Here is a 57,100-nt window from a genome sequence, read left to right on the forward strand (position 1 = left end):
GCGGCGGCGATTCGTCGCCGCCGCGCCTGAGCGCCGCGTCCTCGGTGGCGCTCACGCGCCCGCTCCCGTCGCGCCGCGACGGTAGGAGTTCACTTCACCGAGCCGGTGGTGAGACCACCGATGAGCTGCTTCTGGAAGGCCAGGTACAGCGCCATGATCGGGATCGAGCTGAGCAGCGCACCAGCCGAGAACTGGCCGAACAGGGCGTTGCGGTCGTTGCCGACCGTCATGCCGTAGAGGCCGACGCCGAGGGTCTGCTTGTCGACGTCGGTGAGGAAGATGCTCGCGAGCATGAACTCGCCGAACAGGCTGACGAACGACACCATGAACACCGTGACGAGGATCGGGCGCACGAGCGGCAGCGTCAGGCTGAAGAACACGCGGGCATGCGAGGCGCCGTCGACGAACGCGGCCTCGTCGAGTTCCTTCGGAACGGTGTCGAAGTAACCCTTGAGAAGCCACACGTTCGATCCCATCGCGCCGCCCAGATAGACGAGGATGAGCCCCCACGTGGTGTTGAGGCCGAACGCGGGCATCACCTCACCGATCTTCGAGAAGGTGATGTAGAGGCCGACGAACGCGAGCAGCGCCGGAAACATCTGCAGCAGCAGCAGCGCGAGCAGCATCGCCCGGCGGCCTCGGAAGCGCAGGCGCGAGAACGCGAACGCGGAGCACGCGCCGATGAAGACGCTGAACACCGAACCGACGAGCGCGATGAGCAGCGCGTTCTTGTACCAGGTGACGAACGGTCGCGCCTCGTTGCTGAACAGGTCGGAGAAGTTGTTGAGCGAGAAGCTCGTCGGCAGCAGCGTCGAAGAACTCAGCGTCCCCGCCTTGTTGAGTGCCGCCGAGAGCAGGAACAGGATCGGGAACAGCGCGAAGGCGAGCGCGCACAGCGCGAGCAGGTGGCGCCACCACACGCCGCCACCGAGGCGCGGCGCACGAGCATGCGTGCCACCGGGAGCAGCTTCGGGCACGCCGGTCACGGCTCCCGGTTCGGGCAGGCCGGCCGCAGGGGTGTTCATGGCAGACATCAGTTGACCTCCTCGAGGGCCTTGCTGCGCAGGAAGCCGGGGAAGCTCAGGAGCGCGACGATGATGAAGATGACGACGGCGACCGCGGATGCGAGACCGAAGTTCGGGTTCGTCCCGTCGATCGCGAGACGGTACGCGTAGGTGATGAGCAGGTCGGTCGAACCGATCTGGGCGCTGTCGCCGACGAACGGCCCGCCCTTGGTCAGCAGGTAGATGAGGCCGAAGTTGTTGAAGTTGAACGCGAACGACGCGATGAGCAGGGGGCCCACCGCGACGAGCAGCAGCGGCATCGTGATGGAGCGCAGCGTCCGGATCGGGCCGGCACCGTCGATGCGTGCGGCCTCCATGACGTCACCCGGGATCGACTGCAGCGCGCCTGTGCACACGACGAACATGTAGGGGAAGCCCAGCCACAGGTTGGTCAGCAGGATGGCGGCGCGCGCGGCCCACGGGTCGCCGAACCAGTCGATGTCGAGGCCGGTCAGGTTGTTGATGAGGCCGTAGTCCTGGTTGAACATCGACGCCCACACGAGCGCGGAGACGAACACGGGCACGGCGTACGGCAGGATGAGCAGGCTGCGGTAGATGGCGCGGCCCTTGATGCGCGGGTCGTTGAGCAGCAGCGCGAGCAGCATGCCGAGCACGAAGGTCGACAGCACCGACAGGATGGCGAACGCCATGTTCCACGCGAAGATGCCGAAGAACCCCTTGCGAATCGTGTCGTTCGTCACGAGGTCGGTGTAGTTCTTGAACCCGACGCCCTGCTTCCACCCGACCGGCAGCGGGCTCGCGGAGCCGGACTGCGGCACCCAGCGTGCATCCTTCTCGACATATACCGTGCCCGTGGCGGAGTCGGTGAGGGTGTTCTTCGCCTTGTCCCACTTCAGCGTCGGCGCGCCCTCGAACGCCTGCGAGACGCCACTGGCCTTGATGCCGTGGCCGTCACTCGTCGGCACCGCGAAGTTGGCGAGGTCCTTGCGCTTGTTCGCCTCGCCGAGCTTGAGGACGCGATAGCCCTCGGCCGACTTGAGGTGGCCGATGCCCATCTCCGTCTTGCCCGTGAGCGGCTGCAACCCCTTGGCGTCACCGACGAAGTGCTTGCCCTTCTCGTCGGTCAGCAGGAAGTGCAACGGCGCGGACGTCACATCCTGGCCGTCCTTGACGGCGATCGACAGCCCGTACGTCGGCGACCCCGCGACCTGCTGGACGGAGTAGGCGATGTCCTGCTTCGTCGCCTCCTCCTTGGAGACGAGGTGGCCCTGGCCGTAGTTCGTGAACGACGTCGCGGCCGTGTACACGATGGGCCACACCTGCAGCCCGAGCAGCAGGATCAGGCCCGGGAACAGATACTTCGCGGGCACGTTGCGGCGCGTGCCGTACACGACGAGCACGGCCATCGCGACGAACGCGACACCGACGACGGCGAGGCCGTACCCCTTGTCGGCCAGCTGCGTCGCGAGATAGATGCAGAGGATGACGGCGGCCGCGACGAGCGCCCACTTGAGGATCGGCGCCCACACGGGGCTCTTGGCTGGCGGCAGACCCGACGTCTGCTCGGGGGCGGCGAGGGTCGCCATGTCCTTCTCCATCGCTCGGGGAATTCGTTCACCGGTGCTCACCGCACCAGCCTGGGGCGTGAGGCGCCTCGCGGGCGCCGTCAGGCCTGTCGTGATGGGCGTCGTCGTCGACGCTCGACGCGCCGTGAGCCGGCGACCGACGTGGTCACCGGCTCACGGGTGCGACGTGGGTGGATCGTCAGCTGCCGGCCTTGATGGCGGCCTCGATCTCCTTCTGCGCCGCATTGAAGCGGGCGTCGGGGGCTGCCTTGCCGGAGATGACGTCGGCCATCGCCTGACCCATCGGGCCCCAGACGGCATTCATCGCGGGGATGTTCGGCATGAGCTTCGCGCCCTTGCCGGCCTCGGCCCACTTCGCGACGTCGGGGTTGGACTTGATGACCTCGTCGTACGCCGCCGTCAGTGCCGGCGGACGCTTGCCGACCTCGAACAGCGCCTTCTGCGCGGCGGCGGTGGTGAGGAAGGACGCGGTGAACGTCTGAGCGACGGTCGCATTCTTCGCCTTCGAGCTGACGTAGAACATCTGCACGCCGAGGAACGGCGTCATCTTTCCGCCACCGGCGACGGTGGGCAGCGAGGAGACCTCGTACTTGATGCCGGCCTTGTCGAACGTCGGCAGCGACCACGGGCCGGTGACGATGTACGGCGCCTTCTTGTCGGCGAACAGGGCATCAGCGTTGGTCTTGTCGACGTTGGTCGACAGCACCTTCTTCTTGCCGAGCTCGGCGAGCAGGTTGGCGCCCTTGAGGCTCTCGGGCGAGTTGACGAGCAGCTTGCTCGCGTCGTAGTCGCCGTTGGCCTTCGTGCCGAAGATGCCGCCGCCGAAGCCGGTGAGGAACGGGATGCCGTGGTAGGCGTCGCCCTGCTTGCCCATCTCGAGGGAGAGGACGTTCGTCGCCTTCTTCTCGTCGACGACCTTCTGACCGGTGGAGACGAGCTCGTCGATCGTCTTCGGCGCGTCCTTGACCATGTCGGTGTTGCGCACGAGCGCCATGTTCTCGACGGCGTAGGGCACGCCGTAGGACTGGTTGTTGTACTTCGTCGCGGCGATGGCCTCCTTGTTGAAGCCGGAAGCGACGTTGGCGGGGATCTGCACGGGCGCGACGGAGCCGTTGGAGACGAGCTCACCCATCCAGTCGTGAGCGCCGACGATGACGTCCGGGGCCTGGCCCGCCTTGAAGGCCGTGCCGTAGTTGCCGCGCACGTCCGTCGAGACCTGGACGGAAACCTTGACGTCGTTCTCGTCCGCGAACTGCTTCGCGAGCTTGGAGACGACGGGGGCCGCGGTGCCGTCAGCCCAGATGACGAGGTCGGCGTTGGCGTCACGCTTCGGGTCCTTGGCGTTGACGTCACTGCCGGCGGCAGCACTGCCCGACGCCTTCGCGTCGCCGGACTTCGACGAAGCCGCAGAGGTGTCGCTCTTCGACGAGTCGGACGAGGACGAGCCGCCGCCGCACGCGGAGACGGAGAGGGCGAGGACGCCCGCGAATGCGACAGCCACACTGCGCTTGGTCATGAGTGCTCCGATTGTTCAGGGCCACACCTCGAGTGTGGCCTGCTTCACAGCATGCAGCGTGTACTCAGGGTCTGCAAAGTTTTTCACGGTCACGATTTGATCAAGGAGCGTTGATCGGGTGATAGGCAGGGCCGAGCGAGCATGCAGATCGACCCACCTACCCCTCGAGACGGGGTGCTCAGATGAGCGCTACTGAAACAAATGTGCAGAAGGGCTGGTCAAGAGCCACTCCCATCAGGCATGCTGTGTGCGGCGTCACATCCGTGCGCCGCCCGTTCACAACGGATCGTCCGGCACGTTCCTGCCGGTGAGCGCTAAGGAAAACCCCATGGCAACCGTCACGTACGACAACGTCACCCTCACCTACCCCGGGGCCGATCGTCCCAGCGTCAGCGACCTCAACATCGAGATCGCCGACGGCGAGTTCCTCGTCCTCGTCGGCCCGTCGGGCTGCGGCAAGTCGACCTCGCTGCGCATGCTCGCCGGCCTGGAAGAGGTGACGAGCGGCCGCATCCTCATCGACGGACGCGACGTCACGGCGCTGTCGCCGAAGGATCGCGACGTCGCGATGGTGTTCCAGAACTACGCGCTCTACCCGCACATGAGCGTCGCTGACAACATGGGCTTCGCGCTCAAGATCGCCGGCGTCGACAAGGGCGAGATCCGCAAGCGCGTCGAGGAGGCCGCGCAGATCCTCGACCTCACGCAGTACCTCGAGCGCAAGCCGAAGGACCTGTCGGGTGGCCAGCGTCAGCGCGTCGCGATGGGTCGCGCAATCGTGCGTCAGCCGCAGGTGTTCCTCATGGACGAGCCACTGTCGAACCTCGACGCCAAGCTGCGCGTGCAGACGCGCACGCAGATCGCCGACCTGCAGCGTCGCCTCGGCGTGACGACCGTCTACGTCACCCACGATCAGGTCGAGGCCATGACGATGGGTGACCGCGTCGCCGTCCTCAAGGACGGTCTGCTGCAGCAGTGCGACACGCCGCGCAACATGTACGACCACCCGAAGAACGTCTTCGTCGCGGGCTTCATCGGCAGCCCCGCGATGAACCTGTTCGAGGTGCCGGTCAAGGACAACAAGGTGCTGCTCGGTACCGCGTCGATTCCGCTGCCCGCGGACGCCCGCCCCGGTTCGAACCGTGTCACGCTCGGCATCCGCCCGGAGGACCTCGCGCCGTCCGACGCGGGTCTCGAGGTCGACGTCGTCATGGTCGAGGAGCTCGGCGCCGACGCGTACGTCTACGGCAAGACGACCGTTGAGGGCGAGGACCAGCAGGTCATGGCCCGCGTCGACGGCCGCCGCCCCCCGATGAAGGGCGACACGCTGTACTTCGCGCCGAAGACCGATCACATCCACCTCTTCGACGTCGAGACCGGCGAGCGCATCAACGACTGAACGCGCACCCGCGAGGGGCTGACATGACGATCGAGCGGACGATGGCGAGCGGCCATCGTCCGCTCGACGTATCGACGGGTGGCCGACGCACCGTTTCGGGTGAAACACACCGTCACGCGGATGCAGGCAGCCGCCCCCGCGCGGTGGGAGGATGACGAGGTGGCACTCGACATCAAGGCAGCACGCCCCTACCCCGCGCTGTTCGCACTGCCGTGGAGCGTGCCCCTCGAGCAGTGGCCAGAGGATCAACTCGCGGCACTGCCGCGCGGCATCTCGCGTCACATCGTCCGCTTCGCGAAGGTCGACGGCCGCATCCTCGCCGTCAAGGAGATCAAGGCCGACATCGCGCTGCGCGAGTACGCGATGCTCAAGCAGCTGCGGCGCCTGCACCTGCCGTGCGTCGAGGCGATCGCCGTCGTCACCGGACGCACCGACGTGCACGGCGAACCGCTCGACGCGTGCCTGCTGACGCGGCACCTGCAGTTCTCGCTGCCGTACCGCGCGATGATCAGCCAGACGCTGCGCCCGGACGCGGCGACCCGCCTCATCGACGCCCTCGCGGTCCTGCTCGTCAAGGTGCACCTCGTCGGTTTCTGGTGGGGTGATGTGTCACTGTCGAACGCCCTGTTCCGTCGTGACGCGGGCGAGTTCGCCGCCTACCTCGTCGACGCGGAGACCGGTGAGCTGCGCGAGAAGCTGTCGAAGGGCCAGCGCGAGCACGACCTCGACATCGCGCAGGTCAACATCGCCGGGGAGCTGATGGATCTGCAGGCTGGCGGCATGGTGCCCGACGACATGGACCCCATCGAGGTGAGCAACACGATCGTCGAGCGCTATCACGAGCTGTGGGAGGCACTCACGCAGGCCGAGCGTTTCGACGCCTCGGACGCGTGGCGCGTCGAACAGCGCATCCGCTCGCTGAACGACCTCGGATTCGACGTCGGCGAGCTCGACATCACGACCGACATCGACGGCACGACGATGTCGATCAAGCCCCAGATCGTCGAGGCCGGCTACCACACGCGCCGCCTGCGTCACCTCACCGGTCTCGAGGTCGGCGAGAACCAGGCGCGACGACTGCTCAACGACCTCGTCAGCTTCACGGCGAGCAAGAACCGCCAGAGCGACGACGAACGCGCCGTCGCGCATGACTGGCTCGCGACGATCTACGAACCGATCACCCGCACGGTACCGCCGCAGTTGCGTCAGAAGCTCGAACCAGCCGAGATGTTCCACGAGGTGCTCGAGCACCGCTGGTACATGTCGGAGCGTCTGCAGCGTGGCGTGACGATCGAGGAAGCCGTCGCCGACTACGTCGAGAACATCCTGCCGACGAAACCGGACGAGCAGAACGTCATCGCCCCCGACGCAACGCCCCTGCAGATGACCGCGCGCTGAGCGCGGCGCCCCGGTAACCTCGTGTGCGAAGGAGCACAGGAGGGAATCATCATGAGCAACAACACGAATGGATACGGCAGCCAGCCGTACGGTCAGAATCCGCACGACCCCGCCGCGCAGCCGGGCCAGTACGGCGGCGCGCCGCAGGGCCAGCCTGCTTACGGACAGCCGAGCCATGACCAGCAGGGTTACGGCCAGCAGGAATACCAGGAACAGAGCTACGGCCAGCCTGCCCAGCAGTACGGTGACGCGGGCCAGCAGTACGGCGGCGGCTACGGCCGGCCGGACGCCTACGGCGCACCGGGCTACGCCCAGCAGTACGGTCAGGGCGCACCGAACATGCCGATCCTCGCGAGCTGGGGTTCGCGTGTCGGTGCGGCGTTGCTGGACTGGTTCATCACGATCCTGCCGACCATCATCTGCGTCGGCATCGCGCTCGGCACCGGAGATTTCCTCAAGGACGGCTGGGACGCGCCGGGCGCCGACCCCACCGATCCCTTCACGGACCGGGCCTGGGCGTTCATGGGCGCGGGCACGCTGCTCGGTCTGCTGTTCCGTCTCTGGAACGAGGGATACCTGCAGGGCAAGCGAGGCCAGAGCATTGGCAAGAAGGTGCTCAAGATCGGCGTCATCAACGAGCGGACCGGCCAGTACCTGGGTGTCGGCCGTGGTCTCGGCCGCCTCGCCGTCGACATCCTGATCTCGCTGCCGTCGCAGCTGATCCCGCTGCTGTTCTTCATCCCCCTGCTCAACTACCTGTGGCCGCTGTGGGACGACAAGAACCAGACGTGGCACGACAAGGCCGTCCACTCGCTCGTCGTCCGCACGGCCTGAGCGGCCCACCCGCCATCGACGCCTGACGAGAAGGAACGGACATGAGCAACGGATACGACCCCTACGTTCCGCCGCCCGAGCACGGTGGCGCCCAGGGGTACGGCAGCGGCGCGCAGTCGCAGCCGGGCCCCCAGTACCAGCAGTACCAGGGCCAGCCGTACCAACCGCAGGGCTACCAGGGTGCGCCGCAGCCCGGCCAGCCGTACCAGAATCAGCCCTATCAGGGGCAGCAGTACGGTGCGCCCGCTCGACGGGTGGGGTCCGCGCCCTACGGTTCATGGGGGTCGCGCGTGGGCGCTTACCTCATCGACAGCCTGCTGTCGGCCGTCCCGATGATCGTCATCTCCGGTCTCGGATTGTGGCTGGCGTTCAAGGACAGCTACTCGGTGGAAGACATCAACGGCAACTCGACGCTGCACAACGTCTCCGGCGGCGGTGTCGCGTTGGCGCTGCTCGGTCCGCTCGTCGCGTTGCTGTTCAACCTCTGGAACCGCGCCATCCGTCAGGGCAGGACGGGCCAGAGCCTCGGCAAGAAGATGCTTCACCTCAAGGTCGTCGACGAGCGCACGGGTCAGCCGACGGGCGCCGGTGTCGGCTTCGGGCGTTACCTGCTCGAAGCCGTCGCCGGCGGTATCAGCGGCGGACTCCTGCTCATCGTCGACCTGCTGTGGCCGCTGTGGGATGACACCAAGCAGACGCTGCACGACAAGATCGTCCACACGATCGTGGTGCGCGGCGACTGACGCCCGCCCACCGCGGGCGAGCCTCGAGCTCGCCAGACGTGAAACGGCCCGGTTCCCCTCTCCGAGGGAACCGGGCCGTTTCGCGTCAGGGCACGCGTCAGCGCAGACGCTGGTGGATGTCCTCGCTCATGCGAACGATCGCGACGTAGAACTCGAGCGTCATCCGGATGAAGACGAGGTACAGCAAGATGAGGACGGGGCCGATGATGAGAGCGAGCAAACCCGACGCCGCGTTGTCCGCGAAGCCGCCGATCACCATGAAGACCCACAACAGCCCCAGAGCGCCGACGGAGATGGCGTAGGCGAACTTGACGATCTTCGGCGTGATGAACGTCGAGAACGAGAAGTCGAACAGCGCCTTGAAGAACCCGGCGCCCGACAAGGACTGATCAGCGGGCACCTGCTGCCCGTACGCCTGGGCGCCGGCCGTGGGGTTGGCCTGCGTCTGGTCGTAGGACGTGTGGGCGCCGTACTGGTTCGACTGGCTCTGGTGCGGCTGACCGTACTGCCCGTACTGCCCCTGGTCACCGGTCTGGTCGTACTGGTACGGCTGACCGTAGTGACCGGGGTTCTGGCCGTCGCCGGGCTGGTATCCGTCGTAGGAGTCGTGGTTCGACATCGTGAAGGTCTCCCTCTCGTTCATCATGGTGCCTGGACGTACCACGATACGGGGCTGGGAGCCTCCCGCATCCGACCTCCGGGGCTCAGCGCGTCGAGCCCAGCCCGCGGTTGACGGCCACCTGATACAGCGTCACGGACGTCGCGATGCCGGCGTTGAGCGACTCGACCGCGGAGCTCATCGGCACAGAGACGATCTGGTCGCACGTCTCGCTGACGAGACGCGACAGGCCCTTGCCCTCGGAGCCGACGACGACGACGAGCGGCCGGTCGGCGAGCTCGAGGCCGGGCAGGTCAACGTCACCGTCCATGTCGAGGCCGATGACGAAGAAGCCCGCCTTCTTGAACTCCTTGAGCGCGGCCGTCAGGTTGCTCGCCTGCGCGACGGGGATGCGTGCCGCGGCGCCCGCCGATGTCTTCCACGCCGACGCGGTCATGCCCGCGCTGCGACGCTGCGGGATGACGACGCCGTGGCCGCCGAACGCCGCCGTCGAACGCACGATGGCGCCGAGGTTGCGGGGATCGGTGATGCCGTCGAGCGCGACGACGAGCGGCGTGCCGGGCAGTTCGGGGTCGATGAGGTCGCTCGGATGCGCGTACTCGTACGGCGGCACCTGCAGCGCGAGGCCCTGGTGCACCGCGCCGTCCGTGAGCCGATCAAGTTCACCGCGCGGCGTCTCGAGCATCGCGACGCCCTGCTCCTGCGCGATCTTGAGCGTCTCGCGCACGCGGTCATCGGAGTCGATGCGGCTCGCGACGTACAGCGTCGCGGCAGGCACGCCGACACGCAACGCCTCGAGCACCGAGTTGCGCCCGGCGATGATCTCGCTCGACGTCCGGTCGCGGCGCGCACCGCTCGAACGTCGCGCGTTGGGCGCGTTCTTGGCGGCGCCGGAGCGCTGCGCCGACTTGTACGCCTTGTGGTTCGGGCGCTCCTCCGCGCGCGGCGTCGGGCCCTTGCCCTCGAGCCCGCGTCGGCGCTGACCGCCGCTGCCGGTCGTCGCGCCCTTCTTCGACGCTCCCTTGCGGATCGCACCGCGGCGCGATGAGTTGCCTGGCATCAGTCGTTGTCCTTTCGACCCGTACGCGCCACGCTCCAGCGGGCGCCGTCGGGGGTGTCTTCGACCACGACGCCGGCGTCGGCCAGCTGGTCGCGGATGATGTCTGCTGTCGCGAAGTCCTTCGCCGCACGTGCGGTCTTGCGTTGCTCGACGAGAGCGTCGACGAGCGCGCCGAGCGCACGCTTCGTCTCGTCACCGTCGGCCGATCCGTTGCCCGACCACTTCGGGTCGAGCGGGTTGACGCCGAGGACGTCGGTCATCGCGGCGACCTGCAGCGCGAGCTCTTCGACGCGCCGCACATCGGCCTCGTCGATGGCGGTGTTGCCCTCGCGGATGGCGTCGAAGCACGCTGCGAGCGCGCCGGAGACGTTGAGGTCGTCGTCCATCGTCGCGACGAACGCCTCGGGCAGTTCGACGTCGGCGAGGTCGGCGCTCGTCAGGACGGCGTCCTCGCCGAGGGCGCGACGCAGGAAGCCCTCGATGCGCTCGACGGCGGCATTCGCTTCCGCCAGCGAATCGGACGTGTACTCGATCGTCGAACGGTAGTGCACCGAGCCGAGGTAGTAGCGCAGCACGAGCGGACGCACCGTCTTCGTCAGCTCCGTGACGGACAGCGTGTTGCCGAGCGATTTGCTCATCTTCTCGCCGCTCAGCGTCACCCAGCCGTTGTGCATCCAGTAGCGCGCGAAACCGAGACCTGCGGCGCGTGACTGCGCCTGCTCGTTCTCGTGGTGCGGGAAGCGCAGGTCGATGCCGCCGCCGTGGATGTCGAACGTGTCACCGAGCCAACGACGCGCCATCGCGGAGCACTCGAGGTGCCAGCCGGGGCGCCCCTCACCCCACGGCGTCGGCCAGTTCGCGGACGCCGGCTCGTCGGCCTTGCGGCCCTTCCACAGCGCGAAGTCGCGGGGGTCGCGCTTCGCACGCGGGTCGGCGTCAGCGGCGTCTTCCATGTCGTCGAGCTTCTGCCGCGTCAGCGCGCCGTACTCGTCGAAGCTCTTGACGTCGAAGTAGACGTCGCCCGAACCGTCGGCTGCCGGGTAGGCATGGCCGCGTTCGATGAGCAGTTCCATGAGTTCGACCATGTCGGTGACGTGCCCTGTCGCGCGCGGCTCGTACGTCGGTCGCTGAACGCCGAGGATGTCGAGCGCGTCGCTCGTCTCACGTTCGTGAAGGTAGCTCCACGCGAACCAGGGCTCCCCCGCCTCCGCGGACTTGCGCAGGATCTTGTCGTCGATGTCGGTGACGTTGCGCACGAGCGTGACGTCGTAGCCGTGACCGCGCGTCAGCCAGTTGCGCAGCACGTCGAACGCGACGGCGAAGCGCAGGTGACCGATGTGCGGCGAACCCTGCGTCGTCAGCCCACAGATGTAGATGCCGACCTTGCCGGGCTCAACTGGTTCGAAGTCGCGCAGTTCGCGCGTGGCGGTGTCGAAGATCTGCAGGCTCACGCCGCACAGTCTATCGGCGACGCGCAGCCCTGACGCCCCGCCCGAGCGCCTGCCCACCATCGAGCGGCGCAGCGTCGATCAGTGGCTCAGGAGATCCACTGCTGCCAGGTGAGGTTCCAGTCGCCCTCGCCGTTCGTCACGGAGACGGGGTTGTTCGTGCCCTTGGAGACGAACAGGTTGCCGGGCAGCACCTTGTCGTAGAACCACTTCGCGTCGGCGGCCGACAGGTGGAAGCATCCGTGCGATGTGTCCGCCTTGCCGATGAGGTCGTCCCAGGGTGCGGCGTGCAGGTAGGTGCCCGATTCGGAGACCTGAACGGCGTTGTTGATCTGCTCGTCGTAGTAGTTCGCCTCGCCGGGCGTGCAGGAGATGCCGACGCTGCACGACGTCATGCGTACCGTCCGCTCCTTGCCCGTCACGACCATCTTGCCGGTGAGGCTCTCGAAGCCCTTCTTGCCACCACCCGACTTCATGACGCGGGTGACCTTGCCACCCTCGCTGACGGTGACCTCGTGCGTCGCGGGGTCGTACACCGCCTCGAGGTCGGAGGTGACGTCGAAGCCGACGTCACCGAGCGTGCCCGCGCCCCAGGTCTGGCCGATCGGCATGCCCTGGATCGAGCCGGTGACGGTGACGCTGTCGCCGACCGGCCACTTGTTCTTCGGGCGGTAGTCGAGGCGCGTCGGGCTGACCCAACGCCACGCGCCCTCCACGTTCGCCGTGTCCTTCACGGTGAACCGCTTGGCGACCTCGGCGCGCTGCGCCTGCGGCACGGCCTGGCTGAACGTCAGCACGACCGGCTGAGCGTTGCCGACGTTCGAGCGCTTGAACGGCGTGACGGCGTAGAGGCCGGTCGTGCTCGCACCGTTTGCGGCGGCGAGGAGGGTCCGCGAGTTCGTCGCGCTCTGCCCGTCCGAGGTCTCGGCCGTGGCCGTTACGGTGTACGAGCCGCTCTTGGTCAACAGGCCGGCCAGCGTCCAGGTGCCCGCGCTCGCGTCGTAGTTGCCCTCGACGCTCTTGCCCGCCGCGTCGGTGACGGTGACGTCCGTGACCTGTGCCGGGCTCGAATCGGCGCCCTTCGCACTCACCGTCACCGGCTGCGACAACCCCAGGGGCGAGCCCTGGGCGACGTTCGAGGCGATGGTGATGGTCGCCGCAGGCGCGGCACTCGACGAACTCGTCGACGACCCGGGCGATTCAGCGCCCGAGTGCGTTCCCGACGCCGAACCCCCAGCGCCCGACGACACGTTCGCCGCGGGCGCCGAGTGATTCGCGTCCGAGGAGCATCCGGCGCCGACGGCCCCCAGCGTGATGACGCCGACCAGGATCGCCCCGGTGTGCACGAGGCGACGATCGGGGCGGGTGTGGGCGAGGGGCAGGCTCGATGGGCGACGCATCCTCCCAGTCTGCGCCACGTCCGTCGAACCACCGCGCAGGAACACGCGGGTCACCCTCGGATGCTCACAGCTCGGACCCAGCTCCGATCGTGGCGCCCTCGGCCGCGATGCTCGTCGCTTCACCGTGGCCCGTCAGGACGGTGGTGTGGCCCGGCAGCGTGAACAACGACGCGCGGATCGAGGCGAGCAGCGTGTCCTCGTCCGAGTACGACCGACCGGTCGCACCGGGGCCGCCCTGGAACAACGTGTCGCCCGTGAACACGACGTCGAGCGCCTCGAGGTACAGACAACACGCGCCCGGCGCATGCCCCGGGGTGTGGATGACGCGCAGGGTGGCCCCTGCGACCCGCAGCTCGTCCCCGTCGCTCAGCGACTCGTCGGGCGCCCAGTCGTACGTCATGTCCCACAGCACGCGGTCGCCCGGGTGCAGGTGGACGGGCGCACCTGTCGCGGCGCGCACGTCGGCGGCGGCCGTGATGTGGTCATTGTGGGCGTGCGTGCACACGATGGCAACGACCTCGCGGCCCGCGACGCCGTCGAGGATGGGCGCCGCCTCGTGAGCCGGGTCGACGACGATCACCTGCTCGTCGTCGCCGATGAGCCAGACGTTGTTGTCGACGTCCCACTTACCGCCGTCGAGCTCGAAGGTGCCGGAGGTGACGACGCGTTCGATGCGCAGACCGCCGTCGGCGACGACGACTTCCGGGCCCGCGGGGGCGCTCACAGTTCCACCACCGAACGCAGCACCGAACCCTCGTGCAGCTTCTCGAACGCCGACTCGACGGCGTCGATGCCGATGCGCTCGGTGACGAAGGCGTCGAGGTCGAAGCGGCCCTGCTTGTAGAGGGCCACGAGCGCCGGGAAGTCGCGCTCGGGCAGGCAGTCGCCGTACCAGCTCGACTTGAGCGCGCCACCGCGACCGAAGATCTCGATCATCGGCAGTTCGATCTTCAGATCGGGCGTCGGCACGCCGACCATGACGACGCGGCCGGCGAGGTCACGGGCGTAGAACGCCTGCTCGTACGTCTCGGGGCGTGCGACGGCGTCGATGACGACGTCGGCGCCGAACCCGCCGGTGAGTTCGCGGATCTTCTCGACGGCGTCGACGTTCTTCGAGTTGATCGTGTGGGTCGCGCCGAACTTCTTCGCCGTCTCGAGCTTCGCGTCGTCGATGTCGACGGCGATGATGCGCGCCGCACCGGCGATCTCGGCACCGGCGATGGCCGCGCACCCCACCCCACCGCAGCCGATGACGGCGACGGACTCACCGCGTTCGACCTGGCCGGTGTTGGCGGCCGCACCGAACCCGGCCATGACGCCACAGCCGAGCAGGCCGACCGCGGCTGCGTCGGACTCCTCGACCTTCGTGCACTGGCCGGCGGCGACGAGAGTCTTGTCGATGAACGCGCCGATCCCGAGAGCGGGCGTCAGCTCCGTGCCGTCCTCGGCCAGCGTCATCTTCTGCGTCGCGTTGGCCGTGTCGAAGCAGTACCAGGGCTGACCCTTCTTGCACGCACGGCACTCGCCGCACACGGCGCGCCAGTTGAGCACGACGAAGTCGCCGACCTCGACGTTCGTCACGCCCTCGCCGATCTTCTCGACGCGCCCGGCCGCCTCGTGGCCGAGCAGGAACGGGAACTCGTCGTTGATGCCGCCGTCGCGGTACGACAGGTCGGTGTGGCAGACGCCGCACGCCTCGACGTCGACGACCACCTCACCGGGGCCGGGGTCGGGCACGACGATGTCGACGAGTTCGACCGGGGCGTTCTTGCTGCGGGCGATGACGCCCTTGACCGTCTGGGACATATCGAAAGATCTCCTCGTGTGGAAGGTGGCTCGACGGGTCGGTGCACCGCTTCGAGGTGGCCTCGGCGCATGTGCCCGACTTTGGTTCCAATGTAGTCCCCGGCGCTGACAACCCCGTCATCACAAGGGTTTCGACGCCCCGAGGCGGGGAATCAGGAAGCCGCCGTCACGGCGTGACACAGCTCGAACGGGTGACGCCTCAGGCGCGCGGCACGATGAGCGCGGTCGCGATGGCCGCGATTCCCTCGCCTCGGCCCGTCAAGCCGAGCCCGTCGCTCGTCGTGCCGCTGACCGAGACGACCGCGCCGCCGAGCGCATCCGAGAGCGCGGCCTGGGCCTCGTCGCGACGCGATCCGATCTTGGGGCGGTTTCCGACGATCTGCACGGCGACGTTGCCGATCTCGTACCCGGCCTCGCGCACGAGGCGCGCCGTCTCGGCGAGCAGCGTCACGCCGCGGGCGCCGGCGAGTTCGGGGCGGTCGACGCCGAAGTGCTGCCCCAGGTCGCCCAGCCCGGCAGCCGAGAAGAGCGCGTCGCACAGGGCGTGCGAGGCGACGTCGCCGTCCGAGTGACCTTCGATGCCACGCTCCCCCGGCCATGTCAGACCTGCGAGGGACAGCTCCCGCTCGTCGTCGGCGAGCGGGTGGATGTCGACACCGATCCCGGTGCGCGGCAACGACATCGACACCGGCGACTCAGGCCGACCGGACGATGAGACGGGGTGCGTCATGACTGACCTCTCGGGTGGGTGTCGGTGACCTCGCCGGCGACGGCATCGTCCGCGGCGAGCAGGTGCTCGGCCAGCACCATGTCGAGCGGCGTCGTCACCTTGAGGGCGAGATCGTCACCGGCGACGACGACGACGTCCGCTCCTGCGAGCTCGACGAGCGCGGCGTCGTCGGTGGCGTCGGCGCCGCAGGCGTGGGCCGCGAGCAGCGCCGAGCGCCGAAAGCCCTGCGGCGTCTGGATCGCGCGCAAGGCGGCGCGTGCGGGAGTCGACGCGACGACCGTCTGTGCCTCTCGCGCCTCGACGAGCTTGATCGTGTCGACGACGGCGACGCCCGGCACGACCGCGTCAGCGCCGTCGTCGAGGGCCGCCAGCACCCGAGCCACGAGCGACGGCGGCGCGAGGCACCGCGCTGCGTCGTGGACGAGAACGGCGTCGCACGACGCATCGAGCGCGGCAAGGCCCGCCCGCACCGAGTCGCTGCGCTCCGCGCCGCCGCCGACGCGCGTGACGAGGGTGGGGTCGAACTCGGCGAGAGCCTCGTCGAAGTCGCTCTCGTGCGTCGCCGGAGTGACGACGACGACGTGCGACACGCCGCCCGCCGCGAGGATGCGGCGGACGGCGTGCGTCACGAGGGGAGCCCCCCTCAGGGTCACGAGCGCCTTGGGTCGGCCCGCCTTGAGACGGGTGCCGAGCCCGGCGGCGACGACGACGGCTCCGGCGTTCAGGACGCGAGGACCTCGTCGAGCGTGGCTTCGGCCTTGTCCTCGTTCGTGTGCTCGGCGAGCGCCAGCTCGGAGACGAGGATCTGGCGGGCCTTGGCGAGCATGCGCTTCTCGCCGGCGGACAGGCCGCGATCCTGGTCGCGGCGCCACAGGTCGCGCACGACCTCGGCGACCTTGATGACGTCACCGGAGGCAAGCTTCTCGAGATTTGCCTTGTACCGGCGCGACCAGTTGGTCGGCTCCTCGGTGTGCTCGGCGCGCAGCACCTCGAACACCTTCTCGAGGCCGGCCTTGTCGACCACGTCACGCACGCCGACGAGGTCGCAGTTCTCTGCAGGGACTTCGATGGTCAGGTCGCCCTGAGCCACGTTGAGCACGAGGTACTGCTTGTCCTCGCCCTTGATCTTGCGCACCTTGATCTCTTCGATCGTGGCGGCTCCATGGTGCGGGTAAACGACGGTCTCGCCGACTTTGAATTCCATGTGGTAATAGCCCCTTTCGCGACCCCAAGAATACCACGCAGCCGCGCCATTCCGGGCAAAACGACGGCGTCTCCAACCTCGCCACCGGTCCATAGCACACCCCGATGAGGCCCCCTCGCAGGTGCGTGCGGTGCGCGACACGCGGCGAACGGCGAAAAAGTTGTGTGTCGATTCGGTCACCTCTGCACCCGGTGCGCGCATGCGCGCGGCGGTGGCGATACTCTTGGGCACGTGACGCGACGAATCATGAACCCCCAGCGCCGCCGCGCAGGCGTGCTTCTTGCCGCCGTGACGCTCGGCGCCACCCTGACCGGCTGCGGCCAGGTCATCAACCCGTACACGACGGAGCTGCAGTACGACCCCGCTGACGGTGTCTCTGCCACGGTGGGCGACCTCAAGGCCGTCAACCTGCTCATCGTCAACGACGACAAGACGCACAAGGGTGCTCTCGAGGGCCTCGTCTACAACAAGGCGAACGAAGATCGTCAACTGACGCTCTCCGTCGCGGGCACCGACACGCAGGTCACCGTTCCCGCAGGCCAGAGCGTGCGCCTCGACGGCAAGGCGAACGGCAACGGCTCCGCCAAGGTCAGCCCCGTCGAGGTCGCCTCGATCGGCGACTCGAAGCCGGGCGACCAGATCGACATGACGCTCAAGGCCACGCCCGGCGGCTCGACGCAGGTCGCCGTCCCGGTCGTGCTCGACCAGTACCCGTACGGCTCAGCCTCGGTCGAGCACGCCGAGGACGTCGAGCCGAAGGAGGGCCACGACGTCGGCATCAGCGAATCGACCCCCGCCCCCACGGGCGAGGAGGAGAAGGGCACATCCGTCACGAGCCACTAGTGTTCGCGTCCCACGCCTGACGAAGGCCGGCATCCTGCGCGGGATGCCGGCCTTCGTCGTGCGCCGGGGGTGCGGGTGGTACGCAGGGTCCTCCGCGTCAGGCCTCGAGCTTGTAGCCGAGCCCACGCACCGTCAGGATGTGCTGTGGCAAGCCGGGGTCGGGTTCGATCTTGGCGCGCAGGCGCTTGATGTGGACGTCGAGGGTCTTGGTGTCACCGACGTAGTCGCTGCCCCAGACGCGGTCGATGAGCTGCATGCGAGTGAGGACGCGCCCCTCGTTGCGCATGAGCATCTCGAGCAGTTCGAACTCCTTGAGCGGCATCGCGACGCCCTTGCCCCCCACAGTGACGACGTGACGTTCGACGTCCATCGCCACACGCCCGACGACGAGCTCGTCGCTCTCGCCCGCCTCCGCCTCGCCGCGGCGGCGCAGAACGGCCTTGATGCGCGCGAGCAACTCGCGCCCGGAGTACGGCTTCGTCACGTAGTCGTCGGCGCCCATCTCGAGGCCGACGACCTTGTCGATCTCGCTGTCCTTCGCCGTCAGCATGATGATGGGCACGCTCGAGCGGCTGCGCAGCTCGCGGCACACGTCGACGCCCGACATGCCGGGCAGCATGACGTCGAGCAGGACGAGGTCCGCGCCGCCGCGCTCGAAGGTGTCGATGCCCTCTGGTCCGGTGGCTGCGACGAAGGCCTCGTAGCCCTCCTTCTTCAGCATGTACGCGAGCGGTTCCGAGTAGGACTCCTCGTCCTCCACGATGAGAATGCGGGTCACTGGACTTCCTTCGTCGGGGCGCCGCTCGTCGCGAGCACCGGGCGGGCTGAGCGGGTGAGGGGCGCGTCGGGGTCGGCGAGGTGGTGCTCGCGCTCGGCGCTCCAGCAGGGGAACTGCATCTCGAACGTCGAACCTACGCCCGGTTCGCTCCAGACGCGGATGCGGCCACCGTGGTTGGCGCACACGTGCTTGACGATGGCGAGCCCGAGCCCGGTTCCGCCGGTCTGACGGGAGCGTGCGGGGTCGACACGGTAGAAGCGTTCGAAGATGCGCTCCACGTCGGCCGCGGACAATCCGATCCCCTGGTCGGTGACCTGCACGGCCACATCGTCGTCGTCGGTCGTGACGACCACGGAGATCCGCGTGTCCGCCGGCGAGTAGTTGACGGCGTTGCTCACGAGGTTGCGGATGGCCGTCGCCAGCAGGTTCTCGTCGCCGAGGACGACGTGCGATTCTTCGTCGGCGCGCAGCAGCACCTCGATGTTGCGGCTCTCGGCGAGCAGCCGTGTCTCCTCCGTCGCGCGGACGGCGCACTCGCCGAGGTCGACGGGCTTGGCCGCGGCGACGGTGTCGGCGCCCTGCAGGCGCGACAGGTCGACGATCTCCTGCACGAGGTTCGCGAGGCGCACCGTCTCCGTCTTCATGCGGCCGGCGAAGCGCGCGACGGCCTCCGCGTCGTCCGCGGCGTCCTCGACGGCCTCGGCGAGCAACCGCAGCCCGCCGACGGGCGTCTTCAGCTCGTGCGAGACGTTGACGACGAAGTCGCGGCGCGTCTCCTCGATGCGACGCGCCTGCGTCCTGTCCTCGACGAGCACGACGACGAGGTCGTCGTTGAGGGGGGTGACGCGGACGCCGAGGTCGACGCGGGCGTCGTCGATCGGGCCGCGCGGCAGGTCGAGGTCGCCTTCGACGGTGCGGCGTTCGCGACGTGCGAGGCGCACGACCTGCTTCATCTCCTCGTGCCGCAGGTCGACGTCGCGCACGAGTCCGAGGGCAGAGGCGTCCTCGCTCGAGGCGACGACGCGGTCAGAACGGTCGACCAGGAGCCAACCCGAGCGCAGCAGACGCAGCAGGCGCGCGGCGTCCTGCGACAGCATGCGAGGCACGAGGTCGGTCGTCGACGCGGCAGGGGTGTCGATCAGGCTCGGCGCGGCCACGGCTGTCGCCGCGCCCCTCGTCTCCCCTTGCGGCGGTCGTTCGGGACGCCGACCGAGCGCGTATCCCCCGCCCAGGGCCAACGGGGCGGCGACGGCTGCACCGGCGGCGAGGGCGAGGAGGTCTGACACAGGGCAAGGGTACGCACACCATGACCGCGGGCGGCGCCCTGAGCGCGGGCGCCTCGCACATGTCGCCGGATGTTCACCTTCGCGCTTGTCTTCGTTCATGAGGTCATGGAAACGTCTGCTGGGAACCACCACAGGGTGGTCATCCGCCATGCCTGCACGCGCTCCACGGAGCCAGCCTGAGGAGGACGCGAATGCGCGACGCATTCCACGAGGATCTCGACAAGATCTCCGACCAGCTCGTCACGATGACGACGATGGTGGCCACCGCTCTCGAGCGCGCCACCACCGCCCTGCTCGAGGGCGATCGCACCGTCGCCGAGAGCGTCATCGCCGCCGACGACGACATCGACACGCTGCGCCGGGAGATCGACGACCTCGCCGTCGACCTGCTCGCTCGCCAGCAGCCCGTCGCAACCGACCTGCGCATGGTCGTCACGGCGATGCACATGAGCTCCGACATCGAGCGCATGGGCGACCTCGCCCGTCACATCGCGAAGGTCGCCCGCATGGCGGCCCCGAACCTCGCCATCCCCGACGACATGCGCCCGATCATCGCCGAGATGGCGGCCGTCGGTCAGCGTCTCGTCAAGGCGACCGGTGATGCGATCTCGTCCAAGAACGTCTACGCGGCCGTCGAGATCGGCCGTATCGACGACGCGATGGACGAGCTGCACAAGAAGGTCTTCACGACGCTGCTCGACAACTGGCAGCATGGCATGGAGGCCGGCGTCAACGCGACGCTGCTGTCGCGCTACTACGAGCGCTTCGGTGACCACGCCGTTGCCGTCGCCGACCGCATCGTGTACCTCGTGACGGGTCGCTACGGCAACCCGGACGAGGGCCTCTCGCGCGACGCGCGCTGAGGATCAAGCTCGTCGTCGCGGGGCTGGGGCCCGAGCTTGCGAGGCCAGCCAGCTCCAGCGTCGGCGAGCGTTGACGAAGCGCGCAAGAGGAAACGCGCACTGAGGATCAAGCTCGTCGCCGCGGGGCTGGGGCCCGAGCTTGCGAGGCCAGCCAGCTCCAGCGTCGGCGAGCGTTGACGAAGCGCGCAAGAGAAACCGCGCGCTGAGGATCAAGCTCGTCGTCGCGGGGCTGGGGTCCGAGCTTGCGAGGCCAGCCAGCTCCAGCGTCGGCGAGCGTTGACGAAGCGCGCAAAACAAAACGCGCGCGCTGGGCACCAGATCTGATGAAGCCCGCCACACCGATCGGTGTGGCGGGCTTCATCAGATGCGGGTGCTTACTTCTTGCCCTGATTGGCGACGGCGGCAGCGGCTGCGGCGGCGGCTTCGGGGTCGAGGTAGCGTCCACCCTTGGTGACGGGCTCGAAGTTGTCGTCGATTTCGTAGACGAGGGGCATGCCGGTGGGGATGTTGACGCCGACGATGTCGTCGTCACTGATGCCGTCGAGGTGCTTGACGACGGCGCGCAGCGAGTTGCCGTGCGCGGCGAGCAGCACCGTCTTGCCGTCCTGCAGGTCGGGGACGACCTCGTCGTGCCAGTAGGGCAGGAAGCGCTCGATGACGTCCTTGAGGCATTCCGTCAGCGGCGCGTCGTCACCGAGGTCGGCGTAGCGCGGGTCGGCGTCCTGGCTCCACTCGCTGCCTTTCTCGATGGGCGGCGGGGGCGTGTCGAAAGAGCGGCGCCACGTCATGAACTGCTCTTCGCCGTACGTGGCGAGCGTCTCGGCCTTGTTCTTGCCCTGGAGGGCGCCGTAGTGCCGCTCGTTGAGGCGCCAGCTGCGCTTGACCGGGATCCAGTGACGGTCGGCTGCGTCGAGTGCGAGGTTGGCCGTCATGATGGCGCGGCGCAGCAGCGACGTGTGGACGACGTCGGGCAGGATGCCGTTCTCGATGAGCAGTTCACCGCCGTGCGTGGCCTCGGCCCTGCCCTTGTCGGTGAGGGGCACGTCGACCCACCCGGTGAACAGGTTCTTGGCGTTCCAGTCGGACTCTCCGTGACGGAGCAGGATCAGCGTGTGCGTCATGCCTCCAGCCTATCGCCGACGCCCGTGTGAGGGTGGGGCGTCACAGCTCGGTGGTCGGATCTTTCGCCGTTGCCTCATCGTCCGCCTTCGCCTCGTCGTCGCGGCCGTTCTCGAGGAGGTGGCGGAAGGCGTCGAGGTTGCGCGTCGACTCGTCATGCGTGACGCGCCAGTGCCATTCTTTCTTCATCGACGACAGGAAGCCACGCGCGAGGACGTCGTTGAAGATGCCGTCGCTCGCCTCGAGCATCGCGCCGAGCAGGACGTCGAGGCCCGCCGTGTCGAGCCCCGCCAGCGGCAGTCGGCCGGTGAGGTAGACGTCGCCGGAGGAGTCGATGCCGTACGCGACGCCCGGCAGGCGCAGGTTGCGCTGCAGGAGCAGCCGGTAGACGTCCTCGTGGTTCTCGTCGGGGTTGCGCACGACGAACGCCATCGCCTTGAGCGTGCGATCCCCGACGACGAGCGAGACGACCGTCTTGAGCTTCTTCTCCCCCGGCAGCGTGACGACGAACTCGCGCTCGCGCGCCCCGAGATCCCATTCGAGGCCGGATGCCTCCAACCATTCGCGCACGAGGGTGGTGGCGGCTTCGACCAGGTCAGCGTCAGACATGACACCAACCTACGCGGCCGTCGCCGCTCGCGGCATCACCCGGTCAGGCCTTCGCACCGTCAGACCGTCGCACGCTCAGACCGTCAGACCGTCAGACCGTCACGGCACGATGGCGCTGGGTACCCCGGCGAGCGCACGGGAGGCGTCGATGTCGGAGCTCGTCTCCCGCCGGCACGCGTCCTCATAGACGGCGAGGAGCTTGTCGACGCTCGCGTCCCAGCTGTGGTGCTGAGCGTGGCGGGCGGCGCGGCGGCCCAGTTCATCGATGCGTGGCGGGTCGTCGAGCAATGCGGCGAGCTCCTGCGCCCACGTAGCCGGGTCGTGGCCGTCGACGAGGACGCCGCCGTCTCCGACGGCCGTCGGCAGCCCACCGACCGCCGCGGCCACGACGGGCGTGCCGGAGGCGGACGCCTCGATCGCGACGAGCCCGAACGACTCGCTGTGCGACGGCACCGCGACGACATCCGTCGCATGGAACCAGGTGACGAGTTCGCGCCGCGAGACGGGCGGCACGAAGTCGACGACGTCCTTGACGCCCAGCTCGCGCGCGAGCGCCTGCAGCGCGAGGGGCTTGTCGAGGCCTGAGCCCGACGGCCCGCCGACGATGACGAGTCGCAGCTTCTCGCGGCGCCACGGGGCGTCCTCGATCATGCGAGCGACGGCGCGCACGAGGACGTCGGGCGCCTTGAGCGGCTGGATGCGGCCGACGAAGAGGACGACGTCAGCGTCCTCCTCGAAGCCGAGTTCCGCTCGCGCAGCATGACGTTCGGCGACGATGTCGTCGCCCGCGCTGAACACGTCGAGGTCGACGCCGGGGGTGACGACGGTGACCCTCGCCGGGTCGGCTCCGTAGAGGTCGATGAGTTCTCGGGCCTCGCCGGGGGTGTTGGCGACGAGCGTCGTGGCCGCGTCGACGACCTGCTCCTCACCGATCTCGCGCCCCGCCGGCTCGGGAGTGTCACCCGCGGCGAGCTGACTGTTCTTGACCCGCGCCATCGTGTGCATCGTGTGGATGAGAGGCACCCGCCACCGGTCGGCCGCGAGCCACCCGACCTGGCCCGAGAGCCAGTAGTGGGAATGCACGAGGTCGTAGTACCCCTCCGGCTTCGACGCGCCGACCCGCATCATGCCGGCCGCGAACGCGCACAGCTGGCCCGGCAGATCGTCCTTGCCGAGCCCCTCGTACGGCCCGGCGGCGATGTGGTGGACGGTCACGCCGGGCGCCAGTTCGACCTGCTCACCCACGGACGCGCTCGTGCGCCGCGTGAAGATGTCGACGGCGACGCCGCGTTGCGCGAGCCGCTTCGCCGTCTCGACGACGTAGACGTTGAGGCCGCCCGCGTCACCCGTCCCCGGCTGCGACAGCGGTGAGGTGTGGACGCTCACCATGGCGACGTGCTTGACCTCGCGCTCTGGAGCCTCACCGGACGCCGAGGTGGCCGGACTCGTTCCTCCGCGCCCGTCCGACGGTGCGGCGGGGGCGCTCGGTGGCCACGCGCGGGCAGCGGCATCGTTCACGTCGGGTTCGTCCACGCCATCGGCAACGGTAGATTCGCCACGTGCATTCCCGACCCGTCGGCGCCGTCACCCGCGGCACGACCAACGCCAACCGGCTGCGCCGTCAGGACCGGTGGCTGGCGGGGCCGCAGGCCTGGCGGCTGCGCCGCTCGGAGGGCTCGCCCGTCGTCGTCGATCTCGGGTACGGGGCCTCCCCCATCACCGCCGTCGAACTGCACACGCGACTGCGCGCGGTGCGCCGTGACGTGCGCACCGTCGGCATCGAGATCGAACCGAGCCGCGTCGAGATGGGCCGCCGACTGATCGCGCGCACGCCGCTCGAGGGGTTGAGCTTCGCCCGTGGCGGTTTCGAGGTGCCGCTACCGGGCGGCGAGCGCCCTGTCATCGTGCGGGCCGCGAACGTGCTGCGTCAGTACGACGAGAGCGAGGTGGCCGGCGCCTGGGCGCACGTGCTCGAGCGGTTGGCGCCGGGCGGGCTGCTGCTCGACGGCACGTGTGACGAGCTGGGGCGCCGTTCGACGTGGGTGGCGCTCGAGGCGAGCGGGCCCGTCAGCCTCACGCTCTCCTACCGCCTCACAGGCCTCGCCGACCCCGCGGACATCGCCCCGAGGCTCGTCAAGGCCCTCATCCACCGCAACGTGCCCGGCGAGCGCATCCATGACTTTCTCGCTGCACTGTCGCACCACTGGACGCTCAGTGCGCCGCTGGCGCCGCACGGGGCTCGTCAGCGGTTCATCGCGACGGCCCGCGCGATGCGGGCGTCGGGCTGGCCGCTGCTCGACGACGTCCACCGCTGGCGCCTCGGCGAGATCACCGTCGCCTGGGCAGCCGTGGCACCCGCGGACGACGGCGCCCGCATCACTCGTCGTTGAGCGTCGCGACGAACAACCTCGCGCCCCGCTCACCGGTGACGCGCGCCGGTGGGTCGCCCGCCGGCCACCACGCGCACTCCAGGGGCCCGAGCACCAGACGCTCGTCGGCGCACTCGACGCTGACGGGCGCATCGAGCGCGAGCAGGAGACCGGGCGCGCCGTGGGCGGGCACGTCAAGGGGCTCACTCTGAGGTCGAAGCTCCCACAGCGCGAAGTGCGGCACCTCGGAGTGGTATCGCGCCATCCCGGGCTGCGGACGCCGGGGTTCGTCCGCCGTCACGGGCGTCGACACGTCGACGATGGCGAGCAGTTCGGCGACGTCGACCTTCTTCGGCGTCAACCCGCCGCGGACGACGTTGTCCGAGTTCGCGAGGATCTCGACGCTCGTGCCGCGGACGAAGGAATGCAGGACGCCAGCGCCGATGAAGTAGCTGCGCCCGGGCGTCATGAGGTGGTGCTGCATCGTGAGCAGGACGACGACGCCGATGTCGCCCGGAAACTGCTCGTGCACGGTGAGGACCGTGCGCAGGGCGCGCGCCTCGGCGTCGTCCTCGATCGTCTTGACGACGCTCTCGAGCGCCGCGACGACCTCCTGCACGAACGGGCCCTGACGCTCCGTCTCGAGCGTGAGGATCATGCTGAGCAGCGCGTGCTCGGGACGCTCGGTGCCGCGCGCGGCGTCGATCATCGCCTCGAGGCTCACGAGGCCGAGCGCGCGGAGGCGCTCCTGCACCTGCGCGAAGGGCAACGAGCCGGCGAACGCCTCGCTCTCGACGAGGGGGATCCACGCCTCGGGCTTCGGCCACGCATCGGAGTAGGTGCCCTCCGGCGCCGACGCCGCGCGGCTCGCGTCCGGGTGCGCCTGGATCGACAGGGCCTTGTCGGCCGCGAGGATCTTGAGCAGGAACGGCAGACGGTCGCCGAAACGCTCACGCGAGCGGGCACCGAGATGGTGGGCGTGGTCGCTCGCAATGTGCTCGTCGAGGCCGCAGCGACGTCCCCCCTGATCGAACGTGCCCGGCCCCGCTTCGTGAGCCCCCACCCACAGCTCGGCCTCGGGTTCCTCGCTCGGCGCGCGCCCGGCGAGGCTTGCCAACGCCTCACGCGAACCCCACGCGTAATCCTTGATGAACGGCTCGAACTTCAGCACGGCGCCCCCTCCCCCACTGCACCCATGACGGGCGTCATCGTATGTCGTCGGCGGGGTCGTCGAAGAACTCCCCCACGACCTTCCGCACCCGCGCGCGGTGCCCCCACAGCAGCCCGTGCTCGTCGAAGACCTCGAGACGCGCGTTCGGCAGATGTTGTGCGAGACGCTCGGCCGAGCTCACCGGGTGCACCTCGTCGCCGCGCTGGGCGAGGATGAGCACGGGCAGCTCGAGGCCGCGCAGCGCCTCGACGTCGGCGACCGGGACGGCGTGTGGCATGTCGCGCAACGCCTCGGCCATGCCGGGGCGCAGGAACACCTCGGTCTGCTGATCGACCCAGGCCTGCGCCGCGTCACTTCCACGCGCCGACGCCGGCAGCTCGCGCTCCAGCTGGGCACGGATCGTGGCGGCGTCGCCGTCACGCGAGGCCTGCGCCATCGCCTCGTAGCGCACGAGGCCCGCGCTGTTGCGCGGCGAGTCGACGACGGCGGGGATCACGAGGACGACCCGCTCGAAGCGTCGTGGGTCGCGCAGCAGGACGCGCAGGATCGAACCGGCACCCATCGAAACACCCAGCGCCCGCGTCGCCGCGACATGGTCGCTGACGGCCAGGAGTTCGTCGGCGGTGTGGTCGTAGTCCCACCCGTCGAACGCCGGCGCCGAGCGGCCGTGCGAACGGAAGTGGAAGAAGACGCGCGTGCCCGAGACGCCCGAGGCGTACGGACGCGTCGAGGGGATGGAGGCGCCCATGCCGTGCGCGAACACCGTCACCGGCTCCCCGCGACCGGAGCGCACCATCTCGAGCGGGCCGCTCGGGCCGTCGACGAACTCAGCAGCCACCGCGGATCACCAGGGGCCGTACGGGCCGTTGGAATTCGGCTTGTTCGGTCGGACGATGGGTCGGACGTCGGCGAGGAACACCCCGGCGGCGACGATGCCGATGATGCCCGGCAGGCTGACGGGCCGCAGCAGCGAGATGAAACCGAGCAGGACGGCGACCGCCGTGATCGCCAACCACGCGGGCTTCGAGAGCTTGCCGTGCACCTGATACATGATCGCCGAACCGCGCGCGGCCTCGATGAGTGCGAAGATCTCGACGCCGAGCACGATGACGCCCAACGCCACCATCGCGTACGCCTGGATCTGAGAGATGACCTCCATGCCTCCAGCCTAGGCGAGAGGTCCGACAACCCGCGCCGGACGGGGCGTTCTCGAGGTGGCGGCCGGGGACGTCGCCCTCACACTTCGACGACGACGGTGAACGGCCCGTCGTTGACGAGGCTCACACGCATGTCAGCGCCGAAGCGGCCCGTCGCCACGCGCAACCCCTCGCCGCGCAGCGCCGCCACGACGGCGTCGACGAGCGGTTCCGCGACCTCACCCGGCGCAGCCGCTCCCCACGACGGGCGCCGACCCTTGCGCGTGTCGCCGTACACCGTGAACTGGCTGACGACGAGCAGGCGGGTGCACGCCTCACCTGTCTCGAGGTCGCCGGCGTGCAGGTCGCTGACGCTGACCTCCCCGGGCATGATGCGCAACCCGGCGATCTTGCGCGCCATCGCCGCGACCTGGGCGCCGCCGTCGTCATGGGTGGCGCCGAGCAGGACGACGAGACCCGGCGCGTCGAGTCGGCCGACGACCTCGCCCGCGACGCTGACGCTCCCCTCGAGCGCTCGCTGCAGGACGGCCCTCATCGGTGCGCCGCGGCGAGCGAACCCGTCGTCGGCTCCGGCAGCACGGCCGTGACAGCGCCCACGGGCTCACCGTGGCCGAGGATCGGTGCCGACGCGAGATCGTCCAGCACCGGCGCGTCCACCCCCATCGCCCGCAGGATCGCCGCAGCCACGACGGGGCGCGCGCGCTGGGAGCCGTCGGCGATCTTGACGCTGACGCCGCGTCCGTCGGCGAGGCCGATCGCGTAGACGGCCTCCGCCCCGTCCTTCGCGATGAGGCCATCGACGCCCTCGACGAGTTTCGTGACGTCGCGGCGTGTGCCCCCGAGGTAGCGCGGCGCGGCGCGCATCGCATCGGCCACCCGCGCCTCTGCGTTGCCGGGCGCCGCCGCGGCAAGTCGCCCGAAGGCACGCGCCAGCCCGTCCATGCTCAGCGTCATGACGGGAGCACCACAACCGTCCACGCCAGTCGCCTCGACGGTGTCGTCGGCGATCTGCTCGAGCGTGGTGGCCATGAGTCGCTGCAGCGGGTGGTCGACGTCGCGGTAGGTCGTCGTGTCCCAGCCGTTGACGACGCACGTCGCGAGCATGCCGGCGTGCTTGCCGGAGCAGTTCTGGGCCAGCGACTCGGGCTCGCGGCCCTCACGCAGCCACTGGCGACGATCGACGTCGTCGTACGGCAGGTCGGGGGTGTTCTGCAGGTCCTCGACGCTCAGGCCGTGCCGTTCGAGGATGCTGCGCACCCCCTCGAGGTGGAAGCGCTCACCCGAGTGGCTCGAGCACACGAGCGCGAGCAGCTGCGGCGGCAGATCGAGGCCGGCACGCACCATCGCGAGCGCCTGCAACGGTTTGTTCGACGAGCGAGGGTAGATGACGACGTCCGGCTCGCCCCACGCGGCCTGAACGGCCCCCTTGGCAGTGGTGACGCACGCGAGCGCACGGTGGACGGACTCGACGAAACCCGAGCGGTCGACGCGGGCCATGACCGGCGCCCCGGCGAGCCTCGCGATGATCTGATCAGCGGTGGGCGAACTCATGCTCCGACCTTACGGGCTGGCGCGGGCATGACGAAGGCCCGTCACTCCCCCAGGGAGCGACGGGCCTTCGTCTGCGACTAGCCGAGGCTAGATGCGGTCAACCTCAGTGGTTGTCCTTGACGTCGCGAACCTTGTCCTTGGCCTTGTCGGCGAAGGAGCGGTCGTCACCGTCGCGGACGCCGTCGGTGCCACGCGTGCCCTCGACGCCGTTCTCGACGCGGACCTCTTCGTGACCGACCTCCGCCTGGACGCGCTGCGTCTCCTGGACCTGGTCGACGTCGAGGCCGACGCGCTCGGTGGCGACGGTCTCCTTGTCGACGACCGGGCGCTCCTCGTGCAGCGTCACCGTCTGCGTCTCCTCGCCGAGCTGGACGTTGCCGTCGACGCGCTCGTTGACGGGCTCACGGGTCACGTGAACCTCTTCGCGGGTGACGGGGACGTCGACCTGCTGCTGCTCGGTGACGACGTACTTGCGCAGGCGAGCCTTGCCGGCCTCGCGACGCTCCTTGGCGACGTTGAGGCGCTCCTCGTGAAGAACGACGCCGTTCTCGTCGCGCTCAAGGTTGCGCTCGTCACGCTCGACGCGACGCTCGTCGTGCTCTTCCTTGCGGAACTCGTGGTCGGCGCGAGCCTCGTCGACGCGACCCTCCACACGGTCCTTGGCGTCGTGGTCGTGGTGACCGGCGGCGTAACCGGCGGTTCCGGCCGTGCCGGCGGCAGCGGCGTCGCGGCCGTCGAAGTCACGACGGTCACCGTCGTGCGTCGTGCCACCGTTCGATAGGCCGTAGTAGCGGTAGAGCGCCTCTTCCTGCTCGACGTCGAGGTGCTTGTCAGCGTCCTGACGCGGGGCGTCCTTGATCTTGGCCTTCGTGTAGGGGAGGTGCAGGTCCTCACCCTCCACGCGGGCGCCCTCGAGCGGGACGAAGGACTCGGAGGTACCGAACAGGCCCGTGTTGACCGTGACCCAGGCGGGCTGGCTCGTCTGGTCGTCCAGGTAGACCTCGCCGACCGAACCGATCTTGTCGCCGTCGCTGTCGTAGGCCTTGCCGGATCGGGTGGCCAGAACGTCGTCAACGGAAAGCATTTTCGTTCTCCTTCGTGATGGCGGATGCACGCCGATCCGACCGGATTCGCATCCGTCCAGGTCGCCGTGCGGCTTGGCATAACCCGATCATTTTTCCTGGCCGCTGTCACCACCCCCGGCCGCGAAAGGGGTCTGGACAGGATGCAACCTGGGGGTCTCCTCCGCGTCACCCGCCCCTCGGATCTCACCCGTGGGAGTGGACCCCGACACGCTTCAGGGCCGTTTTGCGGCCTCATAGGGGTGACAGCTCCACCCCTATGGCCAATACAGACAACCGCTACCCATCGGTTTTGTGACATGAATCACATTTTTTGCATCCCGTCCCGGTAGACTCATCTGAGACCCTGCACGGTCAGGACCCCTTGACCCCGCCCCGAGCATCAGGCCGCGAACACTCAGGGCGCGACGATGACGGTCTGCGCGGCGGCCACCCCGCCGATCAGCAGCGGCGCGTCGGCTGGGGTTGAACGCTTGAGCACGACGAGGCCGATCGGCCCGTCGATGTGGTGACGCGCCACTGACGTCAGCCGACCCGCAGCACGGGGGGCTCCGGGCACCATGACCTCGGCGCCGACCTCGGGCAGCGTGTGGTCGCTGCCGTCGAGATGGACGAACGCCAACCGCCGCGGCGGGCGACCCAGGTTGTGGACGCGGGCGACGGTCTCCTGCCCCCGGTAGCACCCCTTCTGCAGATGCACGGCGCTGCGCAGCCAGTCGAGCTCGTGCGGAATGGTCCGGTGGTCGACCTCGAGCAGCCCGTCGGGTCGCCAGGCCGCGACGCGCAGCGCCTCCGCGGCCCACAGGCCCGCCGGCTGAGCCTCGGCGAAGACCGCCTCGAACCGCTCGCGCGGCACGATGAGTTCGCGCCACCGACGCTCCGAACCAGGGTGCTGCGCGCTCGGACCGTACGCCGCGCTCACGGGGCCGAGCGCCGGCCACGGGTCACGCCAGGCGATGACGCCGGTCTCACGCACCTGCTCGGGGGTCGACTCCTCGTCGTTCACCTCACCGATGACTGCGTGTTCGTCGGAGACGTCTGCCACCTCGACGCGCAGCATGAACTGCATGCGTCGCAGCCATGCGGCCAATTCGGCGCTGCGACCGGGATCGGTCGTCAGCCACGTCGCCTCGCCGTCGTCGACGACGTGCAGGGCGAACTCGACGTGCCCGTGCGGGCTGAGCACGAGCGTCTCCGTCGAGGTGAACGGCGCCAGGTCGGCGAGGTGCTGCGTCGTCATCGAGTGCAGCCAGGAGAGGCGGTCGGGGCCGGCGACCCGCACGACGCCGCGGGCCGACAGGTCGACGTGAGCCCGGCCCTGCTCGAGCGCACGCTGCTCGGCGACCGGGTTGCCGTAGTGGGCGGGCACCGACGCCCAGACGCCGTCGGCCGCCACGGCGCCGGGCAGGTCGAGGGACGGCGAGCGGTCGCCCGCGTGGGCCGCCTCATGCTGCGACGCGGGGGCGTTCGTCGTCGCGCCGGCATGGGCGGCGTCGACGGTGTCCGGATTCGTGGCCCGGTCCGCGTCCGAGACCTCAGGGGGCAGGGGCTGCATATCATTCACCGCACCACCGTACGCGCGGGTCCGCGCGGCTCCCAGGTGAGCCTCGGTCGGCCCACCTATGCTGGGGCCATGTCAGACGAGACCTCGATGCCGCACGCCGACGACGCGCCCGGCACCCCGGGCCCTTCGCCCCACGACGGCACGAGCGCGACGGGCGAGACGAGCGACGGTGCCAGCTCCCGCGCGACGAAGGCCCCCGGCCGGCGACGGAGGCGTAGCAAGCTGCGTGTCCTGCTCTACACGCTGCTCGCGCTGCTGCTCATCGTCGCCCTCGTCATCGGCGGGTTCTTCCTGTACCTCAAGTACGTGTTCGACTCGAACGTCTCGCGCGAGAAGCTCCTGCCGAGCTCGAACGTGACGCGAGACGCCGCGGCCGGGGACGCCCAGAACATCCTGTTGCTCGGCTCGGACAGCCGTAACACGAGCCTGCGTGACGGAAGCCGTTCCGACGTCATCCAGCTCGTCCACATCAGCAACGACCGCAAGCAGGTCTCCGTCGTGCACTTCCCGCGCGACTACTACGTCGACATCCCAGGCCACGGCAAGAACAAGATCAACGCCGCCTACGCGTACGGCGGCCCGACCCTGCTCATCCAGACGATCGAGAAGGCGACGAACGTCCACATCGATCACGTCGCGCAGATCGGGTTCAAGGGCTTCGAGAAGCTCACCGACGACATGGGCGGCGTCGACATCTACGTGCCGCAGGCCTTCGACGAGAAGGGATACGGCAGCTGGTCCAAGGGCATGAACCACATGAACGGCACCCAGGCCCGCCACTACGTCCAGGAGCGTCACCAGCTCAAGAACGGCGACATCGACCGTGGCAAGAACCAGCAGGCCTGGATTCTCGCCATGTTCAAGAAGGCCAAGACCCAGGGCGTCCTGACCAACCCGGTGACCATCACCAAGCTCGTCGGCGACATCTCCGACAACCTGGCCGTCGACGACGGATTCACCTCTGGGTACATGACGAGCCTCGCCTACAGCCTGCGCGACCTCGACACGCAGAACATCACCTTCTACACGGCGCCGTACACCGGTTTCGGCAACGAGGGCGCCGCAGGATCGGTCGACTACGTCGATGAGGCAGGCCTCGAGAAGCTGAGCGACGGCCTGCGCAAGGACGACATGTCCGGCGTCCCGAACGGGCGCGTGGGCGCTGCGAGCTGAGGCCCAGGACGCGGAAAGCCCCTGCGCGCGGCTCGATCGAGAGGCACGTCACCGGATAGCCTGGTGCCGTGCCTTTCGAACTTGATGTCAACATGCCCATCGAACTCGCCCCCCTCGCCTGGCTCGTCGGCCGCTGGGAGGGCGCCGGTGTCATCGGCTACCCCGGCATGGAGTCGGCCAACTTCGGCCAGGAACTCGTCGTCAGCCACGACGAGCGCCCCTTCCTCGAGTGGCACTCGCGCATGTGGAAGCTCGACGAGCAGGGCAACAAGACGGACGCCATCGACACGGAGTTCGGCTACTGGCGCCCGCTGGAGAACAACGAGGTCGAGTTCATGGTGACGCACCCGAGCGGCATCGTGGAGATGTACTACGGCAACACCTCCCCCGCGAAGATCGAACTGCGCACCGACGGCGTCATCCGCTCGCCGCAGGCGCCCGAGTACACGGCCGGCGCGCGCATGCTCGGCTACGTCAACTCCAACCTCATGTGGGCCTACGACGCGGCGCTCAACGGCAAACCGCTGCAGAGCTACGCCTCGGCCGAGCTCAAGCGCGTCGACTGACGTTCTGCGCTCCTGCCTGACGCGCCGGTGGGCGCCGCCTCCCTCACCGGGTGCGGCGCCCATCGGCGTCCGGGGTGGTTCGAGCGGCAAGTGCCGACGAGCCGGTGCGGAAAACCGGGCTTGCGGGCGCTCAGACGAGACGCGCCACCGCGACGGGCACGAGGCCACAGACGAGGACGCACGCACACCCCGCGGCGAGCTGCGCCCGCGTGTGGGCGGACGTCGCGAGCGTCACCGTCGTACGCAGGCACGCCCACGACAACAGGCCCGCCGCGCCACCAGCCAGGGCGGCCGACGCGACCGATGCGCCCGCGATGACGGCGCCGCACCCGGCGATCGCGCCGAGCACGCACTGCGCCGCACCCAGTTCGAGGCGCCGTGACGTCGCCCCCGCCACGCCGTCGAGGACGCTGCCGACGAGCGTCGCGAGGCCTGTGGCGAGCATGAGGTGACGCGTCTGCGACGAGTCGGCGGCATCGATGAAGTAGGCGCCGGCCCCGAGCACGCCGAGGCCGAGCGCCGTCCCGGCGAGCGTCATGACGAGGCGCGGACGCCCGTCCTGGCGCAGCAGTTGGTGCAGGAAGCTCGCGATGAGACCGACACACAGGACGGCACCGGCCCACCGCGTGCGGTCTCCGACATCGCTGGCGAGCATCGTGACGGCCAGGGCGGCGGCGGTGCCCACGAGCACCGACGAGGTACCGCGCGGGCTCGGCAGATCGACGAGGCGTGGCCACCCACAAGCGAGCCCACACCCGAGTACCACGAAGACGAGCGCGATCAGCGTCACCGGCGCGAAGGACGCCGCGCAGATCGCGGCGGACGCAACAGCTCCGGCGCACGCGCCGGAGGCGCGCATCGACGGCGTCGGTGGTTTGGCGGAGGTCACGCGCCCATCCTCGCATCCCGCGCGCCGGTGCTCATCCCCTGACGGCTCATCCCCCGACGAACGGGGGCAGCACCTCGACGACGTCTGACGGCTCGAACGAGGCGTCATCGGCGAGGCGACGGCCGCCGTGCAGCAGGCTGCAGCGTGCGAGCACGGCCTCGATGTCGGGGTGGGCCCGCATGATGAGCGCGCGTACGTCGCGGCCGGTGAGCTCGGGGTTCTGGCGCGCCTCACCCACCGCGAGCGGCAGGTTCTCCTCGTCGCACCCGGCGGCCTGCGCCGCACCCGCCCAGTAGCGCACCCGCACATTCGGGCGAGCGTCTACGTCTGTCGTCATCCGATGTTCCATCCTTCGACCATGCTCCGGCAGCCTCTCCACGCTAACCGTAGTCTTGACGCGTGGCGCACCTCCTGCTTCTGACGACGGCTCGCGGCGCGAGCGTCGAGGTGCTTCCTGCTCTGGGGCTGCTGAGCCACCGGGTGCGCGTGAGCACGCCCGACCCGGAGCGGCTCGCCGCTCCGCTCGACGCCGACGTCGTCATCGTCGACGCGCGCACCGACCTCGTCGCGATGCGCGGCGTCACCCGCATGGTCGAGGCCGCGTGGCCGGGTACGCCCGTCCTCGCCATCTTCACCGAGGGCGGCCTCGTCGCACTGACCCCCGAGTGGTTGATCAGCGACGTGGTCCTCGATGTCGCGGGCCCCGCCGAGGTCGACGCCCGCATCCGTCTGGCTCTGGCCCGCGCCGGTTCGCAGCCCGACGAGGCGAACACGCAGATCACCGCCGGCGACCTCGTCATCGACGAGGAGTCGTACTCGGCGCGGGTGCGTGGGCGGTCGCTCGACCTCACCTACAAGGAGTTCGAGCTGCTCAAGCACCTCGCGCAGCACCCGGGGCGGGTCTTCACCCGCGCGCAGCTGCTGCAAGAGGTCTGGGGCTACGACTACTACGGCGGCACGCGTACCGTCGACGTCCACGTGCGACGGTTGCGGGCCAAGCTCGGAGCCGAGCACGAGACGTCGATCGGCACGGTCCGCAACGTCGGGTACCGCTTCGTCGATGGTGGCGTGAACGGCGCGTGACGCTTCCGTGCGGGCCGACGCGAGCAGCGCTCCCGGCGCGATCTTGGCTTCTGCATCTCCCGTCGTTCCGCGGTTGTCACCCGTGCGCGCTAGCGTGAACGCCATGAAGATCGACGCACAGAACCTCGACGTCCACCCGGCCCGCCCCGACGAGGTCGACGCCGTGCTGGCGCTCGCGCGCTCCGCGGCGAAGAGCGACGGTGTGGCTGCCCTCAACGAGGAGTCGCTGTTCGCGCTGGAGCGCCTCGCGCCACCGGCCCGCGTCCTCGTCGCCTCCCGGGAGGGCTCACCGGTCGGCGTGCTCGTCGACGCGCAGTCAGATGCAAGCGGATGCGATCTCGTGACGGCGCCCGACGCCCGCCGCGCGGGTGTCGCACGGGCTCTGCTCGTGGCCCTGGACGAGTCCAGGAGCGATACTGCGACGCCCGTACGCCTTTGGGCCCACGGCGATCTGCCCGCTGCCCAGGCGTTCGCTGCGAGCCTCGGTGCGCGCAAGGCGCGCGAGCTGTGGCGCATGACGCGTCCGCTCACCGCCGACGAGACGTTCGACGTCGCACTCCCCGCGGGTCTGGTCGCGCGCGGTTACGACGGCAGCGAGCGCGAGGCGCAGGCCTGGGTCGATCTCAACGCGCGCGCCTTCGCGCATCACCCCGAACAGGGGCGTATGACGCTCGCCGACTTCCGCGAGCGCGAGGCGCAGGAGTGGTTCGACCCGGCGGGTCTGATCCTCGTGTGGGACGAGGCGAGCGGAGAGCTCGTCGCCTCGCACTGGACGAAGCACGAGCCGGGCGACGAGGCCGGCGAGGTGTACGTCGTCGCGGTCGCACCCGAGTGGCAAGGACGAGGCATCGCCGGGCCGCTCACTGCCCTCGGCCTGGCTCACCTGCGTGACGCGGGGGCGAGCAGCGTCGAGCTCTACGTCGAGGGCGACAACGAACCGGCCAAGGCCACCTACACGCGGCGTGGGTTCGTCCGTGCTGCTCACGACGTGATGTACGTCCACACGCCTGCCCGGGCGATGTGAAGATAGAGCCATGAGCACTGCGCCCAAGACCGCCGCCTCCAAGGAACCGCAGGATGCGGGCCGCGCCGACGACTCGCCGCCCGAGACTACTCCCTCGTCTCCGTCGACGGCCGTCGCCCGGTTCAAGCCACGCGCGGCCTCTCGTCCACGCAACGTCGCGCGCTCGGCGGCCACGACGGAGAAGGCGAAGTCGACGAAGACCGCCTCTGCTGACGAGCCGGAGCTGCCCGCAGACCGTTTCCTCGACCGCGAGATGTCGTGGCTGCAGTTCAACGAGCGTGTCCTGCAGCTGTCGACCGACCCGAACGTGCCGCTGCTCGAGCGCGCCCGCTTCCTGTCGATCTTCTCGTCGAACCTCGACGAGTTCTTCATGGTGCGTGTGGCGGGCCTCAAGCGCCGCATCGCCGCCGGCCTCGCGGTGCGCTCGGCGTCCGGTCTCGAACCGCGCGAGCTGCTCGACGACCTGACGCGCGCCTCGCACGACCTCATGGATCTGCACGCCGGCATCTTCCAGCGCCAGGTCCGCCCGGCCCTGGAGGATGAGGGCATCCGCCTGCTCAAGCTCTCGCAGCTGACGGACGCGGACCGTGACTACCTGGGCACCTACTTCGAGGCGCAGGTCTACCCCGTCCTCACCCCGCTGGCCGTCGACCCGGCGCATCCTTTCCCGTACATCTCGGGCCTGTCGGTCAACCTCGCGGTGCTGCTCATCGACCCCAAGACGGGCCGCGAGCACTTCGCTCGCGTGAAGGTGCCGCCGTTGCTGCCACGCATGGTCAAGCTGCCGACGGGCGAAGGCGAGGACCCGCTGTACGACGCGCGCTTCGTCACCCTCGAGGACGTCATCGCCGAGCATCTCGACGTGCTGTTCCCCGGCATGGAGGTGCACGAGCAATTCACCTTCCGCGTCACGCGCAACGAGGATCTCGAGGTCGAGGAGGACGACGCCGAGAACCTGCTCACCGCCCTCGAGAAGGAGCTGACGCGACGCCGTTTCGGCGCGGCGGTGCGTCTCGAGGTCGCCGACGACATGGACGATCACGTCCTCGACCTGCTGACGCGTGAGCTGGGCGTCAGCGACGACGAGGTCTTCCGCCTGCCCGAGCCGCTCGACCTGCGCGGCCTCGGTGACATCGCCGATCTCGACCGCAGCGAGCTGCAGTGGCCGCGGTTCATGCCGAAGACCCACCCGCTGCTCGCGCCGGTCGAGCGCTCCGAGGCCCCCGACGTCCTCGGCGCGATGCGTTCGAGCGACATCCTGCTGCACCACCCCTACGACTCGTTCTCGACGTCGGTGCAGGCGTTCGTCGAGCAGGCCGCAGCCGACCCAGACGTGCTCGCCATCAAGCAGACGCTGTACCGCACGAGCGGCAACTCGCCGATCATCTCGGCACTCATCGACGCAGCGCAGGCCGGCAAGCAGGTGCTCGCCGTCGTCGAGATCAAGGCGCGCTTCGACGAGGAGAACAACATCACGTGGGCGCGCAAGCTCGAGCGCGCGGGCGTGCACGTCGTCTACGGCATGGTCGGGCTCAAGACGCATGCGAAGCTGTGCCTCGTCGTGCGGCATGAGGGCGACGGCATCCGCCGCTACTGCCACGTCGGCACCGGCAACTACAACCCCAAGACGGCTCGTCTCTACGAGGACCTCGGGTTGCTCACGACCGACCCCGACGTGGGCGAGGACCTGGGCCGGCTGTTCAACCAGCTGTCGGGCATGGCGCCGCGCGCCAAGTTCAAGCGCCTTCTCGTGGCGCCGCGTTCGGTGCGTTCCGGCTTGATCGAGCAGATCGACCGGTGCATCGAGGCGGCCGGGGCCGGCAAGGCCTCGAGCGTGTCACTCAAGGTCAACTCTATCGTCGACGAGCAGATCATCGACGCCTGCTACCGCGCCTCGCAGGCCGGGGTGAAGGTCAACGTTCTCGTGCGCGGCATCTCCGCGCTGCGTCCGGGCGTACCCGGGCTGAGCGAGAACATCGAGGTGCGCTCGATTCTCGGGCGCTTCCTCGAGCACAGCCGTGTGTTCGTCTTCGACGTCGAGGGCCAGGAGCCGATCGCCTACATCGGCAGCGCCGACATGATGCACCGCAACCTCGACCGCCGCGTCGAAGCGCTCGTGCGGCTGACGGACGAGCGCCAGGTCGCGACGGTCGTCGACCTCGTCGCCACCGGCATGAGCCCGCAGACCTCGTCGTGGCGTCTCGACGCCGAGGGCCGCTGGATCCGGGAGAACCTCACGCCCGACGGCGCGCCGAAGAACGACTACCAGGCCGATCTGATCGAGGCGTACTCGAAGCGTCGTCGCAAGGCCCGCCGGCGGTGACGCGCGGCAAGAACCCCGAGCTGGTGCCTGCTGCCGGGGCGCTCGTGTGGCGCCGCCGCCGCAGCGGCATCGAGATGGCACTCGTTCATCGTTCGCGCTATGACGACTGGTCGTGGCCGAAGGGCAAGCTCGACCCCGGTGAGACGTTCGCTCAGGCCGCTGCGCGTGAGGTGCTCGAGGAGACGGGGCTGCAGGTGCGTCTCGGCATCCCCCTGCCCGAGCTCGTCTACGGCCTCGACAACGGCGCGACGAAGCTCGTCCGGTACTGGGCCGCCCAGGTCGTCGGCGGCAGCGGAGTGCTCGAGCACGAGGTCGACGAGGTGCGCTGGCTCGACGTCGAGACGGCTCGACGAACGCTCACCTACGCACGCGACCGCCTCCCCCTCGACGCCCTGCTCGAAGCCGAGCGTGACGGCCGCCTCGAGACGTGGCCGCTGCTGCTCGTGCGTCACGCCCACGCCCAGGCGCGCGCCGCGTATCGGGGTGACGACGACGCCCGCCGCCCGCTGAGCGAGCGCGGCCGCGCACGGGCCGCGGCGCTCGTCCCCGTCCTCGGCGCGTGGGCTCCTGAGCGCGTCGTGTCGTCGTCGTCGACGCGGTGCGTGCAGACGGTCAAGCCGTTCACGTCCGCGAGCGGGACGCGGTTGCAGACGAAGAGCGCGCTGTCGGAGGAGACGTTCGCCGCTCACCCCGAGAAGGCCGCCCGCCAGTTGACGCGCGCCCTCGAGCGCGCCGATGCGACGGCGTTGTGCACCCACCGCCCCCTCATCCCCGACCTCGTCGCTACGCTGTCCGCACTCGCGCCGACCGGGTCGGCGACGCGGCGTTGCCTCGGCCACATCAAGGCGCACGGGATGGACAAGGGCGAGGTGCTCGTCTGTCAGGTTCTCGGTAGCGGCCAGGAGGCACAAATCGTCTCGGTGGAGCGGTTGCGCACGCCGCCACTGGAACGCTGACGACCACTTTCGCCCCCCCCAATCTCCCACTGCCCCAAGGCCTCTCACACCCCTCAGACTGCGTTCACTCAACGTTCACCTCGAAGGGGGATTCGCGACACGTGAACGACCTAGGTTCCAAGCGTCCAGGCACGTGCCCGGAAATACTTTGTGACGAGAGGTCTGTATCCCGTGAAGATCACGAGCATCGCCCGCATCTCCGGCGTCGCGCTGGCCAGCGCCCTTGCCCTGTCCGCCTGTGGCAGCGAGTCGTCCGACTCCGCCACCGACGGCGCCAAGTCCGCAGGCTCCAGCGCGACGGACGCCGCCAAGTCCGGCGGCGACTCGGGTTCGGCCGACTGCGGCAAAAAGGACCTGAAGGCCGAGGGTTCCTCCGCCCAGGACAACGCGATCCAGGACGCCATCGAGAAGTACGGCAAGACCTGCGACAACAACGTCACGTACAACGCGACCGGTTCCGGCAACGGCATCAAGCAGTTCATCGCCGGCCAGGTCAACTTCGCCGGCTCCGACTCCGCGCTCAAGACGAAGCCGAAGGACGGCAAGATCGAGACCGACGAGGCCAAGACGGCCTGCGGTTCCGAGGCCTGGAACATCCCGATGGTGACCGGCCCGATCGCCGTCTCGTACAACCTGAAGGACGTCAAGGACCCGATCACGTTGACGCCGGCCGTCCTCGCCGACATCTTCAACGGCAAGATCACGAAGTGGAACGACCCGGCGATCGCCGCGGTCAACAAGGGCGTCACCCTGCCGGCCAAGGACATCAAGGTCTTCTTCCGCTCGGACGAGTCGGGCACGACGGAGAACTTCACGAAGTACCTCGCCGCCTCCGCGAAGGACAAGTGGACGGCCGAGCCCGGCAAGAAGTGGACGGGCAAGGGCGAAGGCAAGGCCAAGACGGCCGGCGTGACCTCGTCCGTGAAGTCGACCGACGGTGGCATCACGTACGCCGAGTGGTCGGCCGCGAAGGACAACGAGCTGCAGGTCGCGAAGATCGACAACGGCGCGGGCGCTGTCGAGCTGACCGGCGCCTCGGCGTCCAAGGCCATCTCCGCCGCGAAGATCGACGGCACGGGCAACGACCTGCGCCTCAAGCTCGACTACGCGACGAAGGAAGCGGGCGCCTACCCGATCGTCCTCGTCACGTACGAGGTCGTCTGCTCGAAGTACAAGGACGCCGAGATCGGCAAGTCCGTGAAGTCGTTCCTCACCTACTTCGCCGGCGACGACATCCAGAAGAACCTCGAGTCCCAGGGTTACGCGCCGCTGCCGGCCGACATCCAGGGCAAGGTCAAGACGGCCGTCAACGCCATCCAGTGACGCACAGCGCCTGACGGGGTGCTCGGGCGCTTCGGCGCCCGAGCACCCCGTCTGCGCGTCGGAGCGAGTCCATAGTCTCGCGTTCCACCCGTACCAGCTCGAGCAGAGGCAGGAAACCTCATGAGTTCAATCACCGGCGTCTCGGTGGCCGACGCACCCGGCCCCGACGACGGTCACACCCCCGGGGAGGGCCTCGGCGAACGCGCCCCCTCCGGTGACCGCGCAGCGACGGGCCGCAGGGGCGACATGATCTTCGGTGGCCTCGCGCGCGGCGCGGGCCTCCTCGTCGTCGTCCTCGTCGCGCTCGTCGGAGCCTTCCTCGTCATCCAGGCGGTTCCCGCCATCATGGACGACCACTCGAACTTCCTCACCTCCCAGGACTGGGACGTCGACTCGAGCCCGATGCACTTCGGCATCGCCCGCCTGCTGTGGGTGACGGTCACCTCCTCGGTGCTCGCCATGCTCATGGCCGTGCCGCTCGCCGTGTGCATCGCGCTGTTCCTCACGCAGTACGCGCCGAAGTGGCTGGCGAAGCCGGGCGCTGCGCTCATCGACCTGCTGGCGGCCGTGCCGTCCATCGTCTACGGCCTGTGGGGCGTGTTCACCGTCGGTCAGTACTTCGACCCTGTGGCCAAGGTCATCCAGGACGTGCTGGGCTGGTGCCCCCTGTTCGCCAAGACGGACACCTCCCCCGCGAGCACCATCGCCTTCGTCTCGATCATCCTCGCCATCATGATCCTGCCGATCATCACGGCCCTGACGCGTGAGGTCTTCGCGCAGACGCCGCAGGCCCACAAGGATGCGGCGACGGCGCTCGGCGCGACGAAGTGGGAGGTCATCCGCACCGCGGTGCTCCCCTTCGGCAAGCCCGGCATCATCAGCGCGTCCATGCTCGGCCTCGGGCGCGCGCTCGGTGAGACCGTCGCCGTCATGATGATCGTCTCCGCCCTCAACGGCAGCGAGGGTTGGAACTTCTCGATCTTCAAGGGCGGTGAGACCTTCGCCTCGAAGATCGCCAACAACGCCGGCGAGTTCGACAACCCCTCGAAGACGGGGGCCTTCATCGCGGCGGGCCTCGTCCTGTTCATCCTGACGTTCGTCGTCAACGCGATCGCCCGTGTCGTCATCGAGCGCAGGAAGGCGTTCACCGAATGAGCACCGCAGCCCACTCCCTCGAGAAGAACCCCGCTCCCGAGCCCCGGTCGAAGAACTCGCTCTCCGGCAAGGGCCAGTCCGGCGGCCGCGCGACGAAGAACACGATCGCCACCGTCGTCATGTGGGCCGCGTTCCTCGTCGCCCTCGTACCGCTGGTGTGGATCATCGCCACCGTCATCATGAAGGGCGGCGAGCTGCTCCTGCACGTCGACTGGTGGACGAAGAGCCAGCGCGGCGTCGGCCGCCGCGAGGTCGCCGGCGGCGCCGCCCACGCCATCCAGGGCACCCTCATCCAGGCCTTCGTCACGGCTCTCATCGCCGTGCCGATCGGCGTGATGACCGCCGTCTACCTGGTCGAGTACGGGCGCGGCCGTGCCGCGAAGATCGTCAGCTTCATGGTCGACATCCTCACCGGTGTCCCCTCCATCGTCGCCGCGTTGTTCGTCTACGCCGTCTGGGTGACGACGTTCGGCTTCGACCGCATCCCGTTCGCCGTGTGCCTGGCGCTCGTGCTGCTCATGGTTCCCGTCGTCGTGCGCTCCACGGAGGAGATGTTGAAGCTCGTGCCGAACGAGCTGCGCGAGGCCGCGTACGCCCTCGGCGTGCCGAAGTGGAAGACGATCCTCAAGATCGTTCTCCCGACGGCGTTCTCCGGCATCGTCACCGGTGTGCTGCTCGGCCTCGCCCGCGTCATGGGCGAGACGGCACCGCTCATCATCCTCGCGCCGTACTTCAAGTCGCTGTCGACGAACCTGTTCGGCGGCCTCATGGGCACGCTGCCGACGATGATCTACAACGGCAAGGACAACATGGCCGTCGACGCCTCCGCGCAGCGCGTGTGGGCGGCGGCGTGCACCCTCATCCTCCTCATCCTTCTTCTCAACCTGCTGGGCCGCTTCATCAGCCGCTTCAGCAAGGTCAAGAACTGACATCCGCTCGCGCGGATACGACTCGTAAAGGAACCCGAGTTCAATGAGCAAGCGGATCGACGTTCACAACCTCAACGTCTACTACGGCGACTTCCTCGCCGTGAACGATGTCTCCATGACGATCGAGCCCCGCTCGATCACGGCCTTCATCGGCCCGTCGGGCTGCGGCAAGTCCACGTTCCTGCGCACCCTCAACCGCATGCACGAGGTCATCCCAGGCGGCCGCGTCGAGGGTCAGGTGCTCCTCGACGACGAGGACCTGTACGCGCCGGGCGTCGACCCGGTGGCGGTGCGCCGCACCGTCGGCATGGTGTTCCAGCGCCCCAACCCGTTCCCGACGATGTCGATCGGTGACAACGTCGTCGCGGGTCTGCGCCTCAACGGCGTGAAGGACAAGAAGGTGCTCGCCGAGAAGACGGAGCAGTCGCTGCGTGGCGCGAACCTGTGGAACGAGGTCAAGGATCGCCTCGACAAGCCGGGTGCCGGCCTGTCGGGCGGTCAGCAGCAGCGTCTGTGCATCGCGCGTGCCATCGCGGTGTCGCCGGACGTGCTCCTCATGGACGAGCCGTGCTCGGCTCTCGACCCGATCTCGACGCTCGCCATCGAGGATCTGATGCTGGAGCTGAAGAAGGACTACACGATCGTCATCGTCACGCACAACATGCAGCAGGCGGCGCGTGTGGCTGACCGGACGGCGTTCTTCAACCTCGAGGCGACGGGCAAGCCCGGCATGCTCGTCGAGATGAACGACACGCAGAAGATGTTCAGCAACCCGGATCAGCGGGCGACCGAGGACTACATCTCCGGTCGCTTCGGCTGACAGCCGGGCGAAAGGGCCGTGAGGACCGGGGCGCAGCGAAGCGAGCACCGGCCCGGCGCGGCCCTCCGAGCCCGTCAGGTGAAAGCGAAAGGGTGCCGAGGACACGAACGAAGCGAGGTCCGCAGGCGCCCCCGAGCTCAGCCCGAGAAGCACTGCTGATCCATCGTGCGTTGTGCGCCCCCCACCGTCGTGACGGTGGGGGGCGCCTGCGTTGCCGGGCAGCGTTCCTGCGGCGTCAACCTGACTTCACGCTGGGAGGCGCTGCAGGCGTCGCTGCACGTCGGGATGCAGAATGACTCACATCACATATGAGCGGGGGCTATGACCGTGTGCCGATCGAGTTTCCCTGGGGCGCAACCCTCTTCGGCATAGCGCGAGCCGGCGCTGAACATCGTGCCCGGGGTCGGGCAAATCGACTCAATGCTTCAGGGGCCGTTCCTCCCGATTTCATGCACACTGTGCTTGTGCCGAAGGATGCAACTCGTATTGGAACGTGGTCGCGCAAGTCGCTGCTCAAGAACCGCAAGAAGCAGGCGATCGCGCGCGGCGCTCACCCGACCCCTGACGAGATCGTCTTCTCGGACACCCCGGGAATCGTCGACGACGGCAACTTCAGCTACGGCGTCTGCCACGTCTGCGACTGGAAGGGCGGTGGGCGTCGCGCCCGCGAGAAGGCCCGCCGCGACGCGGCGGAGCACTACCTCCTGGCGCACTGACCACCACGGCACGGTCGAATGCCAATACATCCCGGCGCTTCGCCGCTCGCGATGAGGTGCGGTAGCGGCGCAGGGGATGGCCGCGCCGCGAGAGATGTGAGACACGCTGGACCGGGAGCGCCTCTCGGCACTAGGCCGCTCGTAGCGGCTGAATTTGGGACCCGGGGCTGCCGCGGCCCAGCGTGCTCATCCACCTTAACGAACATCACCGGCCCTCGCATTCCCGGCGGCTGCGAGAAACGTCACGCAGTGCAGTGTCGTCCCGGAGCCGGCGACGCCTGGCGAGGCGTCACCACCGGTCGAGACCAGACAGCGCAACCCATGAACCGGTCGAGATGCACCGCTCGAGACGGGCCGCCCGGGTCGAATGACCTGAGTCGAGTCAGTCGGGTCGGATCAGTCAAGGTTGCCGATGCGCCAGGCGGAGGCGGCCTTCGTCAGGTCACGGGCTGTGTCGCCGAGCCGTGCGGCGCTGAGCGCCTCGCGCGCGGCCAGGGCATCGTCATGGCCGTCGTGACGCTCGGCGCGTTCGGCCCGGCCGGAGGCGACGACGCGACAGAAGGCTGCGGCGCGTTCGAGCGCGACGGCGAAGTCGCCGGTGTAGGCGCCCTCGAGGATGCGGTCGGCGAGCGCCTTGATCTCGGCAGGTCCGCTCGGGTCGGCCGATCCCGCGACGGCGTGGGAGACGTGAGCGTGCCGGATACCGGCGTTGTAGTCGCCCGCGGCGCCTACAGCGTCGCGGCGCACCCATTCGCGCAGCGTGTAGAGGCGCCACAGCACGCCGGGCAGGCTGACGGCGGGGCGCCCGGCCCACAGCTGCGCGAGCGTCGACAAGCCGATCTCGTCCGTCAGCGCGATGAGCCGGGCCGTCACCTCCGGGTCCGCGTTGGTGCGCCCGGCGCCGACGAGGATGGCGGCGCTCTCGTGCGCGATGGCGGTGACATCGGCGGGGTCGGGTGCTCCCTCGAACGCCTGGAACTCGCGGTCGGTGAAGAACAACGGCTTGTGGTGGGAACGCGTCACGGGTACGGCTGGCTCCTTCGGTGCCTCGACGAGGCGTCGAGTGCGTCATCGGGTCAACGACGCGCGGGCGGGCGGCATTCCGCCGGGCGCCGTCGAGACATCCGCCGGACGCCGTCGCCGCGAACTCCACAGGGTCGCACCGGGCGGCACGACCCTGCTACGGGTCAGCGGACGATGGCCACCCCGTCGGCCGGGATGACGACGCGCACTCCCCCGCCGTCGGCGGGGCGCTCGTCGACGATGTGCCATGCGGCGATGACACGGTCGGCGTCGATCGTCGTCGCCTCGCCCGAGAGGTTGACGACGACGCGGCAGTCGCCGCGGTGCACCGTCACGACGCTCGTCGGGCCCTGGCCGTCACCCTCGACCCGGCTCGTGCCGAGGGTCGGGTCGGACAGGTCGGGCACCTCGCGGCGCAGCCTGATGAGGGTGCGGTACCAGTCGAGCAGGAGCGACTGCTCGCCGTCGGGGTCGTCGATCTCGCTCCAGCGCAGCACCGAGTTGCGGAAGGTCGACTCCTCCTGGGGGTCGGGCACCGCGTCACCCCAGCCGTGGGCTGCGAACTCGGCCGCGCGCCCGCGTGAGGTGCCCTCGGCGATCTCGGGGTCGACGTGGTCGGTGAAGAACTGCCAGGGGGTCTGCGCACCGTACTCCTCACCCATGAAGAGCATCGGCGTGTACGGCGACGTCAGCAGCAGCGCTGCCGCGCAGGCCAGCCGGTCGACGCCGACGAGCTGCGACAGGCGCTCGCCCGTCGCGCGGTTGCCGACCTGATCGTGCGTCTGCAGAGACGCGACAAAGCGCCAACCCGGCGTCGCTTCGGGATCGACGGGGCGGCCGTGGCGGCGCTCGCGGAAGCTCGAGTACGTGCCGTCGTGGAAGAACGGCGTCGCGTACATCTTGGCGAGGGCCGCGGGGGCCGCGAAGTCCTCGTAGTAGCCCTGCGTCTCGCCGGTGAGCAGCACGTGCAGGGTGTGGTGGATGTCGTCGGCCCACTGCCCGCTCAGCCCGAGGCCGGCGCTGCCACCGTCGGCGACTGCGAGTCCGCGCTGACCCGAGCGCGGTTCGCGCGCACGCGGCGTGACGGTGGCCGGGTCGTTGCGGTCGGACTCGGCGACGACGACCACGTTGCGCCCCGTCTGCTCGGCGGCGAGTTCCAGTGCGGCCGTGAGCTCTTCGAGGATGTGGACGGCCGTGTCGTCGGCGAGCGCGTGGACGGCGTCAAGGCGGAACGCGTCGACGTGGAACTCGGTGAACCACATGAGCGCGTTCTCGATGATGAAGCGGCGCACCTCGTCACTCTGCGGGCCGTCGAGGTTGACGGCGGGGCCCCACGGCGTGTGGTGCAGCGCATTGAAGTAGGGGCCGAACTCGGGCAAGTAGTTGCCGCTCGGGCCGAGGTGATTGTAGACGACGTCGAGGCAGACGGCGAGGCCGCGCGCGTGGCACGCATCGACGAAGCGCTGGAAGGCGGCCGGGCCGCCGTAGGCGGCGCTCGTCGCGTACCAGTTGACACCGTCATAGCCCCAGTTTCGCTCTCCCGGAACGCCGTTCACCGGCAGGATCTCGACGTGTGTCACCCCGAGCGTCACGAGGTGATCGAGCCGTTCGATGGCCGAGTCGAACGTCCCGGATTCGGTGAACGTGCCGATGTGTAGCTCGTAGAAGACCGCGCCGCGCATCGCGTCGTCGTGCGAGGCCGCGTCCGCGTGGTGGCCGCGCCAACCGTCGTCCTGCCAGTCGTGGGCCGCGAGGTCGACGACCTCGCTGGGGCCGTGGATGCCCTCGGGCTGCAGCAGCGAACGCGGGTCGGGGCGCGGGTCGCCGCCGTCGATGCTGAAGGCGTACTCGCTGCCGACGCGCACCGGCTCGGGCGAATGCCACCAGCCGTTCTCGCCGGCCTTCATGGGCGCCTTCACGCCGTCCGCGACGAGGTGCACCATGCGCTCGGCGGCCGGCGCCCACACCGAGATCGTCTGGGTCGCGCCGTGAAAACCGGGCGAGGAGTAGGTGTTCATCGCTTCTCCTGAACGAGGACGTGGACGTGGCCGAACTCGTGGTCACCGAGATCGCCGAACGCGACCGGCGCGTCGGTGATGGTGAGGCGTTCGCCGGTGAAGGCGTGCCGCCACTCTCCGGCAGGCAGGCTGACGTGGGCATCGGCCAGCGCGCCCGTGCGCAGTGCCCGGGATGCAGCGCGCACCCCGATGACGGCGACGGCGAGCGGAGTCGCGTCCGCCTCGGCGGGCGTCGGTGCGTCAGTCTGCTCGCCGCCCTGGGCGCGCTTGACCAACTTGCTCACCTGACGCCCCGCGGCCTCGACGAGACGCCCGGCCTCGGCGATCTGACGGCGCACCACGGACGCTGCCGGCACCGTCCTCTCGAACGCGACGAGGAACTCGCTGTCGGATTCGAGCGGTTCGTAACCCGACCCCGGGTTCGCCGGCGCATGGACGTCCGCGGCGAGGCAACGCTGCACGAGGCGCGGACGCGAGCCCCCGACGTCGAGGAGCTGCTCGAGTTCGCCGTAGTCGACCGGGCGACGGTTGTCGGGGTCGACGAGGCTGAGCGTCGGACGTTCCGAGCCCTGGTAGGTGTCGGGGATGCCCGGAAGGAACAGCTCGAGCACCTTCTGCGTGTGCCCGGTCAGCGTGATCGCCTCGGCGTTCCGTCGACGCGCGTCGAGGAGGCTGCGGCGTAGATCCACGGCGAGCGTCTCGGCGGCCGGCGCCGATGCAGCGCTCTCCCCCGTTCGAGGGGCGGCGGCGTCGTCAGCCTCGAGGACAGCGGTGGCGAAGGCGAGCACCTGCTTCTCGTACGCCTCGTCGCCGTCGGTCCAGGCCGTGTAGACCTTCGCCTCGCGCAGCGCCTTCGTCAGGTACTCGCTCAGGCGATCCGCGTCGATGCCGAGATCGCGCCGCCCGTGGACGGCGTCGGGTGCGGCGCCGTCAGCATCGGTGGTGTCGAACGGGCCGTAGGCGGTGGAGAATCCAGCGATGGTCTGCCACGCCAGCGCCGCCGCGGGCCGGTCGACGCCCATCGCGTCGGCGAGCGCGAACGCGGCGTCGCTGCACGCCGTCCACGCCTCGTCGTCACCGGCGATCGCGAGCAACGCCGCGCGAACGTCCTCGCTGCGCTTCGTGTCGTGCGTCGACAGCGTCGTCATCGTGCGCGGCCAGTATTCGGCGTTGTGCTGCGCCCAGGCGTTCAGACGGTGCGCGCCGGCGTCCACGAGGACGTCGACGTCGCCGCCGACCTCGTTGAGGGCGGTCAACGCGTGCCACCGGTAGAAGAGGGTGTCCTCGATCGACTTCGCCATGACCGGGCCCCATGTCTGCTGCAGACGCACCGCGAAGTCGGACGCGGCCGGCTCGATGTCGTCGAACTCGTCGGCCCCGGCGTGCGGACGCACGAGCGCGATGCGCTTGAGAGCATCGAGCTCGTCGGCCAGATCGGGGCGGGCCTCGCGCGCGGCCTCGAGCGCCTCGTCGAGGTGGTGCTTCGACTCCGGTGCCATGCGGGCGCCCGGGACGAGGTAGGCGCGGTAGACGGGCGCCGCGACGAGCAGCTCGACGATCGCGGCACGCAGTGCTTCGCGCTGCAGGTCGGGGCGCACCTCGGCGGCGCGACGCGTCAGCCGCTCGACCTCCGGCACGAGACCGTTCTCGACGACGAAGCGCTTCGCCTCGCGCGTCGCAACCTCGACGTCGCGGGCGTCGCCGTCACCGAGCGCACGCTGCCAGCAGGCGTCGATCGTCGGGGCGGCGGCGTCATCGGCCAGCGCGGCGGTGATGACGGCCATCGCGTCGTAACCCGTCGTGCCCGCGCATGCCCAGTCGCTCGGTAGTTGCTCGCCCGGTTCGAGGATCTTCTCGACCCAGATCGGCGTGCCCCTGCGGCACTCCTGCGTCAGTCGCGCGAGGTATCCGGCCGGGTCGGCCAGTCCGTCCGGGTGGTCGATGCGGAAGCCGTCGATGTGGCCGGCGTGATGCAGTTCGAGCAGCAGCGCGTGCGTCGCGTCGAAGACGTCGTCGGTCTCGACGCGCACGGCGATGAGCTCGTTGACCTCGAAGAAGCGACGATAGTTGAGCACCGCGTCACGATCGCGCCAGAACGCGAGCCGGTAGTGCTGACGCTCGAGAAGCCGGGCGAGTTCGTCGCCCTGCGGCGCCTCGCCGATGCCGTCGAGGGAACCGTCGGCGACGGGGAAGACGTGTTCGTAGTAGCGGATGACGGGTTCGTCACCGCTGCGGTCGAGCGTGATCGAGCCGTCCGCGATCTCCTCGTCGAGCGGCTTGCCGAGGATCGGGACGCCGAGCGCGCCGTCGAGCGCGTCCCAATCGACGTCGAACCAATGCGCCGTCGAGGCGTCCTTCCCCCCTGCCAGCAGCGCCCACAGCGGCGCGTTGCTCGACTCGGGCGCGACGAACGCCATGTGGTTCGGCACGACGTCGACGACGACACCGAGCCCCAGCTCGTGCGCGGCGTCGGCGAACCGCTCGAACGCTTCGCGTCCGCCCAGCTCCGGGTTGACACGGGTGTGGTCGAGCACGTCATAGCCGTGGACCGAACCGGGGACGGCGGTGAGGATCGGCGAGCAGTAGGCGTGCGAGATGCCGAGCTTCTTCAGGTACGGCAACTGCGCGCGGGCAGCGTCGAACGGGAAGTCGGCGTGCAGCTGGAAGCGATAGGTGGACGTCACGGGCGCGCTCATGCCTCCAACCCCACCACCATTCGCGCGGAAAATCGAGTCGGGGCCGCAGCATCCCACCGCAGGGGTGAGGTGGGGCGTCAGGAGGTACGGGCCCGGGCTCGCCCGGCCCGCGTGAGGAGGTACGCGACGAGCAGCACGAGGACCCAGCCACTGCCGATAAGCGCCGCCTGACGCATGTCGTCGACCTCGAACGCGGTGGCCATCACGGCGAGCACGCCGACGACGCCGAGCGCCGCCGTCACACTGCCGCCGGGCAGGTGAACGCTGCCATCGACGTCGCCGCGGCGCTTGAACGCGATGAAGCTGGCGAGGGCGAGCAGCCACGTCACCATGACGGAGAAGATCGCGATGGAGGCGAGCTTGGTGAAGATGTCGGCAACCCCCGTCTGTGCGAGGTAGATCGCGAGGACGAGGCCGAACGTCGAGACGAGCGTGGCCGCGAGCGGCACTCCCCGCAACGTCGTGCGGGCGAGGAATCGTGGTGCGAGACGATCGACGGCGAGCGAGTGCACGAGCCGACCGGCGCCGTACAGCTGCGCGTTGCCCGTGGACAGCGCGGCGACGAGGATGACGGCGTTCAAGATGCCCGCGGCGGCCGGGAGCCCGACGGCGTCGAACGCCTTGACGAACGGGCTCGCCGTCAGGCCCTTCGCGGACGCGACGTCGGTCCAGGCGTTGAGCGTGACGATGAGACCCACCGCGATGACGTAGAACAACCCCAGCCGGGCGACGAGGGCGCGCATCGCGGTGCGGACGCTGCGGCGCGGGTCGTCGGCCTCGGCCGCGGTGATCGGCACGACCTCGACGCCGACGAAGGCGAACATCACGATCGACATCGACAACCAGATCGACTCCATACCACCGGGCATGAACCCGCCGTGGTCGGTGAGGTGAGCGAACCCGGTGGCGGGATGGCCGGGCACGCCGAACAGCACGAGGACGAGCGCGACGAGGATGAACGCGACGAGAGCCGTCACCTTGAGCGTGGAGAAGACGACCTCGGCGCGGCCGAACGCGCGCACGGAGAGCAGGTTGATGACGATGATCGCGAGCGCCACGAGGGCGACGAACACGGAGAGCGACGTCTGCGGCCACCAGTACTGCAGATATGCGCCGGCCGCGACGACCTCGCCGCCGAGCGCGATGACGCTCGCCGCCCAGTAGCACCAGCGAGAGACGTAGCCGGCCCACTCCCCGAGGTAACGCCCCGCGGCGGCGCCGAAGCTGCCCGGCTCGGGGCGGGCGGTCGCCATCTCCGCCATGGCGAGGCCGATGACGGCGATGAGCAGCGCGCCCAGCGCATAGCTGACGACGGCCGCCGGGCCGGCCACCCCGATCGCCGCGCCGGAACCGAAGAACAGGCCCGTGCCGAGCGCCGAACCGAGACCGATCATCAGCATGGTGCGATGCCCGAGGCTGCGCGTCAGGCCACTCGAACCCTCTGAGCTCGCCGGGGCGTCCGTGCTCGCCGAGCCCTCGACCGCGTGGGCGCCGACCTGCTGATCCACCGTGTTCTCCTTCGACGAGCTGGGGTGAGGCGTGGCTGTCTCATTGAAAGCGTCGCGCTGGGCACGCTCGTGCGACACCGCGCCGGCCGACAACCGGGTCAGGGTACGTGCTCGACCCGAGCCCGTGCGTTCGGTGTTCGTCGTCAGGGGCTCCCCGTGCTCACAAGATTGGCTCGGCTGCTCTTCGTCCTTGGCCGGTATGCGGCTCTCGATGACCGCCGCTCGTCGCGGACACGCGTCAGCCCCCGAGGCGGTTGAGGCCGACCACGACGACGAGCGGGACACCCGCCTCGTCGGAGGCGGCGAGGTCGACCTCCGCGTCGATCCCCCAGTCGTTGTCGTCATCGGGGTCGTGGATGACCTGGCGGATCTCCCATTTGTCGGGCTGCTCGGTGATGCGCAGCATCTTCGGCCCGCGGGCGTCCGCGTCGAGGAGGATCTCGTCATGCTCGTCGTAGTAGGCGCCGAGGTCGGCATCCCACGCGTCGGCATCCATGACGATCTCGGTCGGCGGGTCGGTCGTCGCCGCGACGGCGGCGTCGAGCGCGGCGAGGCCGTCGACGTCGTCGCGCGCTGCGAGCTCGACGCGCTTGAACATCGCCTTGCGGATGGCGACTTTCATCGCGCGCGGGTTGGCCGTGAGGGGACGCTGCTTCAGCACCGTCTCCTGCTGCACCGGCGCGTCACCCGGGTGCGTCAGGGCCTCCCACTCGTCGAGCAGGCTCGAGTCGGTCTGACGGATGACCTCCCCGAGCCACTCGATGAGGTCGGCGAGTTCCTCGTTCTTCTTCGACTCGGGCACGCTCTGACGCAGGGTGCGGTACGCGTCGGTGAGGTAGCGCAGGACGACGCCCTCGCTGCGCGCGAGGTCGTAGAAGCGGATGAGATCGCCGAAGCCCCAGGCATTCTCGTACATCTCGCGCACGACGGACTTGGGTGACAGTTCGTACATGCGCACCATCGGCTGGCTCTGCGCGTACGTCTCGAACGCCGCGTCGAGCAGGTCGGAGAGCGGCTTCGGCCACGTCACGTCCTCGAGGCGCTCCATGCGCTCGTCGTACTCGATGCCGTCGGCCTTCATCTCGGCGATCGCCACGCCGCGCGCCTTGTGCTGCTGCGCCATGAGCACCGGGCGAGGGTCGTCGAGGATCGACTCGATGACACTGACGACGTCGACCGCGTAGTCCTGCGCGTTCGTGCGCGCCGCGGCGCGTGCGCCCTCGTTCGTCGAGGTGTCGACCTCCGGCGCGTCACCGCGGGCGGGGGCGTCGTCGTCGGGACTCAGCATGTCGAGGACGGCGAGGGCGAACGGTGCGAGCGGCTGGTTGAGCGCGAAGTTGTCCTGCAGGTCGACCATGAGGTCGACCTGGCGCCCGTCGGCCTGCGGTTCGTCGAGTCGCCGGACGACGCCGGCGGCCAGCATCTCGCGGTAGAGGCCGATCGCGCGGCGAGCGAGCTTCGCCTGCCCCTTGCGATCCTCGTGGTTGTCGCGCACGAGATCGCGCACGGCGACGAACGGGTCGCCGTCGCGGGCGATGAGGTTGAGCAGCATCGAGTGCGTGATGCGCATGCGACTGACGAGCGCTTCGGGCTCGCTCGCGACGATGCGCTCGAAGCTCTCCTCACTCCAGTTGATGAAACCCTCCGGCGGCTTCTTGCGCTGCACCTTCTTGAGCTTCTTCGGGTCGTCACCGGCCTTCGCGATGTTGCGCGTGTTCTCGATGACGTGCTCGGGCGCCTGCACGACGACGGTGCCGCTCGTGTCGAACCCCGCACGGCCGGCCCGCCCGGCGATCTGGTGGAACTCGCGCGACTTGAGCATGCGCTGGCGGGTGCCGTCGAACTTCGTCAGGCCAGACAGCACGACGGTGCGGATCGGCACGTTGATGCCCACGCCGAGCGTGTCGGTGCCGCAGATGACCTTGAGCAGACCGGCCTGCGCGAGCGTCTCGACCAGGCGGCGGTACTTCGGCAGCATGCCGGCGTGGTGCACACCGATGCCGTGACGGATGAGTCGTGAGAGCGTCTTGCCGAAGCCGGTGGAGAAGCGGAAGTCGCCGATCATCTCGGCGATCCTGTCGCGATCCTCACGGGAGGCGACCTTGAGCGACATGAGCGCCTGAGCGTTCTCCAGCGCCTGGGCCTGCGTGAAGAACACGACGTAGACGGGCGCCTGACGCGTCTCGAGCAGTTCCTCAATCGTCTCGTTGAGTGGTGTCGTCGACCAGTGATAGCTGAGCGGCACGGGGCGCTCGGCCCCCGCGACGGTGACGGAGGCGCGGCCGGTGCGACGCGTCATGTCCTCCTCGAAACGGCGCACGTCACCGAGCGTCGCGGACATGAGCAGGAACTGCGCCTGCGGCAGTTCGAGCAGCGGCACCTGCCACGCCCAGCCGCGATCACCCTCGGAGTAGAAGTGGAACTCGTCCATGATGACGAGGCCGACGTCGGCGTCCTTGCCCTCGCGCAAGGCGATGTTGGCGAGGATCTCCGCGGTGCAGCAGATGATGGGCGCGTCGGCGTTGACGGAGGCATCGCCCGTCAGCATGCCGACGTGCTCGGCACCGAAGATCTCGCACAGCGCGAAGAACTTCTCACTCACGAGAGCCTTGATCGGCGCGGTGTAGAAGCTCACCCGGTCGCCCGCGAGCGCCGCGAAGTGCGCCGCCGTCGCGACCATCGACTTACCCGAGCCCGTGGGCGTCGCGAGGATGACGTTCTTGCCGTCGAGCACCTCGATGATGGCCTCTTCCTGGTGCGGATAGAGGCTGAGGCCACGATCGCCCGCCCAGGCGGTGAACTCCTCATAGATGCGGTCGGCGTCAAACGTCTTCGGCAACCGCTGCGTCAGCGTCTTGACGCGCGGGTTCGCCTCCCGCGCAGCGGCATCCGCGGACGCGGCGAAGTCGCCCGCGACGTCCTGCGCGCCGGGGTGGACGGTCTCGACGGCGCCGGCCGCGGCGTCGTCGGGCGATTCGTTCGTCATGTCAGCCTTGCTGCTCGGTGTGGTCGACGGGGCATCCCGCTGCGCGAAGTCGTCGTGCGGGATCGCGGACGAGGTCGAGGGCGCTGCTCACCAGATGTGGCGCTGGCCCGGCAACAGCCGCAGGTCGCCGTACTCGAAGGTGCGCTTGCGCGACTTGCCCTTGCCCTTGACGGGCGCAAGCACCATGAGCTGCACACCCTCGGCGTGCTCGAGGTCGACGCGCACCGCGTCACCGAACTCGGGCACGACGACGTACAGGACGATGGCCGTCGCGCGCTGCGCGACCGTGCGGTTCTCGTTCTCGGCGCGCACCGCGAGGACGCGGCGCAGCTCGGCCAGCACCGCTTCGGGCTCGGGCTGCTCGCCCAGCGCGGCGGGGTCGGCGAAGACGATGTCGACGTCCGGCGCGACGGCCTGGTTGCTCGCGGCCGTCGGCTCACCAGCGGAGTCGATCGTCGGTTCGCCGTCGACCGACATCGCGAAAGGGTAGAACTCGCCGTTCTTCTCGAGGTGCTCCATCGCCGCGCCGAGCGCTGCGGAGAGCAGTTCGTCGAGGTCGGCCTGGGCCTGCGGTGACGCGACGTCGCGCCACGTGCCGTTCGAGCGGTCGTCGGATGCTGCGGGGGTGTCGTTCACCATCGGGGCGCCTCCTCGGCGTCGGTGTGGTCGGGTTCTCCTCGTCGAGAACAACCCAACCACATCACGCCGACAACCCCGGAATTCCGCCGAATCCGAGCCCCTGAGGCTCAGGCGGCCGACCACCCGCCGTCCGAGGTGAGCACCGCGCCGTTGATGTTGGTCGAGTCGTCGCTCAACAGGAAGGTGATCGAGGCGGCCAGCTGCGCCGCGTCCGCGATGCCCGGCATGATGACACGCGCCGGCGCGAGACGCGGCTCGCCGAATTCCGACATCGTGCCCTGCATCGGAATGCCGGTCGCGACACCACCCGGTGCGAGTGCGTCGATCGGGCCATCCGCGGCGCCCACCTGCTGCGCGGCGCCGGGTGCCGTGAGGTCGAGGGCGAGCGGGACGAAGCGCTCCTGCCCCATCGCGTCGCGGGCCGCCGTCAGCTTGGCGCCGTCGATGTCGACCGCGATGACGCGCCCACCCTCCGCGACGACCCGCTGCGCACAGGCCAGACCGATGCCGCCGCGGCACCGGTGATGACGACGCTCTGCCCGTCGAAGCGGCCCGGCGTGATGCGTTCGACCCACAACCCGGACGCCTCCGGCAGCTCCCCACCGTTCGCGGAGCGCACGAGATCAGTCGACGACTGGCTGCGGCATCTGCCCCGCGCTCAATGCGACGAGCTGCTGCAGCGGCATCGTCAGGGCCGGCCCGAGCGCTTTCTCGTCGGTGCCGGACGCGGCCAGCATCTCGCGGATCGCCGGTCCGCCCGTCGGGTGCTCAAGCCATTCACCGATCGTGCGGGCGGCGGTGATCGGGGTGTTCGTCATCGTCTTCTCCAGATCTGAGGCGCCCACGGCGCCCGAGGGTTCGGTGTCGATCGAACAGGAGGGCTACTCATCGCCCCCTTCGATCGTGTCACCTCGACGAGGCGCGTGGATGAGGTCGGGGCAGACGTTCATGTGTTCGTCGATTTGTCAGGGCTGCCCGTCGTCTGGGGGCTGCGACCATCTGTCGACGGGTGTGCGACGTTGCAGCGACGCGTCGTCGTCAGGCCCTCGGATCGTCGATCCGGGACGCGTCCGAGCGTGGCAGCGGAGACGGGCGCCGCCAGCCTGTCAGACTGGAGCGGCCCGCCACCCCGGCCTTGCGGCGGGGATGCCTACATCGACAGGGTTCTACGCCCCCCCTGATCGTTCGGCAGCGTGTGAGGCAGCAGCGGGCAAGCAGCCGGGTTCGGCCGAGAGTCGGACGTCAAGACGCGCAAGACGAGAGCGAACGAGAAGATCATGACCCCACGACGCGCCGCGTCATCGTCCGCGCCCATCCGTCTGACGCGGCGTGGGCGCATCGTCGTGACGTGCCTCGTCGTCGCGCTTTGCGCGGGATTGCTGCTGCTCATGACGTCGACACGCTCGGACCCGCAGTCCGTCCCGTCGTTCGACGCGCCCCTCGGCGCGCTGGACGAGTCGAAGGTGCCGAACGGCTGGGGGCCGCTCGTCGCGGCGGCGTCACGCGAATCGGGCGTGCCCGGCGCTGTGCTCGCTGCGCAGCTCGAGGTCGAGTCGAAGTGGAACCCGAAGGCCGTCTCGCACGCGAACGCCAAGGGGCTCGCCCAGTTCACGCCCGATGCGTGGGCCAGCCACGGCAAGGGCGACCCGTTCGACCCCGCCGACGCCATCGCCGCACAGGGGCGTTTGATGCGTGAGCTGAAGCAGCGGGCCGAACGTTCAGGCATCGCCGACAACCCCATGCGCCTCGCGCTCGCCGGCTACAACGCAGGCTTCGGCAACGTGACGAAGTACCAGGGCGTCCCGCCGTTCGCGGAGACGGAACACTACGTCGACGCCATCGCCCACGCGATGGGCAAGTACGCCAACCCCCTGCCGCCGACGAGTGGTGCGTCGATGGGCGGGGCCGCGAGGAGTGGAGCGACGCGACCTGCGTCATGACCCGCGTGTCTGCTGGACCGAATGTGGACGAAAATCGCAGATGTAGACGGCGATCGCAGTAGGGGCGGGCCCGTCGGGACCTGGCACAACGGCGATTTTCGTCCACATTCGTCGCGCCGACGAGTGGTGGGCCCTGTGGGGCTCGAACCCACAACCTACGGATTAAAAGTCCG

General features: G+C 69.2%; 53 protein-coding genes and 1 tRNA gene (1 of these 54 cut by a window edge). 19 read left to right on the plus strand and 35 right to left on the minus strand.

All coding sequences use genetic code 11. The annotated features are described in order from the left end of the window. Positions 1–89 precede the first annotated feature (89 nt). From HMPREF0321_RS10850 to HMPREF0321_RS10860, 3 genes are all read right to left on the minus strand, one after another. Entirely contained in the window at positions 90–1,034 is a 945-nt protein-coding gene (locus tag HMPREF0321_RS10850; RefSeq protein WP_006946432.1) for a sugar ABC transporter permease, read from the minus strand. Further along, the gene (locus HMPREF0321_RS10855) at positions 1,034–2,611 is read right to left on the minus strand and encodes an ABC transporter permease subunit (protein ID WP_131942082.1); all 1,578 of its coding nucleotides are present in this window, start codon (positions 2,609–2,611) and stop codon (positions 1,034–1,036) included. Before HMPREF0321_RS10855 ends, HMPREF0321_RS10850 begins: the two co-directional genes overlap by 1 nt. Before the next feature lie 178 nt (positions 2,612–2,789). Further along, entirely contained in the window at positions 2,790–4,127 is a 1,338-nt protein-coding gene (locus HMPREF0321_RS10860; RefSeq protein WP_040014906.1) for a maltose ABC transporter substrate-binding protein, read from the minus strand. Positions 4,128–4,455: 328 nt separating this feature from the next. On the opposite strand from HMPREF0321_RS10860, the gene HMPREF0321_RS10865 reads away from it, so the two are divergent. The 4 genes from HMPREF0321_RS10865 to HMPREF0321_RS10880 all read left to right on the plus strand — a co-directional run bounded on the left by HMPREF0321_RS10865 (position 4,456) and on the right by HMPREF0321_RS10880 (position 8,501). Beyond that, a complete protein-coding gene (locus HMPREF0321_RS10865) occupies positions 4,456–5,526 on the plus strand; it encodes an ABC transporter ATP-binding protein (protein WP_006946417.1) in 1,071 nt (356 codons plus the stop codon). A 159-nt stretch (positions 5,527–5,685) separates the two neighbouring features. Continuing rightward, a complete protein-coding gene (locus tag HMPREF0321_RS10870; RefSeq protein ID WP_040014913.1) occupies positions 5,686–6,924 on the plus strand; it encodes a DUF4032 domain-containing protein in 1,239 nt (412 codons plus the stop codon). A gap of 51 nt (positions 6,925–6,975) precedes the next feature. After that, positions 6,976–7,758, plus strand: coding sequence for an RDD family protein (locus HMPREF0321_RS14980; protein WP_006946428.1), 783 nt, complete (start codon positions 6,976–6,978; stop codon positions 7,756–7,758). A 41-nt stretch (positions 7,759–7,799) separates the two neighbouring features. Then, on the plus strand, positions 7,800–8,501 hold the full coding sequence (locus tag HMPREF0321_RS10880) for an RDD family protein (protein ID WP_006946433.1): 702 nt from the start codon (positions 7,800–7,802) through the stop codon (positions 8,499–8,501). Positions 8,502–8,598: 97 nt separating this feature from the next. Here HMPREF0321_RS10880 and HMPREF0321_RS14985 read toward each other — a convergent pair whose 3' ends face one another. The 9 genes from HMPREF0321_RS14985 to HMPREF0321_RS10925 all read right to left on the minus strand — a co-directional run bounded on the left by HMPREF0321_RS14985 (position 8,599) and on the right by HMPREF0321_RS10925 (position 16,768). Further along, positions 8,599–9,144, minus strand: coding sequence for a DUF4282 domain-containing protein (locus HMPREF0321_RS14985; RefSeq protein WP_175282488.1), 546 nt, complete (start codon positions 9,142–9,144; stop codon positions 8,599–8,601). Positions 9,145–9,205: 61 nt separating this feature from the next. Continuing rightward, entirely contained in the window at positions 9,206–10,180 is a 975-nt protein-coding gene (gene rlmB / locus HMPREF0321_RS10890) for a 23S rRNA (guanosine(2251)-2'-O)-methyltransferase RlmB (protein ID WP_006946440.1), read from the minus strand. After that, the gene (gene cysS, locus HMPREF0321_RS10895) at positions 10,180–11,631 is read right to left on the minus strand and encodes a cysteine--tRNA ligase (protein WP_006946434.1); all 1,452 of its coding nucleotides are present in this window, start codon (positions 11,629–11,631) and stop codon (positions 10,180–10,182) included. Before cysS ends, rlmB begins: the two co-directional genes overlap by 1 nt. Before the next feature lie 86 nt (positions 11,632–11,717). Beyond that, positions 11,718–13,082, minus strand: a complete 1,365-nt coding sequence (locus HMPREF0321_RS10900; RefSeq protein ID WP_139023637.1) for an Ig-like domain-containing protein — start codon at positions 13,080–13,082, stop codon at positions 11,718–11,720. Between the two features lie 10 nt (positions 13,083–13,092). Next, positions 13,093–13,752, minus strand: coding sequence for an MBL fold metallo-hydrolase (locus tag HMPREF0321_RS10905; protein WP_006946438.1), 660 nt, complete (start codon positions 13,750–13,752; stop codon positions 13,093–13,095). Beyond that, positions 13,749–14,834 carry an S-(hydroxymethyl)mycothiol dehydrogenase gene (locus tag HMPREF0321_RS10910; protein ID WP_006946443.1) on the minus strand — a complete coding sequence of 362 codons (1,086 nt, stop codon included), beginning with the start codon at positions 14,832–14,834 and terminating at the stop codon, positions 13,749–13,751. Before HMPREF0321_RS10910 ends, HMPREF0321_RS10905 begins: the two co-directional genes overlap by 4 nt. A gap of 199 nt (positions 14,835–15,033) precedes the next feature. Further along, positions 15,034–15,564, minus strand: a complete 531-nt coding sequence (ispF, locus tag HMPREF0321_RS10915; RefSeq protein ID WP_006946445.1) for a 2-C-methyl-D-erythritol 2,4-cyclodiphosphate synthase — start codon at positions 15,562–15,564, stop codon at positions 15,034–15,036. Further along, entirely contained in the window at positions 15,561–16,289 is a 729-nt protein-coding gene (gene ispD / locus HMPREF0321_RS10920) for a 2-C-methyl-D-erythritol 4-phosphate cytidylyltransferase (protein WP_050786570.1), read from the minus strand. The genes ispF and ispD overlap by 4 nt, the downstream gene beginning before the upstream one ends. Further along, entirely contained in the window at positions 16,286–16,768 is a 483-nt protein-coding gene (locus HMPREF0321_RS10925) for a CarD family transcriptional regulator (protein ID WP_006946459.1), read from the minus strand. Before HMPREF0321_RS10925 ends, ispD begins: the two co-directional genes overlap by 4 nt. A gap of 231 nt (positions 16,769–16,999) precedes the next feature. Here HMPREF0321_RS10925 and HMPREF0321_RS10930 point away from each other — a divergent pair, with 231 nt between their 5' ends. Next, on the plus strand, positions 17,000–17,611 hold the full coding sequence (locus tag HMPREF0321_RS10930; protein ID WP_006946420.1) for a hypothetical protein: 612 nt from the start codon (positions 17,000–17,002) through the stop codon (positions 17,609–17,611). A gap of 97 nt (positions 17,612–17,708) precedes the next feature. Here the strand turns inward: HMPREF0321_RS10930 and HMPREF0321_RS10935 are convergent, their stop codons facing one another. Together HMPREF0321_RS10935 and HMPREF0321_RS10940 are read right to left on the minus strand one after the other, a co-directional pair. Beyond that, entirely contained in the window at positions 17,709–18,389 is a 681-nt protein-coding gene (locus HMPREF0321_RS10935) for a response regulator transcription factor (RefSeq protein WP_006946427.1), read from the minus strand. After that, the gene (locus tag HMPREF0321_RS10940) at positions 18,386–19,675 is read right to left on the minus strand and encodes a cell wall metabolism sensor histidine kinase WalK (RefSeq protein WP_136788821.1); all 1,290 of its coding nucleotides are present in this window, start codon (positions 19,673–19,675) and stop codon (positions 18,386–18,388) included. Before HMPREF0321_RS10940 ends, HMPREF0321_RS10935 begins: the two co-directional genes overlap by 4 nt. Before the next feature lie 191 nt (positions 19,676–19,866). On the opposite strand from HMPREF0321_RS10940, the gene phoU reads away from it, so the two are divergent. Further along, complete coding sequence (gene phoU, locus HMPREF0321_RS10945; RefSeq protein WP_006946467.1) at positions 19,867–20,538, plus strand: phosphate signaling complex protein PhoU; 672 nt, start codon at positions 19,867–19,869, stop codon at positions 20,536–20,538. 374 nt (positions 20,539–20,912) lie between these two features. Here the strand turns inward: phoU and HMPREF0321_RS10950 are convergent, their stop codons facing one another. From HMPREF0321_RS10950 to mshA, 3 genes are all read right to left on the minus strand, one after another. After that, positions 20,913–21,659 (minus strand): phosphoglyceromutase, encoded by a 747-nt coding sequence (locus tag HMPREF0321_RS10950; RefSeq protein WP_006946478.1) that lies wholly within the window; start codon positions 21,657–21,659, stop codon positions 20,913–20,915. A 40-nt stretch (positions 21,660–21,699) separates the two neighbouring features. Further along, positions 21,700–22,266, minus strand: coding sequence for a YbjN domain-containing protein (locus tag HMPREF0321_RS10955; RefSeq protein ID WP_006946446.1), 567 nt, complete (start codon positions 22,264–22,266; stop codon positions 21,700–21,702). A gap of 99 nt (positions 22,267–22,365) precedes the next feature. After that, entirely contained in the window at positions 22,366–23,799 is a 1,434-nt protein-coding gene (gene mshA, locus HMPREF0321_RS10960; RefSeq protein WP_006946407.1) for a D-inositol-3-phosphate glycosyltransferase, read from the minus strand. A gap of 26 nt (positions 23,800–23,825) precedes the next feature. On the opposite strand from mshA, the gene HMPREF0321_RS10965 reads away from it, so the two are divergent. After that, positions 23,826–24,656, plus strand: a complete 831-nt coding sequence (locus HMPREF0321_RS10965) for a hypothetical protein (protein WP_006946424.1) — start codon at positions 23,826–23,828, stop codon at positions 24,654–24,656. Here the strand turns inward: HMPREF0321_RS10965 and manA are convergent. From manA to HMPREF0321_RS11000, 7 genes are all read right to left on the minus strand, one after another. Further along, the gene (gene manA / locus HMPREF0321_RS10970; protein WP_006946419.1) at positions 24,643–25,806 is read right to left on the minus strand and encodes a mannose-6-phosphate isomerase, class I; all 1,164 of its coding nucleotides are present in this window, start codon (positions 25,804–25,806) and stop codon (positions 24,643–24,645) included. The genes HMPREF0321_RS10965 and manA overlap by 14 nt on opposite strands. A 34-nt stretch (positions 25,807–25,840) precedes the next feature. Beyond that, a complete protein-coding gene (locus tag HMPREF0321_RS16125) occupies positions 25,841–26,644 on the minus strand; it encodes an alpha/beta fold hydrolase (RefSeq protein ID WP_006946454.1) in 804 nt (267 codons plus the stop codon). 6 nt (positions 26,645–26,650) lie between these two features. Further along, a complete protein-coding gene (locus HMPREF0321_RS10980) occupies positions 26,651–26,965 on the minus strand; it encodes a DUF2516 family protein (RefSeq protein ID WP_006946484.1) in 315 nt (104 codons plus the stop codon). Between the two features lie 77 nt (positions 26,966–27,042). After that, a complete protein-coding gene (gene dtd / locus HMPREF0321_RS10985; RefSeq protein ID WP_006946430.1) occupies positions 27,043–27,498 on the minus strand; it encodes a D-aminoacyl-tRNA deacylase in 456 nt (151 codons plus the stop codon). Next, a complete protein-coding gene (locus tag HMPREF0321_RS10990; protein WP_006946416.1) occupies positions 27,495–28,514 on the minus strand; it encodes an asparaginase in 1,020 nt (339 codons plus the stop codon). Before HMPREF0321_RS10990 ends, dtd begins: the two co-directional genes overlap by 4 nt. Before the next feature lie 103 nt (positions 28,515–28,617). Continuing rightward, positions 28,618–29,598 carry a DUF2382 domain-containing protein gene (locus tag HMPREF0321_RS10995; RefSeq protein ID WP_006946411.1) on the minus strand — a complete coding sequence of 327 codons (981 nt, stop codon included), beginning with the start codon at positions 29,596–29,598 and terminating at the stop codon, positions 28,618–28,620. A gap of 395 nt (positions 29,599–29,993) precedes the next feature. After that, on the minus strand, positions 29,994–31,151 hold the full coding sequence (locus HMPREF0321_RS11000; protein ID WP_006946447.1) for a folate-binding protein YgfZ: 1,158 nt from the start codon (positions 31,149–31,151) through the stop codon (positions 29,994–29,996). A gap of 78 nt (positions 31,152–31,229) precedes the next feature. Between HMPREF0321_RS11000 and HMPREF0321_RS16130 the strand changes: the two genes are divergently transcribed. Together HMPREF0321_RS16130 and HMPREF0321_RS11010 are read left to right on the plus strand one after the other, a co-directional pair. After that, positions 31,230–32,333, plus strand: a complete 1,104-nt coding sequence (locus HMPREF0321_RS16130) for an LCP family protein (protein ID WP_050786567.1) — start codon at positions 31,230–31,232, stop codon at positions 32,331–32,333. Positions 32,334–32,401: 68 nt separating this feature from the next. Continuing rightward, on the plus strand, positions 32,402–32,899 hold the full coding sequence (locus HMPREF0321_RS11010; RefSeq protein ID WP_006946469.1) for an FABP family protein: 498 nt from the start codon (positions 32,402–32,404) through the stop codon (positions 32,897–32,899). Positions 32,900–33,029: 130 nt separating this feature from the next. On the opposite strand, the gene HMPREF0321_RS11015 is transcribed toward HMPREF0321_RS11010, so the two are convergent. Then, on the minus strand, positions 33,030–33,788 hold the full coding sequence (locus tag HMPREF0321_RS11015) for a hypothetical protein (protein ID WP_006946477.1): 759 nt from the start codon (positions 33,786–33,788) through the stop codon (positions 33,030–33,032). A 46-nt stretch (positions 33,789–33,834) separates the two neighbouring features. Then, positions 33,835–34,125, minus strand: a complete 291-nt coding sequence (locus HMPREF0321_RS11020; protein ID WP_006946448.1) for a hypothetical protein — start codon at positions 34,123–34,125, stop codon at positions 33,835–33,837. 62 nt (positions 34,126–34,187) lie between these two features. On the opposite strand from HMPREF0321_RS11020, the gene HMPREF0321_RS11025 reads away from it, so the two are divergent. The 9 genes from HMPREF0321_RS11025 (at position 34,188) to HMPREF0321_RS11065 (ending at position 44,117) form a co-directional block, all read left to right on the plus strand. Further along, the gene (locus HMPREF0321_RS11025) at positions 34,188–34,871 is read left to right on the plus strand and encodes a response regulator transcription factor (RefSeq protein WP_006946497.1); all 684 of its coding nucleotides are present in this window, start codon (positions 34,188–34,190) and stop codon (positions 34,869–34,871) included. Between the two features lie 103 nt (positions 34,872–34,974). After that, on the plus strand, positions 34,975–35,895 hold the full coding sequence (gene mshD / locus HMPREF0321_RS11030) for a mycothiol synthase (protein ID WP_040014911.1): 921 nt from the start codon (positions 34,975–34,977) through the stop codon (positions 35,893–35,895). Between the two features lie 10 nt (positions 35,896–35,905). Continuing rightward, on the plus strand, positions 35,906–38,218 hold the full coding sequence (locus tag HMPREF0321_RS11035; RefSeq protein ID WP_006946421.1) for an RNA degradosome polyphosphate kinase: 2,313 nt from the start codon (positions 35,906–35,908) through the stop codon (positions 38,216–38,218). Continuing rightward, a complete protein-coding gene (locus HMPREF0321_RS11040; protein WP_006946483.1) occupies positions 38,215–39,174 on the plus strand; it encodes an NUDIX hydrolase in 960 nt (319 codons plus the stop codon). The genes HMPREF0321_RS11035 and HMPREF0321_RS11040 overlap by 4 nt, the downstream gene beginning before the upstream one ends. A gap of 171 nt (positions 39,175–39,345) precedes the next feature. Next, complete coding sequence (pstS, locus tag HMPREF0321_RS11045; RefSeq protein ID WP_006946444.1) at positions 39,346–40,497, plus strand: phosphate ABC transporter substrate-binding protein PstS; 1,152 nt, start codon at positions 39,346–39,348, stop codon at positions 40,495–40,497. 120 nt (positions 40,498–40,617) lie between these two features. Next, positions 40,618–41,652 carry a phosphate ABC transporter permease subunit PstC gene (gene pstC / locus HMPREF0321_RS11050; RefSeq protein WP_006946457.1) on the plus strand — a complete coding sequence of 345 codons (1,035 nt, stop codon included), beginning with the start codon at positions 40,618–40,620 and terminating at the stop codon, positions 41,650–41,652. Next, positions 41,649–42,581, plus strand: coding sequence for a phosphate ABC transporter permease PstA (gene pstA / locus HMPREF0321_RS11055; RefSeq protein WP_006946437.1), 933 nt, complete (start codon positions 41,649–41,651; stop codon positions 42,579–42,581). Before pstC ends, pstA begins: the two co-directional genes overlap by 4 nt. A gap of 43 nt (positions 42,582–42,624) precedes the next feature. Next, positions 42,625–43,401 (plus strand): phosphate ABC transporter ATP-binding protein PstB, encoded by a 777-nt coding sequence (gene pstB, locus HMPREF0321_RS11060; RefSeq protein WP_006946474.1) that lies wholly within the window; start codon positions 42,625–42,627, stop codon positions 43,399–43,401. A 449-nt stretch (positions 43,402–43,850) separates the two neighbouring features. Beyond that, positions 43,851–44,117, plus strand: a complete 267-nt coding sequence (locus HMPREF0321_RS11065; protein WP_062258103.1) for a hypothetical protein — start codon at positions 43,851–43,853, stop codon at positions 44,115–44,117. 396 nt (positions 44,118–44,513) lie between these two features. Here the strand turns inward: HMPREF0321_RS11065 and HMPREF0321_RS11070 are convergent, their stop codons facing one another. From HMPREF0321_RS11070 to HMPREF0321_RS17105, 8 genes are all read right to left on the minus strand, one after another. Continuing rightward, positions 44,514–45,140, minus strand: coding sequence for a hypothetical protein (locus HMPREF0321_RS11070; protein ID WP_006946442.1), 627 nt, complete (start codon positions 45,138–45,140; stop codon positions 44,514–44,516). 164 nt (positions 45,141–45,304) lie between these two features. After that, positions 45,305–47,158: a malto-oligosyltrehalose trehalohydrolase gene (gene treZ, locus HMPREF0321_RS11075; RefSeq protein ID WP_006946412.1), complete on the minus strand. Its 1,854-nt coding sequence runs from the start codon at positions 47,156–47,158 to the stop codon at positions 45,305–45,307. After that, the gene (treY, locus tag HMPREF0321_RS11080) at positions 47,155–49,842 is read right to left on the minus strand and encodes a malto-oligosyltrehalose synthase (RefSeq protein WP_006946480.1); all 2,688 of its coding nucleotides are present in this window, start codon (positions 49,840–49,842) and stop codon (positions 47,155–47,157) included. Before treY ends, treZ begins: the two co-directional genes overlap by 4 nt. An 89-nt stretch (positions 49,843–49,931) precedes the next feature. Next, positions 49,932–51,362, minus strand: coding sequence for an amino acid permease (locus HMPREF0321_RS11085; RefSeq protein ID WP_006946461.1), 1,431 nt, complete (start codon positions 51,360–51,362; stop codon positions 49,932–49,934). 238 nt (positions 51,363–51,600) lie between these two features. Continuing rightward, the gene (locus tag HMPREF0321_RS11090) at positions 51,601–54,348 is read right to left on the minus strand and encodes an RNA helicase (RefSeq protein ID WP_006946439.1); all 2,748 of its coding nucleotides are present in this window, start codon (positions 54,346–54,348) and stop codon (positions 51,601–51,603) included. A gap of 87 nt (positions 54,349–54,435) precedes the next feature. Next, a complete protein-coding gene (locus HMPREF0321_RS11095; protein ID WP_006946436.1) occupies positions 54,436–54,987 on the minus strand; it encodes a hypothetical protein in 552 nt (183 codons plus the stop codon). Positions 54,988–55,094: 107 nt separating this feature from the next. Next, the gene (locus HMPREF0321_RS11100; protein WP_006946422.1) at positions 55,095–55,562 is read right to left on the minus strand and encodes an SDR family NAD(P)-dependent oxidoreductase; all 468 of its coding nucleotides are present in this window, start codon (positions 55,560–55,562) and stop codon (positions 55,095–55,097) included. Positions 55,563–55,610: 48 nt separating this feature from the next. Further along, positions 55,611–55,805 (minus strand): hypothetical protein, encoded by a 195-nt coding sequence (locus tag HMPREF0321_RS17105; protein ID WP_231729542.1) that lies wholly within the window; start codon positions 55,803–55,805, stop codon positions 55,611–55,613. Between the two features lie 459 nt (positions 55,806–56,264). Between HMPREF0321_RS17105 and HMPREF0321_RS14995 the strand changes: the two genes are divergently transcribed. After that, on the plus strand, positions 56,265–56,927 hold the full coding sequence (locus HMPREF0321_RS14995; protein ID WP_006946423.1) for a lytic transglycosylase domain-containing protein: 663 nt from the start codon (positions 56,265–56,267) through the stop codon (positions 56,925–56,927). A 124-nt stretch (positions 56,928–57,051) separates the two neighbouring features. Here the strand turns inward: HMPREF0321_RS14995 and HMPREF0321_RS11110 are convergent. Beyond that, a tRNA-Lys gene (locus tag HMPREF0321_RS11110) sits at positions 57,052–57,100 on the minus strand; it runs 27 nt beyond the window's last position.

The sequence above is a fragment of the Dermacoccus sp. Ellin185 genome (assembly GCF_000152185.1).
In the GTDB taxonomy this organism is placed as follows: Bacteria; Actinomycetota; Actinomycetes; order Actinomycetales; family Dermatophilaceae; genus Dermacoccus; species Dermacoccus nishinomiyaensis.

Bases quoted from the DNA above. Each gene is read 5' to 3' on its own strand.
- HMPREF0321_RS10955 (WP_006946446.1), bottom strand. From the start codon at position 22,266: ATGTCTGACGCTGACCTGGTCGAAGCCGCCACCACCCTCGTGCGCGAA.
- HMPREF0321_RS10950 (WP_006946478.1), bottom strand. From the start codon at position 21,659: ATGACGCACACGCTGATCCTGCTCCGTCACGGAGAGTCCGACTGGAAC.
- mshD (WP_040014911.1), top strand. From the start codon at position 34,975: ATGAAGATCGACGCACAGAACCTCGACGTCCACCCGGCCCGCCCCGAC.
- pstA (WP_006946437.1), top strand. From the start codon at position 41,649: ATGAGCACCGCAGCCCACTCCCTCGAGAAGAACCCCGCTCCCGAGCCC.
- HMPREF0321_RS16130 (WP_050786567.1), top strand. From the start codon at position 31,230: ATGTCAGACGAGACCTCGATGCCGCACGCCGACGACGCGCCCGGCACC.
- HMPREF0321_RS11095 (WP_006946436.1), bottom strand. From the start codon at position 54,987: ATGGTGAACGACACCCCCGCAGCATCCGACGACCGCTCGAACGGCACG.
- HMPREF0321_RS11000 (WP_006946447.1), bottom strand. From the start codon at position 31,151: ATGCAGCCCCTGCCCCCTGAGGTCTCGGACGCGGACCGGGCCACGAAT.
- HMPREF0321_RS10925 (WP_006946459.1), bottom strand. From the start codon at position 16,768: ATGGAATTCAAAGTCGGCGAGACCGTCGTTTACCCGCACCATGGAGCC.
- HMPREF0321_RS10990 (WP_006946416.1), bottom strand. From the start codon at position 28,514: ATGAGTTCGCCCACCGCTGATCAGATCATCGCGAGGCTCGCCGGGGCG.
- phoU (WP_006946467.1), top strand. From the start codon at position 19,867: ATGCGCGACGCATTCCACGAGGATCTCGACAAGATCTCCGACCAGCTC.
- HMPREF0321_RS10995 (WP_006946411.1), bottom strand. From the start codon at position 29,598: ATGCTTTCCGTTGACGACGTTCTGGCCACCCGATCCGGCAAGGCCTAC.
- treZ (WP_006946412.1), bottom strand. From the start codon at position 47,158: ATGAACACCTACTCCTCGCCCGGTTTTCACGGCGCGACCCAGACGATC.
- HMPREF0321_RS10860 (WP_040014906.1), bottom strand. From the start codon at position 4,127: ATGACCAAGCGCAGTGTGGCTGTCGCATTCGCGGGCGTCCTCGCCCTC.
- pstB (WP_006946474.1), top strand. From the start codon at position 42,625: ATGAGCAAGCGGATCGACGTTCACAACCTCAACGTCTACTACGGCGAC.
- rlmB (WP_006946440.1), bottom strand. From the start codon at position 10,180: ATGCCAGGCAACTCATCGCGCCGCGGTGCGATCCGCAAGGGAGCGTCG.
- HMPREF0321_RS10855 (WP_131942082.1), bottom strand. From the start codon at position 2,611: ATGGCGACCCTCGCCGCCCCCGAGCAGACGTCGGGTCTGCCGCCAGCC.
- HMPREF0321_RS17105 (WP_231729542.1), bottom strand. From the start codon at position 55,805: ATGACGAACACCCCGATCACCGCCGCCCGCACGATCGGTGAATGGCTT.
- ispF (WP_006946445.1), bottom strand. From the start codon at position 15,564: ATGACGCACCCCGTCTCATCGTCCGGTCGGCCTGAGTCGCCGGTGTCG.
- HMPREF0321_RS10850 (WP_006946432.1), bottom strand. From the start codon at position 1,034: ATGTCTGCCATGAACACCCCTGCGGCCGGCCTGCCCGAACCGGGAGCC.
- pstC (WP_006946457.1), top strand. From the start codon at position 40,618: ATGAGTTCAATCACCGGCGTCTCGGTGGCCGACGCACCCGGCCCCGAC.
- HMPREF0321_RS14995 (WP_006946423.1), top strand. From the start codon at position 56,265: ATGACCCCACGACGCGCCGCGTCATCGTCCGCGCCCATCCGTCTGACG.
- HMPREF0321_RS10980 (WP_006946484.1), bottom strand. From the start codon at position 26,965: ATGGAGGTCATCTCTCAGATCCAGGCGTACGCGATGGTGGCGTTGGGC.
- HMPREF0321_RS11065 (WP_062258103.1), top strand. From the start codon at position 43,851: ATGCACACTGTGCTTGTGCCGAAGGATGCAACTCGTATTGGAACGTGG.
- HMPREF0321_RS10910 (WP_006946443.1), bottom strand. From the start codon at position 14,834: ATGTCCCAGACGGTCAAGGGCGTCATCGCCCGCAGCAAGAACGCCCCG.
- HMPREF0321_RS11035 (WP_006946421.1), top strand. From the start codon at position 35,906: ATGAGCACTGCGCCCAAGACCGCCGCCTCCAAGGAACCGCAGGATGCG.
- HMPREF0321_RS14980 (WP_006946428.1), top strand. From the start codon at position 6,976: ATGAGCAACAACACGAATGGATACGGCAGCCAGCCGTACGGTCAGAAT.
- dtd (WP_006946430.1), bottom strand. From the start codon at position 27,498: ATGAGGGCCGTCCTGCAGCGAGCGCTCGAGGGGAGCGTCAGCGTCGCG.
- HMPREF0321_RS11020 (WP_006946448.1), bottom strand. From the start codon at position 34,125: ATGACGACAGACGTAGACGCTCGCCCGAATGTGCGGGTGCGCTACTGG.
- HMPREF0321_RS10865 (WP_006946417.1), top strand. From the start codon at position 4,456: ATGGCAACCGTCACGTACGACAACGTCACCCTCACCTACCCCGGGGCC.
- HMPREF0321_RS10880 (WP_006946433.1), top strand. From the start codon at position 7,800: ATGAGCAACGGATACGACCCCTACGTTCCGCCGCCCGAGCACGGTGGC.
- HMPREF0321_RS14985 (WP_175282488.1), bottom strand. From the start codon at position 9,144: ATGAACGAGAGGGAGACCTTCACGATGTCGAACCACGACTCCTACGAC.
- HMPREF0321_RS11090 (WP_006946439.1), bottom strand. From the start codon at position 54,348: ATGACGAACGAATCGCCCGACGACGCCGCGGCCGGCGCCGTCGAGACC.